The sequence below is a fragment of the Martelella sp. AMO21009 genome, from assembly GCF_053484295.1.
In genome coordinates this window covers 230,687-288,357 of the sequence record NZ_JBAKFR010000004.1, presented here as the reverse complement: position 1 = coordinate 288,357, position 57,671 = coordinate 230,687, and the positions used below count along the sequence as shown (strand labels likewise).

Sequence of the window (57,671 nt, the reverse complement as noted above, 5' to 3'; positions counted from 1 at the left end):
GACATCCGCGATAATGATGTTTTCCGGCGCGGCACTCGCCGCGCAGCAGGCGCCGATGCTCGATCCGCTGGTCGAAGACGGTACGCTGCCGCCGGTGGACGTGCGCTTGCCGGACAATCCGCTGGTGGTGGAGCCGGTCGACAGCATCGGAAAATACGGCGGCACCTGGCGTTCCGGCCTGCGCGGACGCGGCGACAATGCCTGGATTTCGCGCACGCTGAACTATGACGGGCTGGTGCGCTATAACCGCGAATGGGATGAAATCATTCCCAATCTTGCCGAAAGCTGGGACGTAAGCGAAGACGCCCGGCAATATACGTTCCATCTCCGCGAGGGCCTGAAATGGTCCGACGGCACGCCGTTCACCAGCGCCGATATCGCCTTTGCGAGCGAACTCATCCAGGACCCTGACTACCCCGTCGGCGGCCTGTTCCTGACCGATCCCGGCAACCCGGTCACGATTGAAGTCGTGGATGACACGACCTTCACCTACACCTTCGAAGAGCCGAACGGGCTGTTGCTCGACGAGCTTGCCGGGGTCAATGGAATCACCCTTGTCTCGCTGCAGAAGGCCTATTGCGGGCAGTTCTATCCTGCGGAGAACGAAAACGCCGATCAACTGGCCAAGGACGAAGGCTATGAGAATTGGGCCTTCATGATGGAAGACAAATGCGCTTTCGGTCAGGAGACCCAGCGGTGGAGCAATCCCGACCTGCCGTTCATGAACGCCTGGGTGATCGAGGAACCCTGGACGGCGAATGCCAGTCGCGTGGTGTTCGAGCGCAATCCCTATTACTGGAAGACCGATCCGGAGGGCAACCAACTACCCTATATCGACCGGCTCGAAATGCGGGTCAGCGAAAGCGCCGAGGAACTGACGCTGATGGCGCTCAACGGCGAGATGGATTTCACCGACCGCCATATCACCACCGTGGCGAACCGGCCGCTCTTCTATGACGGCCAGCAACAGGGCGATTACCGGCTCGGGGCGAATGTACCGTCGCAGTCCTCGACCCTGGTGCTCCAACTCAACCTGAACCATTCCGATCCGGTCAGGGCCGAACTCTACAACAACAAGGATTTCCGGATCGGGCTTTCGGAAGCGATCAACCGGCAGGAAATCATCGATACCGTGTTCACCGGCCAGGGCGAACCCTATCAGGTCGCGCCGCGTCCCGAGTCCGAGTTCTATGACGAGGAAATGGCCAAGCAGTATACCGAATACGATCCCGAGGACGCGATCGCGCACCTTGAGAAGGCCGGCCTGACGGAGACGAATGGCCAGGGCATCCGGGTGATGAGTGACGGCAAACCGGCGGTCGTCACCGTCGACGTGATCTCCGCCTTCCGTCCGGAATGGATCGACATGCTGGAACTGATGTCGCTGCAGTTGCGCGAGGTCGGCATCGATCTCGAGATCAACAATATCGACCGCACGCTGTTCTACGACAAACGGCCAAGCGGCGATTTCGACGCCCAGGTCTGGCAGGGCGATGGCGGCCTCGATGTGATCCAGGAGCCGCGCTACTATTTCCCGGCCAATGCCGAATCCGCCTGGGCCTTCCAGTGGCAGGCCTGGTTCAACGGAACCGATCCGGAAATCGCCTCCGAACCGGTCGACTGGGCAAGGGAGCAGATGGAGCTCTACGACCAGCTCAAGGCCTCTCCCGATCCTGAAGAGCGCAAGGCCCTGATGCGGCAGATCCTGGCCATTACCAAGGAGAACTTCCCGGTCATCGGCGTCAGCCTGTTCCCGGACGGCTACTACATTGCCAAGAACAACCTGCGCAATGTCTACGAGCCGATGAAGCACGCCTGGCTGTTTCCGACGCCGGCGCCCTACGATCCGCAGCAGTGGTATTTCGACTAGCACCCGAACGCCTCCTCCCGGGTGCCTCCTTCGCGGCCTTCGGGCCGCGGAGGAACCGCCCGGAACCTGCAGAAAAGGGTCAGTTTCATGCTCGGTTTCATTGTTCGGCGGCTGATTGCGATGGTGTTGACGATCTGGGCGGTTTCGTTCGTTTCGTTCGCAATCATCCAGCTTCCGCCAGGCGACTATCTGACAAGCTACATGGCGGAATTGAGTGCCGCCGGCGACCGGATCGATCCGGCGACCATCGAGGCGCTGCGCCGGCAATACGGTCTCGGCGATCCCTTCATCATCCAGTATTTCAAATGGATCGGCGGCGTCCTTCACGGCGATTTCGGCAACAGCTTCGAATGGAGCGCGCCGGTCACCGACCTGATCTGGGGACGGCTCGGCAATTCCGTACTCGTCGAGGGCCTGGCCGTGCTGGTCATGTGGCTCGTGGCGCTGCCGATCGGCATCTATGCGGCCGTGCGCAAATATTCGCTCGGCGATTATCTTGCCACCATCGGCGGTTTTGTCGGGCTTGCCATTCCCAATTTCCTGTTCGCGCTGGTGCTGATGTATCTCTGGTACATCTATTTCGGCCAGACGCTCGGCGGCCTCTACTCGCCCGAGCTTCAGGGCACGCCGTGGGACCTTGAACGGATTCTCGATTTCCTGGCGCATGCCTGGGCGCCGGTCCTGGTTCTCTCGACCGCGGGAACCGCGCAGCTGATCCGCGTGATGCGGGCCAACCTGCTGGACGAACTGACCAAGCCCTATGTCACGACCGCCCGGTCCAAGGGGCTGCCCGAATGGCGGGCGATCCTGAAATATCCGGTGCGCGTGGCGCTCAACCCGCTGGTCTCGACCATCGGCTGGCTGTTGCCAACGCTGGTCTCGAGCTCCGTCGTGGTCTCGGTGGTGATGAACCTGCCGACGGCCGGTCCGCTGCTTTTGCGCTCGCTCACCACCCAGGACATGTATCTCGCCGGCGCCATCATCATGCTTCTCGGCGTCTTGACCGTCATCGGCACGCTGATCTCCGATCTGATCCTGGCCTGGATCGATCCCCGCATCCGCTATGGAGGACGCTGAGATGACCATCACCACGGACATGTCCGGGACGGCGGCGGTCGAGACATCCGCGAAAGCCACTCTGACGGGGCGAGAAACGCAGTTGAAGATGACCTGGCGCCGCTTCAAGCAGCACCAGCTCGCCTTCGTCTCGCTGTGGATCGTGATCGCGTTCTACCTGGTTGCGATCTTCGCCGAGTTCGTCGCGCCGACCTCGCCAGGCGCCTACAATCCTCGCTACACCTATGCGCCGCCGCAGGGTCTTCATTTCATTGCCCGCGATGCGGATGGTGGGCTGCAGTTCGGTCCCTATGTGAACGGCTACAAGACCGAGATCGATCCCGAGGCCTTGCGCCGGGTGTTCACGATCGACCCGGAGGTCCGCCACCCGGTGGGCTTCTTCGTACCGTCTGAGCCCTACAAGTTGATGGGCTTCATCCCGATGAACCGCAAGCTCTTCGGCACGCTGGAACCGCGCGCGCCCTTCTACGTGCTCGGCGCCGACAGGCTCGGGCGCGATCAGTTCAGTCGCCTGGTTTACGGCACCAGGGTGTCGCTTTCGATCGGCCTTGTCGGCGTGGTCCTCAGCCTGTTCTTCGGGGTGATCATCGGCGGGTTTTCGGGCTATTACGGCGGCTTTTTCGACGGCATCGTGCAGCGCACGATTGAGTTCATCCGCTCGCTGCCGACGATCCCGCTATGGCTCGGCCTTGCCGCTGCCTTCCCGCGCGACTGGGGGCCGCTGCAGACCTATTTCGCTATCACCGTCATCCTGTCGATGCTGGGCTGGACGGAACTCGCCCGCGTGGTCCGCGGCCGGTTCCTGGCCTTGCGCACCGAGGATTTCGTCACCGCGGCGCAGCTTGACGGGGCATCGGACTACCGGGTGATCGTCAAGCACATGGTGCCGTCCTTCACCAGTCACATCATTGCGGCAACGACGCTGGCCATACCGGGGATGATCCTTGCGGAGACGGCGCTCTCCTTCCTCGGTCTCGGCCTGCAGGCGCCGATCGTCAGCTGGGGCACGCTGCTGCAGGACGCCCAGAACATTCGCACGCTCGCAGGCGCGCCGTGGCTTCTGTCGCCGGGTGTCGTCGTTGTCGTCGCGATCCTTGCCATGAACTTTCTAGGAGACGGCCTTCGTGATGCCGCAGACCCCTATGGACGATAAAGCAGAACTGCTCATGATGGAGAATGTCAGCATCGTGTTCTCCTCACCCGACGAGGCGGATATCGAAGCCGTCCGCCAAGTCGATTTCACCCTCACGCGCGGCAAGACGCTGGCGCTCGTCGGCGAAAGCGGCTGCGGCAAATCCGTCACCGCCCGCACCATCCTGCGCCTCCTCGACAGGAACGCCCGGATCGGCCATGGCCGCATCCTGTTCCGGGCAGAGGGCGAGGCGCCGGTCGATATCGTGTCGCTGAAGCCCGACAGCCCGGCAATGCGCGCGATCCGCGGCAACCGGATCTCGATGATCTTTCAGGAGCCGATGAGCTCGCTGTCGCCGGTGCACACGATTGGCGATCAGATCGACGAGATGATCATGATCCACGAACGGGTCGACCAGAAGGCGGCACGCGCCCGGACCGTCGACCTGCTCGAACAGGTCGGCATTCCGGGCGCGCGCCAGCGGGCGGACGCCTATCCGTTCCAGCTTTCCGGCGGCCTGCGCCAGCGCGCCATGATCGCCATGGCGCTGGCCTGCAAGCCGGACCTGCTGATCGCCGACGAGCCGACGACGGCGCTCGATGTCACCACCCAGGCGCAGATCCTCGATCTCTTGAGGGCGTTGCAGGAAGAATACGGCATGGCGATGCTGTTCATCACCCATGATCTCGGCGTCGTCGCCGAGATCGCCGATGAGGTCGCGGTGATGTATCTCGGCGATGTCGTCGAGCAGGGCAATGTCTTCGACGTGTTCCGGGCGCCGCAGCATCCCTATACGCGGGCGCTGATGCGCTCCATTCCGCGCATGGTCCGCCGTGCCGAGCGCGAGCGGTTGGCGCCGATCGAAGGCAATGTGCCGTCGCCGCGCAACCGGCCGAAAGGCTGCGCCTTCACCTCGCGTTGTCCTCATGCCTTCGCCCCTTGCGCCGGGGACTATCCCGAGCGCACGACGACCGGCGAGGCGCACTGGGCGCGATGCCATCTGCTGACCCATGATGACGCTCCTACCGTGACGGGCCTGAGGCAGAAGCGCAGCGGAGCCGCCATGCAAGGAGAACAGGCATGACTGCACTTCTCGAAGTCGAAAACCTTTCAAAGGTGTTCACCTTCAAGTCGGGACTTTTCGGAGACACGATCTCGCTCGCTGCGCTTTCCGATGTTTCGCTGAGGGTGGAAAAGGGCGAGACACTTGCGATCGTCGGCGAGAGCGGATGCGGCAAGACCACGCTCGGCCGCTGCATCGTGCGTGCCGTCGACCCTTCGGCCGGTCGTGTGACCTATCATCCGCAGGACGGCGGCGCGGTCGAACTGTCCGGCCTGTCGAAGCGACAACTGAAGCCGTGGCGACGCGATATCCGGATGATCTTCCAGGATCCGATGTCTTCGCTCAATCCGTATATGCGGGTCTTCGACCTCGTGGCCGAACCGCTGCGCATCCACAGGGCTGCCCGCGGGGCGGAGCTGGAACACCGGGTGGTCTCGACGCTCGAAAAGGTCGGCCTTCCGAGAGATGCGCTGCAGCGCTTCCCGCACGCCTTTTCCGGCGGCCAGCGTCAGAGGATCGGCATTGCCCGCGCGCTCGTGCTCGAGCCGAAACTGGTGATCGCCGACGAGGCCGTCTCCGCCTTGGACGTCTCGATCCAGGCGCAGATTCTCAATCTGCTGGAGGACCTGAAAGCCGATTTCGGCCTGACCTACATTTTCATCAGTCATGATCTCGGCGTGGTGAACTACCTCGCGGATCGGGTGGTGGTGATGTATCTCGGCCATGTGGTCGAGAGCGCGCCGACGGAGGCATTGTTCGAGCGACCCCGCCATCCCTATACGGAAGTGCTGCTCGACGCACTGCCGATCGCCGACCCGACCCGCCGCGCCAAGCGGCACGACACCGTCAAGGGCGAGATCCCCTTCCTCGGCGACCGGCTGGAGGGCTGTCCGTTCCACACGCGCTGCAAATTCGCCGAGGACCGCTGCCGGACGGAGAAGCCGGTGCTCAGGCCGATCAATGGCGGGCCGAGCGAGGCCGCCTGTCACTTTGCCGAAACGATCGAACTCAACGGCGCCTTTTCCGATAGCCCTGCCACAGGAACCTATGCCTAGATGACCTACGATCCCAACACCGCAAATCCCCTTTCCGCGAATCAGCTCAAGACAAGAGGCGATGTCGAGCAGGCGCTCCACGCGCTTTTCAATCCGCTCCTGCCGTTTTTCTCCGAAGGCCGCGCTCGTGTCCGGCTGAGTGGAAACGCCGCCCATTTCGACCGCATCGCCGCCGATGTCGAAGGCTTCGCCCGTCCACTCTGGGGGCTGACGCCCTATGCCGCTGGCGGCGGTTCCTTCGACCACTGGGACTATTTTCGCGAAGGCATCGCCAATGGCATGGATCCGGACCACCCGGAATTCTGGGGCACGGTCGAGCGCACCGACCAGCGCATGGTGGAGATGGCCGCGATCGGTTTCACGCTGCGGATGGTTCCGGAAAAGGTCTGGGACCCGCTGCCCGGAAAGGCAAAGGACAATATCGCGACCTATCTGAAGAGCCTGCGCCGCTATGCCTATGCCAACAACAACTGGAAATTCTTCCGCATCCTGGTGGATATGGGGCTCGAGCGGGTCGACGTCGATTTCGACCGGACACTGACGGAGCAATATTTGGAGGAGCTTGACGGTTTCTATCTGGGCGAGGGCTGGTATCGCGACGGCAATGTCCGCCGCATCGACCACTACATTCCCTTCGCCATGCATTTCTACGGCCTGATCTACGCGAAGCTCGCCGAACCAGGCGATGCGCGAGCAGACGCCTATCGGGAGCGCGCGGCGCTGTTTGCCAGGGACATCCGCCACTGGTTCGATGACGACGGCGGCACGCTCGCCTTTGGTCGCAGCCTCACCTACCGCTTCGCCTGCGGCGGCTTCTGGGGCGCGCTGGCCTTTGCCGATGTCGAGGCGCTGCCCTGGGGCGAGATCAAGGGCCATTTCATGCGGCATCTCCGCTGGTGGTCGCGCCATCCGATTGCCGACCGCGACGGCGTGCTTTCGATCGGCTACGGCTATCCCAACCTGTCTATGAGCGAGAGCTACAATTCGGCGGGCTCACCCTACTGGGCGCTGAAGGCCTTCCTGCCACTGGCGCTCGGAGCCGAACACCCGTTCTGGCAGGCCGAAGAGGTCGAGGCCGGGTTCGAGGGCGAGCCGGTTCCGCTCCGGCATCCGGGCATGGTGATGCAGCATCAGAAAGGCAATGTCGTCGCGCTTTCCAGCGGCCAGCAGAACCACCAGATGCGGCATGGCGCCGAAAAATATGCCAAGTTCGTCTATTCCTCGCGTTACGGGTTCTCGGTCGAGGTTGACGAGTGCGGCTATGAGCGCGGCGCCTTCGACGGCATGCTGGCGCTTTCCGACGATATGCGTCACTACCGCGTCCGCGAGGACAATGAAGTCGCGCAGATCGCAGGCAACACGCTCTTTGCCCGGTGGAAACCCTGGGACGATGTGACGGTGGAGACCTGGCTCATTCCGGCCGGGGACTGGCATGTGCGGGTCCACCGGATCGAAACGCCGCGCCCGCTGCATGCAACCGAGGGCGGGTTTGCGATCGCGCGCGCCGATCTCGACGCCGACCGCTGCGAGGAGGCGGGCGGATTTGCGCGTGCTCTCTCGGAAACCGATTTCAGCCAGATCCTCGATATCTCGCCGGACGGAAAGCGCCAGGGTCGTGCGCAAAAGGCCCTGCCGAACACCAATCTGGTCGTCGCCAAGACCATCGTGCCGCAACTGATCGGCGACATTCCGGCCGGAACGACCGTGCTGGCGACTGCCGTTTCGGCCACGCTCGCCGGTGTCGATCCTGGCGAGGCGCCTGCGATGCCGGATCTCGGCGAACTGGAGGCGCTGTTCAGGCGGGCAGGCATCACGGTCAGCGCCATAGATATCGCGGAGAGGTACTGATGCGCCCACGCATAAGTTTCGCCATGGCTGCGGAGAAGACCCAGCATGTCTTCGATGAGCGGCTGTTCGACCGGCTCGCCCGGCACTGCGACATCCTCTCCGAAACCCCGATGGAGGATTTTACGACGCCGCAGGCGCGCGATCTTCTTGCCGAGACCGACATCCTGGTCACAGGCTGGGGGTCTCCCTTTGTCGGGGAGGAGGTCCTGCGGCTTGCTCCGCGATTGCGCTTGATCGCCCATGCGGCAGGAACGGTGAAATACACGATTGATGAGGCGGTCTATGCGGCCGGCATCGCCGTTACCCACGCCGCGGCGGCCAACGCCGTGCCGGTGGCCGAATACACGCTCGCCGCGATCATCTTCGCCAACAAGCGGGTGTTCGAGCTCAGCGACATCTACCGCCGCGACCGTGGCAGGGCGGCGACCTGGGCGCTGATGAGCGAGCCGATCGGCAATTATCGCCGCACCGTCGGCCTGATCGGCGCCTCGCACATTGGGCGCAAGGTGGCCAAGCTGCTTGAAATGCTTGATGTGGATGTCCTGCTGCATGATCCCTATGTGACGGCTGAGGATCCTGTGGCCGCGACGGCAAGGCTTGTCGATCTCGATACCCTGCTCCGGAAATCGGACACAATCTCGCTCCACGCGCCGGCCTTGCCCGCAACCCGGCACATGATCGGCGCCGCGGAGTTTTCCAAGATGCGGGATGGCACCACATTCATCAATACGGCGCGCGGCATGCTGGTCGATCACGAGGCGATGATCTGCGAACTGGAGAGCGGCCGGATCAGCGCCATCCTCGATGTCACGGCGCCCGAAGTGCTTGAGGCCGGATCTCCGCTCTATACTCTGCCGAATGTGTTCCTGACCCCGCACGTTGCCGGTGCCGCCGGGCTGGAGCGGCTGCGGCTGGGCGAGATGGCGGTGAGCGAGATCGAGCGGTTCATAGCCGGCCGCCCCCTGGAACATGCAATCCAACCCGAACTGCTGGAACGGTCGGCATGAATTCGAAACTCAGGGATGGCGTCGACATGGCCGCCCGAGAAGCGCGGCTGCAGTTCCTCACTTGGGAACGCACGCCGGACGATATCGATTCCCCCGCCCACCGCGCGCGCTGTGCTCGCCTGGTAGAGACATCGGGCGCCGAAATTGACGATACGGCCTATATCGCGGAAAAGGCTGCCGTGTTCACCGACAGGCTTGTCCTGGGCGCTCATTCCTATATCGCCGGCTATGCCGTCGTCCGGGGCGACGCCACGCTCGGTGCCGATTGCACGGTCAATGCCTATGCCTGCATTGCCGGCAAGGTGACCTGCGGCGATTATGTCCGCATCGCCTCGCATGCCCAGATCATGGGCTTCAACCATGGCTATGAGGACCCCGATGTCCCGATCGCGCGACAGCCGCATGAAAGCCGGGGGATTGTCATCGAGGACGACGTGTGGATCGGCGCAAAAGCGGTGGTGCTCGATGGCGTCCGGATCGGCCACGGCGCTGTCATTGCCGCTGGCGCCACGGTCACCCGCGACGTCCCGCCCTTCACGATTGCCGGGGGCGTGCCGGCAAAGCCGATCCGCCGGCGCGGTGAGAAATCGAATACCGACATCGAAGCGGCCCTCCGGACCGTGGGCGACAGCATCGGGGCAGAATGGCAAGCGATCCTCAACAGGAACCTGCGCGACGGGTTTTATGTCTCACGCGAGGCCGACGGCCAGGAGCGGGCGAGCATCCGACACCTCTGCGATGCGATCGAAATCGCGGCGGGCCTCGATGAACGTCCGGAAGGGCTCGACATTCCAGCCGCGATAACGACGCTGAAGGCGATACAGGATCCCGAAACGGGTCTTTTCCCCGACCCCAGCCGTCCGCCGCGGCCGGGCCTTCCCTTGCGCGAGGACGGATTGGCGCTCTACAACATCCTCGCTGCCGGCTACGCGTTGGAGGTGCTCGGCGGCCAACCGGAGCACAGGGTTGCCGCCGTCGAGCTCGATGCTCCCGATCTCTGCGCCTGGCTGGAAAGCCTTCCCTGGCGGAACAATGCCTGGGCGGCCGGAGCCTGCGTCGATGCGATCGGAACCGCCCTTTATTTCAACGCGCGCTACTTTTCGACCGGCAGGATGCGGGAAACGCTGTTTGGCTGGCTTTCACTTCATGTCGACAGGAGCACCGGCCTCTGGGGGTCGCCGACGGCCTCGGAGGGCCTGCTGCAGCCGGTCAATGGCTTCTATCGCCTGACAAGAGGCACCTATGCGCAGTTCGGCCTGCCGGTGCCCCGTCCCGAGGCCGCGATCAATTCCGTGCTCGCCAACTACCGCAACCATGATGGTTTTCGCGGCCCGACCTATACCGCCTGCAATTTGCTCGATACCATCCACCCGCTGCTGATCTGTCTCGACCTGACGGATCATCGTCGGGCCGAGGCCGAGGCTGTCGCCCGCGCCATCATCACTCGCGCGCCATCGCGCTGGCGGGAAGGCGAGGGCTTTGCCTTTGCCGACGGCCAGGAAGCCGGTCTGCAAGGCACGGAAATGTGGCTCTCGGTCATCCATCTGGCGGCAAAGCTGCTGAAGCGGGACGATGTCTTCCGCTATGTCCCGAAGGGCGTCCATCGCACGCAGGCCGTGGGTCTCGGACTATGAAACAGGAATTGAGGAGGCGACGGTCATGACGAAGCGGAAGGCGCTTGTTGTTTACGGTGGAATGAAACTGCACACGCCTAGGGAAGGCGCGGAAGTCGTCCGTCAGATCCTGGAGAAACATGGCTTCGCGGTTCAGGTAACCGATGATTACGACGCGCTCGGCGCCAATGACGTCGGCTCCAATGCACTCGTGGTGCCGGTCATCACGGATGGCATCCTCGAACCTGAAAAGATGGAGAGGCTGATTGCCGCGGTGCAGGCGGGCACGGGGCTTGCGGGATACCACATGGGGCTTGCGACCAGTTTTCGGGCAAGCGTGCCTTTCCGCTATGCCGCGAGCTGCTACTGGGTTTCCCATCCCGGCAACATCATCTCTTACGAGGTCGACATCACCCGTCCCGATCATCCGATCATGGTGGGGATCGAGCCCTTCAAACATACATCGGAGCAATACTACCTGAACTATGATCCGGCCGTGGAGGTGCTGGCAACCACAACTTTTTCCGGCGAATTCCACCCCTGGCGCAAGAACGTCGTCATGCCGGTGGTATTCACCACCATGCACGGCCAAGGCCGGGTGTTCTATTCCTCCCTCGGGCACACAGCCGACGAACTCGAAATCCCCAATGTGCGCCTGATTCTGACCCGCGGCCTGCTTTGGGCGGCCGGGGCGCTTTGATTGTCCTGCCTCGTCACACCGACGGACCCGGGTTCATGTTCAATCGGGTTCATGGACTTGTCGATCGCACGATATCGATAGCGCCTTCTGCTGCGGGTGTCGATTTAGGGTCAAGCGGTTCTTCCTCAAATCTGTGGCCAAAAGAGCGTTGGCGTTACAGTTGCCATCCTCGTGGATGCGAACGAAGTCGCAACGGTCACCGGGTCCAAATCTTGTTCTGACCTCTTCTCGCGGTGCCATTCCGGTGATCCCGGCGGAAAACTCAAACACTTCAAACGGGTTGCCCTGCGCTAGCGGCGCATATCCGCCTGCCGAGCTGCGATCCTGGGCGCCGTCACCATGGACGAGCCTGACCGCCGCCTTCGGCGCCCGTCGGGAAGCCAGAGCGTTCCCGACATCGGTTCGCCCGCGGACATGAGTTCGAAGCGCTCGCTGTCACGCCGGCCGAGGTCATGATCGGCCAGACGCCGGCCGGGGCCGTCAAGGCAGCCAGGAGTGGTACAGCGGATGGTCTGCCATGATCGGCATCGGCGTCGGCATGCCGGTGCGCTGGGAATGATAGGCGGCGGTCACGAGCTCAAGCGAGCGGCGCGCATCTTCGAGCGTTACCGGTGGTTCGGTGCCCTCGACGAGCGCCTTGTGGAGGAGCTGGAACTGGCGGGTATAACCGTCCTCTTCCACCTTGTAGCCGGCCAGCGCCTCGTCGATGCGGGTCTGATGCTCCTCGGTGCCGGCCGTGAAGGCCCAGGGATCGCGGCCCATCGTATAGGGCTCCAGCACGCTTTCTGCGACGAGATCTGCGAAGCAGAAGCGCAGGCGCGAGATCTCCTTGCGGGAGCCGAGCGTCATCGACAGTGCGGCAAGCGAGCCGTTTTCCATCTTCACCGAGAGCGTCGCGGTATCTTCGACCTCGATCGGATTGACCAAGGTCGTGCCATGGCTGAACACCTCGGCGCAGGCGCCCTGGACATAGTTCAGCATATCGTGGGCGTGGATCGCGTGGCCGAGTAGCCCGCCGCCGAGTTCGCTCTTCCACTTGCCGCGCCACGGGACGGCGTAGTAATCCGGTCCGCGCCACCAGTGGGTTTCGATGGTGGTGAGATAGGCCCGGCCCGTCAGCCCGCGTTCGATGAGATATTTGAGCTTCTGCAGGCCGGTGCCGTAGCGGTACTGGAAGATCGGCATCAGAACCCGGTCGGTGGCGCCGACGATCTTCGTCATCGCATCGACATCGGCGATCGAGCCGAACAGCGGCTTCTCACAGATCACGTGCTTGCCGGCCTCGATTGCGCGTTTGCAGAACTCGTAATGTGAATCCGGCGGGGTGCAGATGTCGATGATGTCGAGGTCGTCGCGCGCAAACAGCGTCTCTGCATCCCGGGTGTAGTCGGGAATCTTGTATTCGGCGCAGAGCGCGCGGCCGCGGTCCTCGTCGAGCGAGCAGAGCACGACGACCTCGAACAGGTCCGGATTCCACCCGAAGCCCGACAGATGCCGCGCGGCGATGCCGGCGCCGATCACGCCGACGCGATATTTCCTGGTCATTTCAGTTTTCCTCTCTAGCCGCCGAACCGGGCGGCGTTGGTCTGCGCTTCGAGCGAGAGCCGGCAGACCTCATAGCAATGCGCCTGCGACATCGCCGTTTCGGTGCGGTCGCGGACATCATCGACAAAAGCGCGGAAATAGATGAGCTCCTCTTCGCTGCAGTCGATGTGGGTCTTTTCCTCACCGTTGACGAGGAACAGGTGGTCCTTGCCGGGCCGGCCGCAGATGTCGATGTACTTGCGCAGTTCGATATAGCCTTCGGTGCCGAGGATGGTCAGCCGTCCATCACCCCAGGTGCCGAGTGCCTCCGGCGTGAACCAGTCGACGCGGACATAGCCGGTGGCGTTGTCGGAGCGCAGCAGCAGGTCGCCGAAATCCTGGAATGCCGGTTTTTCGGGCATCGCGAAATTGCCGATGCTGCTGGCCACGACCTCGCCGCTGGTCGAGCCGGTATAGAACAGGAACTGGTCGATCTGGTGCGAGGCGATGTCGACGATGATGCCGCCGAAACGCCCGGGGTCGAAGAACCAGTCCGGCCGTGAGGCAAGCTGCAGCTTGTGCGGCCCGGTGCCGATGGTCTGGATCACCCGGCCGATCGCACCCTCCTCAACCAACTTGCCGGCCTTGACGGCGGAGCGGACACAGTGGCGTTCGGTAAAGCAGATCGAAAAGATCCTGCCGGTTTCTTCCTGCGTCCTGCGAACCTCGGCCAGCTGGTCGAAGGTGGTCAGGCCGGGCTTGTCCACCATCACGTCCTTGCCGGCCTTCATGGCACGCACCGCAAGGCCCGCACGATCGGCCGGCACGGCGGCGATGCAGATGACGTCGATCGAGGGATCGTCGAAGATCCGGTCGCGGTCGAGCTTCGGCGCGTCGGGGTAGGCCTCCTCCATGGCCTTCACCACACCGGGGGCGGTGGTCTCGGGGCAATAGCCGGCAAACGCGACGCCGGCGGCCCGAAGCCCTTTCACGTGGTCGAAAATATGGCCGTGGTCCAGACCAACGGCTGCGAATTTCAGCATGTCTTGTTCCTCATCCTGGCCGGCTTCTGCCCCGGCCGTATTCAAGAATTCCTCTGATGCCCGAAAGCGTCAGGCGTCCTCCGCCAGCTTCACCGAGACGTTCCGGCCGTCGGCGTCGAAAAAATGTGCCTTGTCGAAATCGAAGAACACTTCGATGCGGTCGGCCACTTGCGGCTGGCCTTCAAGCAGGATCGTCAACGCCTGGCCGTCGGCGAGGCTCGCATAGACGACGGTCTGGCCGCCAAGGCTCTCCACAAGGTCGACGGTCGCGGTGCCGAGGCTGATGCCTCCGTTTTCGGGAACGATCCGAATATGCTCGGGACGGATGCCGAAGGTCTCGGGCGGTGTCGAAAATGCGGGCGCCGGTAGCGAAATGCCGCCGACCTGAATACCCTGCGGTGTAGCGTCCACCGTCAGGAAGTTCATCTTCGGTGATCCGATGAAGCCGGCGACGAAGCGGTTGACGGGCGCATTGTAGAGGTCGAGCGGCGAGCCGACCTGCTCGATCCGGCCATTGTTCAACACCACGATCTTGTCCGCCATGGTCATCGCCTCGACCTGGTCGTGGGTCACGTAGATCATGGTGTTGCCGAGCCGGCGGTGCAGCTTGGCGATCTCGACGCGCATCTGCACGCGCAGCTCCGCATCGAGATTGGAAAGCGGCTCGTCGAACAGAAAGAGCCTCGGCTCACGCACGATTGCACGGCCGATCGCCACGCGCTGGCGCTGGCCGCCGGAGAGCTGGCGGGGTTTTCGCCCGAGCAGCGCTTCGATCTGCAGGATTTCGGCGGCTTCCTGCACGCGTTTTTCGATCTCCTGCTTTGGCATCCGCGCGGTCTCCAGCCCGAAGGCGAGGTTCTTGTAGACCGACATGTGCGGATAGAGCGCGTAGGACTGGAACACCATGGCGATGCCGCGCTCATAGGGCGCGATCTGGTTGACCTTCTCGCCGTCGATCAGGAGGTCGCCGCCGGAGATTTTCTCGAGCCCTGCGATCATCCGCAACAGGGTCGATTTGCCGGAGCCGGAGGGGCCGACGAAGACGACGAACTCGCCGGGATCAATCATCAGGTCGACGCCGTGGATGACTTCGAGTTCGCCATAGGCCTTGACGATTTTGCGCAACTCAACGGTGGATGACATGGTTTGCCTCCAAGAGATTCTGGGTTTCTGCGGGCCGTCCGGGAATTGCAGGGGGCGTGACTTGCCTCATCATCGCTTCATCCCCGTGGTGGCAATGCCTTCGATCAGAAGGCGCTGGAACAGCAGGAAGAAGCCGAATACCGGCACCAGCGACAGCACGGACATGGCGAACAGGCCGCCGTAATTCGACACGCCGGAGGAATCCACGAAGGTCCTGAGGCCGAGCATGACGGTGTATTGCTCCATGTCGTTCAGATAGATCAGCGGCCCCAGGAAATCGTCCCAGGTCCAGATGAAGGTGAAGATCGAAGCGGTGGCGAGCACCGGCATCGACAGCGGCAGGATCACCTTCCAGTAGATCCGCCAGGGTGAGCAGCCGTCCATCATCGCGGCCTCGTCCAGTTCCTTCGGGATGCCGCGGAAGAACTGCACCATCAGGAAGATGAAGAAGGCATCGGCGGCAAGGAATTTCGGCACCACCAGCGGCAGGAAGGTGCCGATCCAGCCGAGGCCCCTGAACAGCACATATTGCGGGATCAGGGTCACGTGATAGGGCAGCATCAGCGTCATCAGCATCAGAGCGAAGAACATCCTCCGCCCCCTGAATTCGAGCCGGGCGAAGGCGAAGGCCGCAAGCGAGCAGCTCAGCACATTGCCGATTACGCACAGGATCGCGATCAGGAAGGAATTGCTGAAGAACCGGCCGAAACTGACGGGAAGGCCGTTCCAGCCCTCGATATAGGAGCTGAAGCTGATGCTGGAGGGAATCAGGCTGGCGGAGGTGAATATCTCCGATTCCGGCCGGAACGACGCCGACAGCATCCAAAAGAGCGGATAGAGCATCGCGATCGATGCGGCGATGAGCAGCGCATGGACGATGATGCCGGTCAGGCGGCCCCGTGCGCTTCCTTCGGAAAATGCGGTTGTGGCCTTATTCGTCATAATGCACCCAGTAGCGGCTGGTAAGGAAGGCGAAGGCCGTGAACAGGGCGATGATGATCAAGAGCACCCATGCGAGCGCCGATGCATAGCCCATGCGGAAATAGCCGAAGGCTTCCTGATAGAGGTAGAGGGTGTAGAACAGCAGCGAGTTGACCGGTCCGCCCTGACCGTTCGAGATGATGAAGGCGGGCGTGAAGGTCTTGAACGCTTCGATCGTCTGGATGATGGCGTTGAAGAAGATCACCGGGGTCAGAAGCGGCACGGTGATGCGCACGAACTGGCGCCAGCGGCCGGCGCCATCGACCGTAGCCGCCTCGTAGACGTCCGCCGGGATCTGGCGCAGTCCCGCCAGGAACACGATCATCGGCGACCCGAATTGCCAGACCGCGAGTACGATCAGCGTCCAGAGCGAATAATGCGGGTTCGAAATCCAGCTCGGCCCGTCGATGCCGAAATTGGCGAGAAACTGGTTGACGAGGCCGTTGCCGGAAAAGAGCTGGCGCCAGAGGATGGCGATGGCAACGCTCGCGCCGAGCAGCGAGGGCAGATAGAACAGCGCCCGGTAGAGCGACAGGCCCCTGATGCCTCGGTTGAGCAGGATCGCGATCGCGAGCGCAAATGCGAGCTTCAGCGGCACGGAAAAGATGACATAGACGAATGTTACCCGGACCGAGGCCATGAATTTGGGATCGGCGGAAAACATCCGCACGTAGTTGGCTGTGCCGATCCAGTTCGGCGAGGTCAAGAGGTCGAAATCCGTGAACGACAGATAGAGCGACCAGAGGATCGGGCCGAGCGACAGGCACAGGAAGCCGATCGCCCATGGCAGCAGGAAAAAATAGCCCGCACCCTCTGGCGAAGAGTACCACGGGCGTGCCTTTCCCCGAACCATCCCCCCGCGCGGGGGGATGGCTTCAGTGGGCGTGGTGATCGTCATTGCTCAGCCCCGGCTCAGAAGGTCGGAGGCCTGGGCGACGAAGTCCTTGCCGGCGGCCTCGGGGCTTTGCATGCCGAAGGCAACCTGCTGGGAGATGTTGGTGAGCATGGTGCCGGCGATCTCGCCCGCCGTCTGCGGCGGGGCAGGGGGGATCGGGCCGATCAGGTCGCCGAGCCCGGCGACATATTCGAGCGTCAGGCGTTCCTGTTCCGAAAGCTCGGGGGCGAGCGCGTCGCGCACATGGGCAGCGCACGGGATCCCGCGCTCGGTGCCGAGGACCTTGGCGGCCTTGAGATCATTGACGAAGTAGCTCACATACCGGGCGGCGTCGGCCTTCGCTTTCGACGTGCCGGCGACCGAGAAGAACATCGACGGTTTGCGGTACTGGCCGCCGGTGGCGTCTGGCGCGACCAGCGGATAGGGAGCCAGCCCGAGCTTGTCCTGCATCAGCGCCTGGTGGGCGATCAGCACGTTGGAATTGTCGAGCTGGAGCGCGGCCTTTCCGGTCACGATCATCGACGTATCGATCGATCCGGTGTAAAGGGCTCTGTCCTCGGCTGACACGCAGATCCCGGCGTCGCGGAGTTTCGCCCACATCGTGAACCACTCGATCGCGTCGTTCTCGTCGAATCCCAGCTTGCCGTCTGCGGTGTAAAGCGCCTTCTTGCGCTGGCGCAGCCAGTTTTCGAGTGCTTGTTCGAAGGATGAGGCGTCGTCGATGACGCTCATGCCGACATCCGCCTTCTTGAACGCCTCGTTGAAGTCGGCGAGCTGATCATAGGTGAAGGGGCCATTCGGCGCGGGAATGCCCGCCTTTTCAAAGGGGCTGGTGTTGACGAAGCAGGCGACCGAGTTGGCCCCGAGGCTGATGCCGTAAAGCTTGCCGTCGACGGTGCCGCCGGCGACCTGGTCGTCGTCGAAATCATCGAGGTTCAGCTGGTCGCCGACGAACTCATCAAGCGGGGCGATGGCGTTGCGGTTGGCGTATTCGACGATGTAGCGGTAGTCCATCTGGAAGATATCCGGGGCATTGCCGCCGGCGATCTGGGTGGCGAGCTTGGTCCAGTAATCGTTCCAGGACAGGAATTCGTTCTGGACGTTGATGCCGGTTTCCTCGCCGAAGAGCGCGCTGACCTGGCCGGTCTTGTCAGCGCGGACCTGTCCGCCCCAGAAGATCAGGCGGAGCCGCTCGGCGGCGGCGCGGGCGATCGGCCCGTCAAGGCTGGCGGCAAGGGCCGTGAATCCGGCAATCTGCATGAAGCGGCGTCGACCGATGGAATTCATCATATGCTCCTCCTTTGTTCACCGACATCTCCTCGATCGGTGATGCAGAAGGTTACCCATCGGCAGGGCATATGAAAAATACGATCTTTCGAAAGAAATATTGATATTATCTATGGCTGCCTTGCGCTTTTTCCGTTTTCCTGGCAAGGGCGCCGGCTCCGAGCGTCAGGATTTCATCGATCAATGCGGAAAGCCGAGGGTTCTGGCCGGCGTCCTGGGTTGCGTAAATTCCGACGCGATCCCACGTCTCGACCTGCTTCGAATCCAACTCGATGAGGTGAAGCCCCCTCGCTGCCAACTCATCGGACATGACGGTGGTGAAGCGGTAGACGCCGTTGCTGTTCAGAACATAGTCGATGCAGGCATCCAACGAGTTCGAGGCAAAGCTCAGGGGCTCTGCCCTGAAGCGCAGATCGCTTTCGCCTCCGCCGTGGCGCAGGAAAAGCCGCTCGTAGCGCCGGTCCGGCGAGCCGGCGGCCACCTGCGGATAGGACTTGATCTCCTCCAACGACCGCGGGCCTTTCAGCAGCTCATGGTCCTTGCGGACAAAGTAACCCTGCTTGGCCTTTCCAAACGGCACGAAGCGCGTGTTGAACTCGGCTGCGATCGACGGTGTCTCGTGACCGAGAAACAGCGAGATCTCGCCCGCGAGAAGCTGGTCCAGGCAACGAAGCTGGTTGCCGATGCTGACATGGACCGGCGCATCCGGGTAGGTTTGCCGGTGGTCGAAGGCCCAGTCGCGCAAGAACAGCATCCACCAGGTGTAGCCGGTTCCGATGCTGATTGTGCGCTCGGTCTGCGTGCGCTGGCGTTCCAGCAGGTCGAGCGTGTTGTCGTAGAGCCTTCGCATCACGCGGGTGTTCTCGAACAGCGTCATGCCGTAGGGCGTCAGCGTCACGCCACGGGCGGTGCGCTTGAACAGTATAACGCCAAGGCTTTCCTCCAGCTTCCGGATATTGAAGGTAAGCGTCGGCTGGGTGACGTTGAGCAATTGCGCCGCACGGCTGAAGGAACCCGATTCCGCGATCACCAGAAACTGCTGCAGAATTTTGTCCATATCGCCTCCCGCGGGCCTCACGCCTGTGTCTAGAGTGGCCAACTTCTACGTCGCCGCGTGACCGGTTTTCAAGTTCTCCGCTGACACTGATCTTCGCACGCAAGTCCTTGATATCGACGGAAGGTACGGCTTTTTTCTTGCGCCTGTCATCCAAGACATTAACGCTGCCTGCGCGCAATTGATCTTTCCATCGCCTTATCTGTTGTCCGGCCTGGGCTGTCAGCGCACGCCGTCACCGTCGCGGTCCCAGTACCAGGCAACATACATTTTCTTGCGGTCGTGCTGCCGGTTCTTCAGGAGGCCGCGGATATCGCGGACATCACTCTTTTCGCACGCGATCCAGACGAAGGTTTCGCCGTCGAGGTCGGCGAGCGCATGGCGGATGGTTTGCGCCAGTCCCCCGGTTCCGGCGGACGAGCGATGCAGCCATGTGAGGTCGAGTTCGGACGCCCCGCCGATCGCCTGTTCCTCCGCCGCGTTCTCCACTTCGATGATCGCCGTCAGCCTCGTTCCGGCCGGCGCTTCCTCGGCGATACGGGCGATCGCGGGCAGGGCGGCCTCGTCGCCGGCAAGGAAGATGCGTTCGGCCGCGGGAACGCCGCCGCCGCCGGGGCCGAGAAACGCCGCCCGGTCGCCGGGCTTTGCATCGCGAGCGAAATCGGCACCCGGCGTGGCGATGCCCGGGGCAGGGTGCTGAAGGAAATCGACCCAGACTTCGCCGCGTTCGATATCGACGAAGCGGATCGTATAGACCCGGATCAGCAACGCATCCTCGCCCTCCGGCCATTTGATCCGTCCATCTTCTCCGATCACCGGCCAGACCGGCTCGCGGCCGTTTGGCGGCACCAGCAGGCGCACGTGCATGTTGCCGCCGATGAACGGCGTCACATCGGCGCAGGCGAATTTCACCCGCAGCATATGCGGCGTGACGGTTTCGGTGGCGACAACGCGGACCTCATGCAGGTTGGCGGGCGCGGCTGTTGATGGCGCATCGGACCATGTAAGCTCCATCGCATCGTCGCCGGCGAAATAGAACAGATATTCGGCAAGCATGGTGCGCGCCAGTTGCAGCTGCTCGGCGCTCGGCGCGGCGAGGGCGATCTTCAAGCTTTTCCGGTCAACCGCGAGAACCGCCTCGCCTGTTTCGGTCCTCAGCGTCAAGCGCTCGCCGGAGCGCGTGATATCGAAATGCTCGCCAAGATGCTCTTCCAGGGTATCGAGCATCACTGCCGGGTCTGTTGGCCGGGCGATGCCGGCAAGGCGGAACGTCATGTTTCTTCCCTTCATTCGCTCTTGGAAGGCTTCGCATCGCTGTAGTGGCGGCCCATCGGCAGCATCATTGGCCGCGCGGAAACCGGGTCGATGATGATCCTGCTTTCGAGGCTGAAGACCGCGCGGATATGGTCCTCGGTCAGCACCGCTTCCGGCGCGCCCGCCACATGCAGCCGTCCGGCCTTCATTGCCACCAGATGATCGGCATAGCGGGCCGCAAGGTTCAGGTCGTGCAGCACCATGACGATGGTGGTGCCGTTCTTGCGGTTGAGGTCGGTCAGAAGATCCAGCACCTCGACCTGATGGCTGATGTCGAGGAAGGTGGTCGGTTCGTCGAGCAGCAGGATATCGGTCTGTTGGGCCAGCACCATGGCGATCCAGACCCGCTGGCGCTGGCCGCCGGAAAGCTCGTCGACGGCGCGGTCGGCAAGGTCCGCCGTGCCGGTCGTATCGAGCGCAAGGGCAACCGCCTGGTCATCTCGCGCGCTCCACCGCGAAAACATGGTCTGGTGTGGGTGACGTCCCCGGCTGACGAGATCCGAAACCGTGATCCCCTCCGGCGCCAGCGGCGACTGGGGGAGCAGGCCCAGCGAGCGCGCCAGCAATTTCGTCGGTGTGCGGTGGATGGCCTTGCCGTCGAGCAGTACCTCTCCGCGCTTCGGCGTCAGAAGCCGCGACAGCGTCTTGAGCAGGGTCGACTTGCCGCAGGCATTGGCTCCGACAATCGCCGTGATCCGGTTTTGCGGCACGGTGAAGCTGAGGTCTTCGAGAACGGTCTTCTCGCCATAGCCCGTTGTGATCCCGTTTGCGCTGAGAACATGCCGGGTCATGGTGCCGTTTCCGATCTGTTGGCGCGAATGATGAGATAGATGAGATAGGGTGCCCCAAGTGCCCCGGTGACGATGCCGACAGGGTAGCGCGCGGGCAGAAGGAACTGCCCGGTATAATCGGCAAACAGAACAAGGCAGGCGCCGATCAGTGCGGCCGGAACCAGCAGCGAACCGCCGGTGCGGATGATCCGCGCAGCAATCGGCCCGGAGAGAAACGCCACGAAGGCGATGGGCCCGGTCACCGCGGTTGCGATCGCGATCAGTCCGACGGCCGCGATCGTCACCACGAGACGGGTGCGGGCAACGCCGACGCCAAGCGCCGCGGCCGTCTCGTCGCCCAGCCGGAGCGCTTCGAGGTCCCGCGTCCTGCTGACAAGCAGCCCGCCGCAGACAACCAGACTGAGGACAAGCGGAACCGCCTGATCCAGCCGGGAGCCGTTGAGACTGCCCGTCAGCCAGCGCAGCGCCTCCTGAAGGTTCCACATCGGCGCCAGCGACAGCACATAGGCGATCATGCTTTCCAGCATCGAGGAAACGCCGATGCCGACGAGGATCAGCCGGGTGCCGGCAACCCCGTTCTTTGCGGCAAGGCCATAGACCAGAAACGCAACGCCAAGACCGGCGGAAACGGCAAAGACCGAGACCGCGGGCCCGTTCAGCTTCAACACCACGATGGCGAACACCGCTGCTGCGCTGGCCCCGGAACTGATGCCGATAATGTCCGGGCTTGCCAGCGGATTGCGCAGCATGGTCTGGAAGGCGACGCCGCCAAGGCCGAAGCTTGCGCCGGCCAGCACCGCCAGCAAGGCGCGCGGCAGGCGCAATTGCCCGACCGTGAAGGAAAGCCCCGGCACATCCTCGCCCGCCAGCACCCGAAGCACCGCGCCGGGCGGCGCAAAGGACTTGCCGAGCATCAGCGTCAGCGCGAACAGCACTGCGATCAGGGCTACAAACAGCGCCATGCCGAGCCGCCGCCGGTTGCTGCGCCGGGTTCTGGTGGCCGTAACGCGCTGGAGGGTCGAAGAAAGGCGCGTCATAGTTCTCGCACCTGTTGGCGCCTGACGATCCAGATGAAGACTGGCCCGCCGACCAGCGCGGTTATGATGCCGACATCAACCTCGCCGGGGCGGGCGGCGATGCGGCCGACGATATCGCTCGCCAGAAGCAGTATGCCGCCGCCAAGGGCCGAAAACGGCAGCAGCCAGCGGTGATCGACGCCGACGACCAAGCGGCAGGCATGCGGAACCACGAGGCCGACAAATCCGATCGGCCCGCACACCGCCGTCGTCGCCCCGCACAGGAGAACCGCCGAAACCGCGGCAACGGCGCGGCCGAGGGCAATGTTTTCCCCGAGGCCCGCGGCCAGTTCGTCGCCCAGCGCCATGGCGTTGAGCTTGCGCGCGGAGATGAAGGCGAGTGCGAGACCGACGACGAGGAACGGCAGAACCGGGAGGATGCGCGAAAAAGTGGCCCCGCCGACGCCGCCGATCTGCCAGGAGCGGATGCCGCCGGCGATGTCGCCTCTCGGCAGCACGATCGCCATGACCAGCGAAGCGAACGCGATCGAGGTTGCCGCTCCCGCAAGCGTCAGCTTCAGCGGCGTCGCCCCGCCGCGACCAAGCGAGCCGACCAGGTAGACGAAGACGGCGGTGATGCCCGCGCCAAGGATCGCGGTCCAGATATAGGCGTTGGAGGAACTGATATTGAACCAGGCCACGCCGATGACCACCGCCAGTGCCGCGCCCGTATTGACGCCGAAAATGCCGGGATCGGCCAGCGGGTTGCGGGTGATGCCCTGCATCAGCGCGCCGGAAAGCCCGAGCGCGGCCCCTGCCAGCACGGCAAGCGCCGTGCGCGGAATGCGCATCGCCACCACGGCTTCGCCGATGGTTTCCTCGTGCCCGACAATGGCGGCGGCGATGTCGGAAAAAGACACGCCGCGCGTGCCGATCGCCAGCGAGGCCGCCGCCAGAACGACGACAGCGAGAACGGCCACGGCCAGCCAGAACATCCTCCCTCCGCCGCCCGCGCCGGAGGCTATCGTAACCTGCCGCCTCATTCTGGCTTGGCGGTTGACTTTCTGGCCGCTGCGGCAAGCTTTGCCACATAGTCATCAAGCACATAGGAGATCGAAAGCGGGGTCGGGTTGGCCGCCGTGCCGAGGGGATTGCGGCCGAGCATGATGACGGCGCCGTTTTCGACAGCCGGCATGTGCCGGAAAACCGGGTTCTGCCGCATGGCCTCGAGAAGCGTATCGTCGCCATAGGTAACGACGATATCGACGTCGTCGAAGGCATCGATGCGCTCGACGCTGATCGACCCGGCAAAGCTGCCGTCCTTCGAGGCCGCTATCACGCTTTCGGGGGCTTCCAGCCCGAGATCGCCAAAGAACTGCACCCGGGTATCGTGGGTCGTGTAGAAATTCACGACGCTGAGGTCGGTGGCGTCGAGATGGGTGATGAACATCGCCTTCTTGCCCTGAAGCTCCGGGTATTCGGAGATCTCGGCGGCAATCTCGGCCTCGATCCGCGCGATCAGCGCCTCGCCTTCCTCCGGCATGCCGAGGCCTGCGCTGTCGAGGCGGATCATGTCGCGCCAGTTCGTCGCCCAGGGCGCATCCGGATAGGCGACGACCGGCGCGATCTGGCTCAGCGTGTCGTATTCGCTGCGGGTGAGGCCGGAATAGGCGGCGAGGATGACGTCGGGCCTGACGGCGGCCACGGCCTCGAAATCGATGCCATCGCCCTCGTCGAACAGCACAGGCGTATCGGCGTCGAGTTCATCGAGCCGTGCCGCGACCCAGGGCAACACGCCATCGCCGTCATCATCGCCGAAATTGGCCGCAGCGAAGCCCACCGGCACGACGCCCAGCGCCAGCGGCACCTCGTGATTGGCCCAGGCGACGGTCGCGACCCGCTCCGGCTTCTCGGTGATCACGGTCTCGCCGAAGGCATGGTGGATGATGATCGGTTCGGCAAGGGGCTCGCCCGCGCGGGTTGCGGGCGCAGCAAACAGAGCGATGGCGACGATGAGAAGGGAAAAACCAGGCAAGCGCGACATGGCGATTTCTCCGGTTGGCTAAAGTTGACCCTCATTGTCATGTTCAATAAAGGGGGTCAAGGTGGCCATGCGCGACTTCTGCCGCCGCCGGTGAAGTTTCAGGGGAATCCTACAAAAACGGGAAATCATACAATACTGGACTAAATTAATCAGGTTAATCGCCATCTGAACCTGCAGATTGCGTCGGAACAAGCCTTCTCGCGGCCGCGAACGGGCGCTCTGCCGCAGTAGATCAAAATCCGCTGAACGCGATTTCTGGAAGCTGAAGATGAACGACGCAACAAGCAAAAATGATGGACGGCACGCAACGATCCGGCGGAGGGCGGTCGTCCTTCTCGGCTGCACGGCGCTGGCAGCAAGCCCGATGCCGTTGAGAGCGCAGGATCAGGGCGAGGCGACCACCGTTCTCGAGCCCGTGACCGTCAACACCAGCGGCATGGGCAGCAGCGACGCCACCTCAATCGTCGCGTTCGAAAGCTCCGGCGGCGGCAAGCTGGCGACGGACTTCCTCGACACCGCAGCTTCGGTATCCGTGATCACGTCCAAGGAAATCCAGCAGCGCGACGCCCAGACGGTGGAACAGGTGCTTGATTACACCGCCGGCGTGACCACCGACTTCTACGGCTCCGACGACCGCTTCGATTATTACAAGATCCGCGGATTCGATGCCTATACCTACCGCGATGGCCTTCCGCTCGGCTCGCCTTTCGGTGGTGTGCGCGAGGAGCCGTTTGCTTTCGAGCGGGTGGAGGTGCTCAAGGGCGCCGATTCGACGATCTTCGGCGTCTCCGATCCGGGCGGCACGGTGAATTTCGTGTCCAAGACGCCGCGGAGCGAGCGGTTCGGCGAAGCCTATATCACCGGCGGCTCCTACGACCACGCCGAGGTCGGCTTCGATTTCGGCGACAACATCACCGAGGATGACACGCTTTCCTATCGCCTCACCGGCAAGTTCCAGAACGCCGACGCGGAATACGACTATTCCAATGACGACGAGAGCTTCATCATGGGCGGGCTGACGTGGCGCATCGACGATGCCACCGAGATGACCCTGATCTACGACTATCTCGATACCGATGGCACGCCCGGCGGCGGCGGGCATCCGATCGGGTCGGATTTCGACCGCAGCTTCTTTCTCGGCGAGCCGGATTACAACTACAACGACGTGACCCGCAACACCGTTACCTGGATGTTCGACCACGACTTCGGCTCGGGACTGACTTTCAGTTCGCGGGCCCGCTATTCGAGCTCCGAGACCGGTTTCGGCTATGCCTATGTCTACGAGCCGGTCGACAATGGCGACACGATTGCCGATCGCTATTACTTCGGCAGCGCCCGCGACTATGACGACTTCGTTATCGACGCGCATTTCCAGTACGATACGTCCTTCGCCAACGTCGAAAGCCGCACGCTTGCGGGCCTGCAGTACGAAACCTATTCCGGCACCAATGACAGCTATTACGATGTCGCGCCAGGCATTGACTGGACCAACCCGGTCTATTCCGGCGGCCCGAACTACAGCGGACCCTATGCGAGCACGAAGAACGACCAGAACACGACCTCGGTCTACCTGCAGCAGGAGCTGACCTTCTCCGAAAAGCTGATCGCCTCGGTCGGCCTGCGCAATGACTGGCTGGATCTGGAACAGCTTAACCAGCTCACCGGCATCACGACCGAGGGCGACTACAGCGAGTTTACCGGCCGCGCGGGGCTGACCTACCGGATCACCGACGAAGTCTCGACCTATGCGAGCTATGCCCAGTCGGTGGCGCCGCCGACGCTCGGGATCGAGCCGGAGCGCGGCGAGCAGTATGAGGTCGGCGTCAAATACGCGCCGCTGGCCTTCCCGGCGCTGTTCAGCGCCTCGGTCTATGATCTGACGAAGACCAACATCACGGTCACCAATCCCGCGACCAGCATGCAGGAATCGATCGGCGAGGCGCGGGTGCGCGGCATCGATCTGGAAGCCAAGGCCGAACTGCCGCACAATTTCAGCCTCACGGCGGCCTATTCCTACATGATGTCGGACATCGTCGAAAACGGCACGAGCGGCAATGTCGGCAACGAGCTCGGTTTCGTCCCGAACAATGTCGCTTCCCTGTGGGTGGATTATACGCTGGAAGGCGAAGGCCGGCGCGGCGACATGACCTTCGGCCTCGGCGCGCGCTACCAGAGCTCCTATTATTTCGGCGAGGACAACAAGGTCAAATCCGACCCCAACATCACCTTCGACGCCGCCTTCAGCTATGATGTCGCGGAACACACGACCCTGCAGGTGAACGCCACCAACCTCTTCAACGAGAAATATGTCGCCTATGGCGGCTACGGCGCCGACTGGTACAATCAGGGCCGCGCGGTTTATGTGACGCTGCGCCAGTCCTGGTGAGATAAGGAACGCGCCATTGCGCGCGGGTCAGCGCGCACTTGTGAGCGCCTTCTTGCGCCAGGCTGCCGGCGTTTCTCCGGTGACCTGGCGAAACACGCGGGTGAGGTGCGCCTGATCGGAAAAGCCGAGCTCGGCGGCGGCATCGGCAACGCTGAGGTCGCTTCCGACGAGCAGATCCTTCGCGCGTTCGACGCGTCTGGCAAGCTGCCACTGCAGCGGCGTTTTGCCCGTGGTCTGCCGGAAGACTTCCGAAAACCAGCTTTCCGAAAGCCCGACGGTCTCGGCCATCTCGGCCACCGTCATGCGCGCTTGGGGTGATGCTTCGAAGCGTGACAGCAGCCGGTTCATCTGCGCCTTGGTGATCCGGCCGCCGGAAGCGGGTTTTCCGGCATCGGCGGGAATGTCCAGCAGGGCGGTCGCGAGGCTGCCGACAAGGCTTTCGGCATAGAGCGAATGGCGGGCGGGATTTGCCACCTCGTCGACGATCATGCCCGCCAGCGTGCCGATCGGACCGATATCATGGGTTTCGGCCGGACGGCGCAAAACGGCGCGGGCCGCGGAGGCGCCGATCGATGGCGCGATGAAGCGCAGCAGCCTGTCCTCATGCAGATGAAGATCGAGATGGGAGAAGCGATGCCGGGCGGTGAACTGCGTCCACATCGGAACACCCGCGGGTACGTAGATCGCCCGCGTCAGCGGCCGTTCATGGCCGGAAAACGCGCCGTTACGGTTCGAGACGCGAATGCAATCCGAGACATCGTTGAAGAAGATGACAATCCTCGGATCCGGCGAAAGATAATAGGCGTTCGCGTCCCGATCGCCCTCGGCCTCCCAATAGACGCCGACAAGGCCGTCAAGTCCGCGCCACAGGACCGGCTGGACCGGCCGAATGCCTTTGGTATGACACAACATCGAATGCCGATAGGTCAAGACAGGTTACCGTTTTAAACGTGGTGGCCCATGCGCTGTCGCCGATCGAAAATGACGATACCGTAAACCGCTTCAGCGCTTCGGTCAGTTTCAAACATGACTATAAATATCATATTTTCCGCAAGCGCAAGCATCGCTTTCCCCTGCTTCCGGTTGTCGACCCTCGCTCGGGCTTGCCCGCCGTGACGCGCTTTGGATCCTCGGCGGTTTGTCTGAACCGCCCGATGATCCAGCGCTTCGCTTTGACGCATCGGGTTATCAAAAAACCGGGTTCCACTTTTTCGCCGGCCCAAAGCTGAGCAATCGCACGGATGCATTCCTAGAATGACTATCAATACGCTGAAATATTCATTTTTTGTGCCTCGTCTATCTCGTCTTCGGGGTGTTGTCGGTGGGTGAAAGCGGACGACATCGCCTCAGGCCCTCCCGGACGCCCGCGCGACATTGCCGCTGGTGGAAATGCGGGGCACAAACGCCCCGAGGCAAATGGTTGGAAACCGGGTCAGACGCCCGAATAGGCGGCGAAGCCGCCGTCGATCGGCAGCACAACGCCGTTGACGAAGCCGGAGGCGGCATTGCTCGCCAGGAACAGGAGCGCCCCGGTCAGTTCGTCCGCCGCGCCGAAGCGGCGCATCGGCGTATGGTCGATGATCTTGCGGGCCCGGTCCGTAAAGGCTCCGGCCTCGTCAACCAGCATCGCCCGGTTCTGGTTGGTGATGAAGAAGCCCGGCGCCAGCGCATTGACGCGGATGCCGGCCTCGGCGAAGTGAACTGCGAGCCACTGGGTGAAGTTGCTGATCGCCGCCTTGGCGCCGCTATAGGCCGGGATCTTGGTCAGCGGGCGGAAGGCGTTCATCGACGACACGTTGATCACCGAGCACCCGTCGCGCCCGATCATCTGGCGGGCAAACACCTGGGTCGGCACCAGCGTGCCGAGGAAGTTCAGGTTGAAGACGAAGCCGACGCTCTTCGGATCGAGGTCGAAGAAGGTGCGCAGGGACGTATCGTCGAGATCGGCGGCGCTGAACACCTCCTTCGTCGTCGTGCCGCGCGGATGGTTGCCGCCGGCCCCGTTCAGAAGAATATCGCAGGGGCCGAACCGGGCCTCCACCTTTGCCGCAGCCTCGGCAAGGGAAGCCGTCTCCAGCACGTTGGCGGCACAGGCCATCGCCTCGTAACCCTCATTCTCGAGCGCCCTGGCCGCAGCCTCGGCCGCATCGAGATTGAGGTCGATGAGGGCGATGCGCGCCCCGCAGGCCGCAAGCGCTAAGGCAAACGACTGGCCGAGCACGCCGGCCCCGCCGGTGACGACCGCGACCTTGCCGGAGAGATTGACCTTGAAGGGCAATACTGCCGTCATGATGCGGCTCCCGTGGCGCCCTTAGTCTTGGCGATGCCTTCCCAGATGCCGTTCAGATAGACCGCGCCAAGCGCACGGTCGTAAAGGCCGTAACCGGGTTTGCCGGTCTCGCCCCAGATCATCCGGCCGTGGTCGGGCCGGAAATAACCGGCAAAGCCGGTCTCGTAATAGGCCCTGAGCACCGCGCCCATATCGACGGAGCCTTCCGACGACAGATGGGCGACCTCGTTGAAATCGCCGGCGGCGCTGGTCTTGACGTTGCGCAGGTGGGCGAAGGCGATCCGGTCGCGCCCGGAAAATTCACGGACCATCGCCGGCAGGTCGTTTGCAAGGTCCGCGCCGAGGGAACCGGTGCAGAAGGTCAGCGCATTCGCCGGGCTGTCGACGACGGCGAGGATGCGTTCCAGATCCGCCCGGTTCTTGACGATCCTCGGCAGGCCGAAGATCGGGCGCGGCGGATCATCCGGATGGATCGCCATGCGGATGCCGGCTTCTTCCGCGACCGGAATGATGGCCTTCAGGAAAAAGGCAAGGTTTTCGAAGAGCCGCGCCTCGTCGATCGCGCCGTACTCCTCGATCAGCGCGGCAAGCTCTTCCGGCTTGTAGCTCGCATCCCAGCCGGGCAGGCTGAGCCCCTTGGAAAGGTCGATGGCGTCTGCCTCGGCGGCATTGAACGACAGCGCGTTCGAGCCGTCTTCGAGCTCCATGGCGAGGTCGGTGCGGGTCCAGTCGAACACCGGCATGAAGTTGTAGCACACGACCTTGACGCCGGCCGCGCCGAGATTGCGCAACGTCTCGCCGTAATTGGCGATCAGGTGGTCGCGGCTTGGCTTGCCGAGCTTGATGTCCTCGTGCACCGGCACGCTTTCGACGACCTCGAAGGCAAGTCCCGCCGTGTTGATCTTCGCCTTCAGCGCGGCGATCGCCTCCGGCGTCCAGACCTCGCCGACCGGCGTGTCGTAGATAGCGGACACGATGCCGGTCATGCCGGGGATCTGGCGGATGGCGGAAAGCGTGACCGGATCGTCATCGCCGTACCAGCGAAACGTCATCTTCATCTTCTTGTCCTTTGTCGAAATGATCTTGGGCGGAATGTGCGGCGCCTGCCGAGCCGCGCGTCGTTGCGAATGCAGGGAGGGGCCTACCCCTCCCGCGTTTGAAAAGCGGCATGCCCAGCCTGCAGTTTTGCGCGTGTCAGTCCGAAATGCTCATAGAACTCCTCCGGAGCGTCGTGGCGCTTTAGTTGCCGTATGATCCCGGCGACCATGCGGCTTTCGACCACGGCGTCCTCGAGCGCCTGCGTCTGTCCCGGATCATTGACGAGATCATAGAGCTCACTGCGCCCGCATCCCTCGAATTCCGCCGTCAGCGCCTCGGGCCGGACGGCCTTGCGGTCAGCCGGTATCTTCAGCGTCGAGAGCATCTTGGTGAAATCGAACGGTTCGGCGAGCGTGGCGCCTCGCAATTCGTCGAGCGTGAACGGGCCGTTCATGTGGTTCGGCATCAGGGTATACTCAAAGAGCCCGTCGCCATAAATGTTGTTCGGATAGCGCAGATAGAGATAGCGCCCGTCCGTCGCCCCGATCGGGCCGCCATACATGCCGAAGATCCGGATGTCGTCGGCCGGCGCCTCGCCATCGAGAAGCGGCAGGATCGAATGCGCGGTGACTTCCTCCGGAACCGCAATCCCGTAGATGTCGAGGATCGTCGGCATCAGGTCGGTCGTCTGTGTCAGGGCGGCGCGGTGTTCGCCAGCCTTGGCCGCGTGATCGGGATGCCAGACCATCAGCGGAATGTTGGAAAGCTCGGTGTAATAGGGCATGCGGTTCTTGCCCCACCAATCGTGTTCACCAAGGAGCAGGCCGTGGTCGGTCGACACGATCAGGCAGGTGTCCTTCCACAGATCCTGCTCGTCGAACATGTCGAGGAGACGGCCGAACTGATCGTCGCACATCGACACCAGTGCCGCATAATTCGAACGGATCTCGGCGATTTCCTCGGGCGTGTCATTGACCCGCTGATAGACCGGCCAGTCGAGCGTCCGGCCGTTCCAGCCGGTGGGATAGATGTCCTTGAAGCGCTGCGGCACGGTGAAGGGCTCGTGCGGATCGAAAGCCTCGATCTGCAGGAACCAGTTGTCGGACGCACCGTTCCTGTCGAGGAACTCCAGCGCATGATCGAAGCATTTGACGGTCGGGTAGTCGGACTCCTCCGACTGGAAATCGCGGTTCACCGCATGGCGCAGTTTTTTCCACGACCAGCGCGGCATGTTTTCCCGCGTCGCCTTCCCGGGCTCGACATCGAACTTGTAGTGCTTGGGATCGAACGCCTCGCGGTAGCGGTCGACCTCGGGATTGACGATGGCGCGCCACGGATCGTTTTCCTGGCCGCGAACGAACTCCCAGGTGTCAAAGGCATTGGTATAGCCCGCGCCGCCATCCTCGAAATAATGCATGTGGTCGCTGACGATATGGCTGTAGATGCCGTTTTCGCTGAGAATCTTCGGAAACGAATTGTCGAAGGGCTCCAGCGGGCCCCAGGAGCGATGCATGAAGTTCAGCCGGCCGGTATGCATGTCACGGCGGGCGGGCATGCAGGGGAGGCTGCCGACATAATGGTCGTCGAAGGTGACGGCCTTTCTGGCGAAACGATCGAAATTGGGGGTCTTGATCGCACCGGAGCCATAGGCGCCCAGCGCGTTTCTGTTCAACGAATCGAACAGCACAAACACGGTCTTCAATTCTGCCTCCCTGTATCAGCGAGGCCAGACTGCTATTGCCGATATATGTTGTCAAATGAATAAGAATGCCTATAAATATTCCATAAATGACTGTCTTGTTCGGCTATGGGAGGTTCGGAATTGGGCATTGATCCGAAATTCAAGGCATTCTTCGCCGTTGCGGAAGCGGGGTCGATCTCGCGCGCGGCCAACAAGATCGGCCTGACGCAATCGGCGCTGTCGAAACTCATCCGGCGGCTGGAGGAGGAGTTCGACTGCGACCTGATCGAGCGCCAGCCCCGTGGGGTGAACCTGACCAAGGCCGGCGAGGTGCTCTTGCGCCGGGCGGAGCGGGCGGCGATGGAGTTTTCCCACGCGCGCGAGGAAATGGCGGCGCTGGCGGCGGAGAAGATGATCTCGTTTCGGATCGGCTGCGGCCCGATCTACTCGTTCGGATGGATGCACTATCCCGTGCAGATCCTTTCCGAGCGCTATCCGAACATCGAGTTCGAGGTCAGTGGATCGCCGTTTCAGTCCGGCATCGGTAGGCTTCTGCGGGGCGAGTTCGACGCCTATTTCGGCTTCATCGACCAGAATGCGGCGGACGACAACCTGCAATACATTCCGATCCGGAATGTCGAGACTCTTGTGTTCTGCCGCAAGGATCATCCGCTGCTTCAGCGCGAAAGCGTCTCGGCGAAGGATCTTGCAACGCAGAACTGGTCGGTGTTTTCCGATGTCGGCCTCACCAATGCCGCGCTCGAACGAACGATCCGGACGGCCGCGGGAACCGTGCCGCATATCCGGTTCAAGTCGGATTCGATGACCACCGCGCTGTCGCTGGCGGCGACCAGCGACAGCCTCGTCTGCGCGCCGTCCCCGCTGGAACGCTACGTCGAGAATCTCGGCCTGAAGCGTCTGAAGGTCGACACGGTGATCTGGAGCTACCAGTCCGGCTGCCTGCTGCGCCGCTCCTCGCTGCGCTACGACATCATCCTCGAACTGGTGAAGCTGATTTCGGAGGAGGCGAGTTCCTGGGAATTTGTCTGAGCAAGGTATCCCAAGAGCCCTCGCTGCAGCCGACATGCGACATAGAAGTGCTATTCCGCAATCGCAAAGACGGTGTGGACGACCCTACATCGGTCGCACGGGCCCAAGATGATCAACAGCGCTAGATGGCAGCGGCGATGAAGCGAGTCGGCCTGCGCCTTGCCGCGCCCCTCCGCGACCGCCTCGACGTCGCGTCTGAGAGCGAGGTGCTGAAGGAGGCGGCGGACCTCTGGTCCCATTGTTCAGTTCCCGCCCGGCAAAGTGCCGGTCTCCAAAATTTTCGGACCGGCGATGCACTGTATGCCTTCTGTCGAAGCATGGCCCGGGCGTTCTAACTCGCGCTGCGGTTCTTGTTCCCTGATGAAACGGAGCGGGCGTTTGCCGCTCGTTTATTGATAATGATCAAAGCCCTTGCCAGCGGAGTATGGTCGACTGGATTTATTCGACGCGCACAATGGAGACTGACATGATCACGGATTTGTTTGTTCACCTCGATGGAAGCGATGGCGACAGGGACCGCCTTGAAGCCGGGCGTCAGATCGCGGTGATGTTCGACGCCCATCTTTCCGGCGTCTTCGTCAATCGCCTGCCCGATATGCCGGCGGCGGAGGTCTACAGCTATTCGGCTTCCGCTCTCGATGACATGCAAAGACAGGCACGGGAGAAGGGCGACAGGATTGCCGCAAAGCTGGAAGGGCTGCTGTCCGACCTTGACGTCCGGAACGAACTGCGACGTTTCGATGTGCTTGCGTCCCGATGGCAGCAGACACTGCTGGCGGAGGCAAGGCTATACGACCTGTTCGTCACGACGATGCCGCAGGAGGACGATCATGAAGACGCGGCGCTGGTGGAAACCGTGCTGTTCGGGGCGGGGCACTCGGTCTTGCTCGTGCCGCCGAAATGCTTATCCGCCCTTGATTTCTCAACCATCGTGCTCGGCTGGCGCAACACGCGGGAGGCCGCGCGGGCGGTCGACGAGGCCCTGCCATTCCTCAAACGCGCCGAACGCGTGTCGGTCTGCATGATTGGCGACGACGAACTGGGCCGGATCGAGCGGGTCACCCAGGGCAATGACATCGCCCGCCATCTCGCCCGCCACGGAGTCCCGGTCGAGCTCAATCCCCTGCCGGAGGGCAAGGGCGTGGGCGCCACCCTGCTCGACGAGGCCGATCTGCTCAACGCCGGCCTGATCGTCATGGGCGGCTATGGCCATACGCGACTGCGCGAATGGGTGCTTGGCGGCGCCACGCGGGAGGTCCTGAAGAAATCGGAAATCCCCGTTTTGATGGGGCACTGATCGGCGAGGCGGCCCTATTGCCAGGAATCGCTGTCGGACATCATCGACCAGACCGTAACGAAAAGCGCCGCGATCAGCGGGCCGACGACGAAACCGTTCACGCCCATGAGCGCGATGCCGCCGAGTGTCGATACCAGGATGAGATAGTCGGGCATGCGAGCGCCTTTGCCGACGAGAGGCGGTCTCAGCAGATTGTCGACGAGGCTGATGATCAGTATCCCCGTCGCGAGCAGGACGAGTCCTCTGACAATTTCTCCTGAAAGCAGGAGGTAGAGGGCAGCGGGCACCCAGACGGCGGCGGCGCCGATCACCGGAAGAAGCGACAGAAACGCCATTACGACACCCCAAAGAAGCGCGCCGTCCATCCCCAGCAGCCAGAAGAGGGTTCCGCCGATCGCGCCCTGGACCAGCGCGATCACGACACTGCCCCTGACCGTCGCCGTGATCACCCGGGAGAATTTGTCGAGAAACTGTTCCGTCTGGCGCGGGGTGAGCGGGCTGGACTTTCGCACTGTCGCCGACAAGGCTGTGCCGTCGCGCAGAAGAAAGAACAGGATATAGAGCAGCACCCCGACATTGGCGATTATCCGGACCGCGCCCTGGCCGAGCCCGAGGGCCTGCGGCGCCGCCCATTGCGTGACCTCCACCAGCGCAGCGTCGAGGCGCCCCTGCAGCTCCTCCAGGGAACCGATGCGGATAAAATCAAACGCCTGCAGCACGAAGGGCGGCGCCCTTGCGCGGACGCTCTCGAAGGCCGAGGGCAGATCGATCTCATGCATGGACATAAAGCGATAAAACCGCGCGGCTTCCCGGGCAACGGCAATGAAGATCAGAGCCGAAGGGATGAGGATGACGCAGATGCAGACAAACAGACCGATGCTCGCGGCGATATTCCTGCGCGGCTGCAGGCGTGCCGCGATCATCTTCTGGAAAGGGTGAAACAGGATTGCAAGCACCACTGCCCACAGGATCGCGCCGTAGAAGGGGCGTATCAGCCAGAGGAAGGCGACCGAAGCGATCACGGTTAGAATTACAAAACTCGCCTGCTGGACTTGCCGTTGCTGCATTGTACCGCCCAATCACCTGCAATGGGTTTGTCACGGAGCCTTGTCAATAAGTCGTAACCTTAGCTGAACTCAGCAGGAAGCCAAGCAGCGGATGAAGTCGGCGATCCCGGTCTTGTATTCGCCGCAACAATATAGGGCCGGCCGGCGCGGGCAAAGCCGATAATTCAATTGAATCGACAGCGCTTGCCCGAATGCCCGAACGCAGGCCCCCATTGGCTGCCGCATCTTTCCGGACGCCGCCGATTGCGCGTCTGCGGGATGCCGGCCGCCCCGGCAATATCCCTCATTCAGCGCAGTGGAGCGCCACGGTCGAAAGGGGTTGCAAAGCAAATAGGCTTTGTAATATGACCTATACGTCATGTTGATTACCTATATGTAATTTCGACGTGGGAAGCGATTGGCGCCGATAGAGATAGATTTCTATCCGTGCTGGGAAACGGAGGATGTGCGGCCATGAAAGTGCTTGTGCCCGTCAAGCGGGTGATCGATTACAATGTTAAGGTGCGGGTGAAGCCGGACGGGTCCGGTCCCGATCTCGCCAACGTCAAGATGTCGATGAACCCCTTCGACGAGATCGCCCTGGAAGAGGCGATCCGGTTGAAGGAGAAGGGCGTGGCGCAAGAGGTCGTCGCCGTGTCCATCGGCGTTCGCCAGGCGCAGGAAACGCTGCGCACCGCGCTCGCCATGGGTGCCGACCGGGCGATCCTGATCGTGGCCGCCGAGAGCGTTGCAACCGATATCGAGCCGCTCGCCGTCGCCAAGCTGCTGAAGGGCGTCATCGAGGCCGAGAAGGCCGATCTGGTGATCGCCGGCAAGCAGGCGATCGACAACGACATGAACGCCACCGGGCAGATGCTGGCGGCGCTGCTCAACTGGCCGCAGGCGACCTTCGCCTCCAAGGTGGATATTGCCGATGGTCTTGCGGAGGTCACGCGCGAGGTCGATGGCGGGCTGCAGACGATTTCTGTCGCGCTGCCGGCGATCATCACCACCGATCTGCGCCTCAACGAGCCGCGCTATGCTTCACTGCCGAACATCATGAAGGCGAAGAAGAAGCCGCTGGAGGAGAAAACCGCGGCGGATTATGGCGTCGATATCGCCCCGCGCCTCGAAATCGTGCGCACGCGCGAGCCGGAAGGGCGCAAGGGCGGCATCAAGGTCGATACCGTCGACGCGCTGATCGAAAAGCTGAAAAACGAAGCGGGGGTGCTGTAATGTCTGTTCTGCTGCTTGCCGAAACCAGCGGCGACGCTCTGGTTCGCGATGCGACCGCGCGGGCGGTCAGGGCCGTCTCCGGCCTCGGGGATGTGACCCTGCTTGTTGCCGGCGCGGGTCTTTCCGCCGCCGCTGATGAGGCCGCGCGCATTGATGGCGTTTCGAAGGTGCTTGTCGCCGACGCCGATGCGCTCTCCCACCGGCTGGCGGAAGCGACCGCCGAACTGATCGTCGGGCTTGCGGGCGATTACGGCGTCATCGCCGCGCCCGCGACCAGCGACGGCAAGAACATCCTGCCGCGCGTTGCCGCCCGTCTCGATGTCATGATCATTTCCGATGTCGTCGCCGTTCTCGACGCCGAAACCTTCGACCGGCCGATCTATGCCGGCAATGCGATCCAGACGGTGAAATCGCGCGATCCGGTGCGGGTCGTGACCATCCGCACCTCCGGTTTCGAGGCGGCGGGTGAGGGCGGTGCGGCACCCGTCGAGACGGTGAGCGCGCCGGATGCGGCGGTTGCGTCCGAGTGGGTTGCCGACAAGGTTGCCGAAAGTGACCGGCCGGAGCTGACCTCGGCCCGCATCGTGGTTTCCGGCGGACGCGGCGTCGGTTCGTCCGAACAGTTCGCGGTCATCGAAAAGCTGGCCGACAAGCTCGGTGCGGCCGTCGGCGCCTCGCGCGCGGCCGTCGATTCCGGCTATGCGCCGAACGACTGGCAGGTCGGCCAGACCGGCAAGGTGGTCGCGCCGGAGCTCTATATCGCCTGCGGCATCTCCGGCGCGATCCAGCATCTGGCCGGGATGAAGGACAGCAAGGTGATCGTCGCGATCAACAAGGACGAGGAAGCGCCGATCTTCCAGGTCGCGGATTACGGCCTTGTCGCCGATCTCTTCAGCGCGGTTCCGGAACTGACCGAAAAGCTCTGAGGCCGGTCATCCGGCCCGTGCGCCTTGCGTTTTTGCGTCCTCGCCGCCGCTCGCCCTTGCCCGTTCCTCCGGCGACATCAGCAGCGCGTAAGCCTCGGTCAGCGGCGGGCTTGGCGGCAGCGGGCCGAGCGAGGCGAGCATTTCCGCCGCGGGCAGCTTTCGGCCATCCTTCAGCATTGCCGCGCGCACTGTCGCCGTCACCGCGACCTCGCCCGTGTACGGGCCGCTCAGAGGGATGATCCGGTGCTCCATGAAAAGCGAATTCTCCGTCCAGCCGGCGAGCTTCGTTTCGAGCCGGAAACGCTGAAAGGCGCCAAGCGAGCGCCGGTAGCGCGCGTTCACGCCCGTCAGAACGGGCTGCCATCTCTCGCGCGTTATGCGCGCGCCGAGCCCGGAGCGAATCAGCAGATCAAACCGGCCGATATCCATGAAGGTCAGATATCTGCCGTTGTTTACATGCAGATTGACGTCGAGGTCTTGGGGCCAGACCCTCAGGACAATCGCGGAGATATCTTCAGGAGGATGGATCGCAGGCGCGAATTTCGCCTTGATCAAGGTGCTGGCCAGTCGTCCCCAAACATACATGCTGTTGCCCCAAAAACCTTTTGTAACCGCGGAAATACACCGTCTTCAAGGTCCGTGCCAGACCCGTCAAGATCGGTCTTGAATTGTGTGACGTATACGTTTATAGGATATCGTAATGGTCATGTCGAAGGAAAATTGTGCAGACGGAAGCCTTGAGGAGGGTGTCGGCGCAAGAAGGAGGAGGCGTGCAAGAGGATTTCGATACCGAAAGGCCGGGCGGCGGGGCAGATACGCTCAACCCCGCTGAGGCCGGGGCGGCCAATGGCGCCGCGAGCCGGAAGGCCGATACGCTGCCGGCTTTTCTGGATGAATCGGTGGCGCGCTTCGCCGATAAAACGGCCATCGAGTTCTTTGACCGAACCTGGACATATGGCGAGATTGATGCCCTGTCCGACCGGTTCGCCGCGGGGCTTGCGTCCATCGGGGTTCGCAAGGGCACGCGCGTCGGTCTATGCCTTCCCAATTGTCCGTATTCGGTCATCGGTTTCTTTGCCGTGCTGAAGGCGGGCGGCACCGTCGTCAACTTCAATCCTCTCTATACCAGCCGCGAGATTCGCGATCAGATTCGTGATTCGGGAACCGAGTTCATGATCACGCTCGACCTGGAGGCGGTTTACAAGAATCTGGGGCCCGTCGTCGGCGAGACGGATCTGAAACGGGTGATCGTCTGCCCGATGGCAAAGGTCTTGCCATCGCTGAAGGGGGTGCTGTTTCGCCTGTTCAAGCGCTCCGACCTGGCGCGCATTCCCGGGGATGAGAAGCACTTGCGTTTTGACGCGCTGATGCGGGATGCCGCGAATGCGCCCGTTCCGGCCATCGAAACCGCCCCGTCCGATATCGCCGTCCTGCAATATACCGGCGGCACGACCGGGGTGCCGAAGGGCGCCATGCTGTCGCATGGCGCGTTGGTCGCCAATGCGCGCCAACTGGTCCATCAGGGCAACCAGTGCGGTCTGCTGGTCGAGGGCGAGGAGATGGTGATGTGCGTGCTGCCCTTCTTCCACGTCTTCGCGATGACCGTTTGCATGCTCTATGCGGTGGAGATCGGCGCCTCGATGCTTCTGGTGCCCCGTTTCAACCGTGATGAACTGATCCCGCTGATGGAGCGGCGCAAACCGACGCTGTTTCCGGCCGTTCCCACAATCTATGGCGCGATCAACAGCGTGGCGCTGACGCGCAAGGTGCATCTCGAATCGCTTAAACTATGCATCTCGGGCGGTGCGCCGCTGCCTAATGAAGTGCGCGTCGACTTCGAGAAGCTGACCGGATGCCGGCTTGCGGAAGGCTACGGCCTGACGGAGTGTTCGCCGGTCGTCTCCGTCAATCCGCTGGACGGCAGCGCGGGGCGGCCGGGGTCCGCCGGCCTTCCGATGGCGGGGACAACGCTGGAAATCCGGGATTCTGAAAATCCGGCCGTGCTGCTGCCGAAAGGCGTCAAGGGCGAGCTGTGGGTGCGCGGTCCGCAGGTCATGTCGGGCTACTGGAACCGTCCGGACGAGACCGCCCATGTGCTACGCGACGGCGCGCTTCGAACCGGCGATGTCGGTTATCTGGACGACGACGGCTATCTCTATCTCGTTGACCGGCTGAAGGACCTGATCATCTGCTCGGGCTACAACGTCTATCCCCGCGTCATCGAGGAGGCGCTTTACGAGCATGATGCGGTGGCCGAAGCGATCGTGATCGGCGTGTATGACGCCTATCGCGGCGAGCGGCCGAAGGCATTCGTTTCGTTGCGCAAGGATGCGCAGGTCACGGTCGAGGAGCTGCATGAATTCCTGGTTCCGCGGCTCTCCAAGATTGAATTGCCGCGCGACATCGAAATTCGCGATACGCTGCCGCGGACAATGATCGGCAAGCTTTCGAAAAAGGAATTGATCGAGGAAGAGCGTCGTGCCTCACATGATGACGAAAAGGCGAAGGCCGGGGAGGCAGACAGTCATGTTGACGCGTAGGTCAGGGGACCGCTATGGTGAAACGTTCAAGAAAGAGAAGGTTTCACGTGGCGGATCAGTTTTATACCGTGACCCAGTTGGCCGAGGAGCTCGGGCTCACGCCGCGGGCCTTGCGGTTTTACGAGACCAAGGGACTGATAAACCCTGGGCGGGCCGGAAAGACGCGCATCTACACGCAGTGCGACCGTGCGCGCCTGATCCTGATTATGCGCGGCAAGCGGCTTGGCTTCTCGCTGGAGGATATCAAGCGGTTCCTGGACCTTTACAAGGTCGATCATACGCAGCAGGAGCAGCTGACGGCGCTTCTGCGGGCGGTGCACGAGCGTATCCAGCTTCTGGAAGAGCAGAAGGCCGCGATCAACCTTACCATTTCGGAACTGAAGGATGTGGTGAGCGAAACCGAAGAGCGGCTGTCACAAAAGGCGGGCAAGCTCGCGAGCTGATCCGCGCAGGCTGCGCCGGGGCATCGGGCGCCCCTGTCGTCGCTGATTTTTCCGCAACTTCTGATGGGATGCCGGCATCCCTGTTGCCCGCAATCACTGCCACACGTTCAAGGCCGGTTCCCCGCTCGGGCGGAACCGGCGGCCAACGCATTGCGCCTGAAGGCCGGGAGCCTCGCGCCAATGCGCACTGTTTTCTATTCTCAATCCAAAACATCTCGTTTCCTGGGAGTATGCCATGACCAACGTCGTCATCGCGGGCTATCAGCGCTCGCCGTTTTCACTCGCCTCCAAGGGCGAACTGGCCCGTGTCCGTCCGGATGATCTGGCTGCCCAGGTGGTGCGCGGGCTGGTCGAAAAGACCGGAGTGAAGGTTGAGGATATCGAGGACCTGATCCTCGGCTGCGCCTTTCCGGAAGCCGAGCAGGGCTTCAACCTCGGCCGTCTCGTGGTGCTGATGGCGGATCTGCCGCAGACTGTCGGCGGCGTCACGGTCAATCGCTTCTGCGGTTCCTCGATGCAGTCGATCCACATGGCCGCCGGCCAGATCCAGCTCGGTGCCGGCGAAATGTTCATTTGCGCGGGCGTGGAAAGCATGAGCCGGGTGCCGATGACCGGCTTCAACCCGCTACCGAACCCGGCGCTCTATGCCAAGACGCCCGGCGCCTATATCGGCATGGGCGACACGGCGGAAAACGTCGCGACCAAATGGCAGATTTCGCGTGAGCAACAGGAAGCCTTCGCCGTGAAGAGCCATGAAAAGGCCACCGCTGCCCGCAGCGAAGGCCGGCTGAAGGACGAAATCGTGCCGATCAGCGTCAAGGGCGGAACGGTTTCGGAAGACGGCTGCATCCGTCCGGAAACCACGGCCGAGGCGCTGGCGGGCCTGAAACCGGCCTTCTCGGCCGACGGCACGGTCACCGCCGGCACCTCCTCGCCGCTGACGGATGGCGCTTCGGCCGTTCTGGTATGCTCGGAGGACTATGCGATGAAGAACGGCCTGACGCCGCTCGCCCGCCTGACTTCCGTCGGCATCAGTGGCTGTGCGCCGGAAATCATGGGCATCGGCCCGGTCGGCGCCAGCCGCAAGGCGCTGGAGCGCGCCGGCCTCGATGCCGGCGCCATGGATGTGATCGAACTCAATGAGGCCTTTGCCAGCCAGTCGCTGGCCTGCATCCGCGATCTCGGCCTTGCCGAAGACCGGATCAATATCGATGGCGGCGCGATCGCGCTTGGTCACCCGCTCGGCGCCACCGGCGCGCGCATCGTCGGCAAGGCCGCATCGCTGTTGCAGCGTGAGGGCGGCAAGTATGCGCTTGCCACACAGTGCATCGGCGGCGGCCAGGGCATCGCAACCATTCTGGAGCGCATCTGATGTCTGATAGCGAATTCAAGATCAACACGGTCGCCGTGATCGGCTCCGGCGTGATGGGATCGGGCATTGCCGCCCAGGTCGCCAATGCCGGACACAAGGTGCTGCTGCTGGACATCGTGCCGGAGGGCGCGGCCAACCGCAACGTGATCGCGGAAACCGCGCTCGCCAGGATGAAGAAGGCCGATCCCGCGCCGTTCATGTCGAAACGGGCCGCGAAACTGGTGGAAACCGGCAATATCGAGGACGATCTCGAAAAGCTCGCCGGGGTCGACTGGATCATCGAGGTCGTGGTCGAGAAGCTCGACGTCAAGCAGGCGCTCTACCGCCGCATCGACGCCGTGCGTAAGCCCGGCACGGCGATCTCGTCAAACACCTCGACCATTCCGCTCGCTCGCCTTGTGGAAGGCATGCCGGAGGCGTTCGTCCGTGATTTCATGATCACCCACTTCTTCAATCCGCCGCGCTACATGCGGCTGATGGAACTGGTGACGGGGCCTGATACGAGCGCAGCGCTCGCCGCGGCCGTGACCGATTTCGCCGACCGCAAGCTCGGCAAGAGCGTTGTCGTCTGCAACGACCGTCCCGGCTTCGTCGCCAACCGCCTCGGCGTCACCTGGATTCAGCTCGGCGTGCTGAAGGCGATGGAAGAGGGGCTGACGGTGGAAGAGGCCGATGCCGTGATGGGCAAGCCTTTCGGCATTCCCAAGACCGGTATTTTCGGCCTGATCGATCTGGTCGGCCTCGACCTGATGCCGCATATCGGCGCAAGCCTGAAGAGCGCGTTGCCGGACGGCGACATGTTCCACGCGACCAATCGCGACCTGCCGCTGGTCAACCAGATGATCGCCGACGGCTATACCGGCCGCAAGGGCAAGGGCGGCTTCTACCGGCTGAACCGCGAGGGCGGCCGGAAGGTCAAGGAAGCGATCGACCTTGGCAGCGGTCGCTACAACACGTCCGCAAAGGTCGAGAGCCCCGAACTGAAGGCGGCGCGCAAGCCGCGCCAGGTGATGGAGATCGACGGCCCGCTTGGCCGCTACGCCTTCGGCGTCATGGCCAATACGCTGTCCTATGCCGCAAGCCTCGTCGGCGACGCCGCCGACGATATCGCCGCGATCGACGAGGTCATGCGGCTTGGCTACAACTGGCGCTGGGGACCGTTCGAACTGATCGACATGATCGGCGCGCCGTGGCTGGTTGCGCGGATGCGTGAGGAAAATATTCCTGTCCCGGACCTCCTCGAAAAGGTCGGCGAGCGCACATTCTACCGCATCGAGGACGGAAAGCGTCAGGCCCTCCAGCCGGATGGCAGCTACCGCGATATCGAACGGCCCGAGGGCGTGCTGATGCTCGAAGACATCAAGCGCGTCAACAAGCCGCTTCTGAAGAACGGTTCGGCCTCGGCCTGGGATATCGGCGACGGCGTCGTCTGCTTCGAGTTCGCCTCGAAGGCCAATGCCATGGACGACCAGATCATGACGCTGCTCGACAAGACCATCGGGCTTGTGAAGAAGAACTACAAGGCGCTGGTGATCTATAATGAGGGCACCAACTTTTCGGTCGGCGCGAATCTGGGGCTGGCGCTGTTTGCCGCCAATATCGCCGCCTGGGGCGAAATCGAAAAGCTGGTCAGCAACGGTCAGGCGACCTATCGCAAGATGAAATATGCGCCGTTCCCCGTGGTTGCCGCGCCCTCCGGCATGGCGCTTGGCGGCGGCTGCGAGATCGTGCTGCATTCCGATGCGGTGCAGGCGCATGCCGAAACCTATATCGGCCTCGTGGAATGCGGCGTCGGCCTCGTGCCGGCCTGGGGCGGCTGCCGGGAAATGCTGACCCGTTGGCAGAACAATCCGGCAGCCCCGAAAGGCCCGATGCCGGCAACGGCCAAGGTCTTCGAAATGCTGTCGACCGCGACCGTCGCCAAGTCGGCCGAGGAGGCGCGGGAACTCATGTTCCTCGGCAAAGATGACGGCGTGACCATGAACCGCTACCGGCTTCTGGCCGATGCCAAGGCACGGGCGCTTGCCATGGTCGACGGCTATCAGCCGCCGGAGCCACAGGAAATTGTCCTGCCCGGCCCATCGGGCAAGATCGCTCTGGAAATGGCCGCCGAGGGCTTTGCCCGGCGCGGGATCGCAACGCCGCACGACCTGACGGTGGCGCGCGAGCTCGCGACCGTCTTGACCGGCGGCGATACCGACATCATCGACACGGTGGATGAAGACACAATTCTCGAGCTGGAACACGAAAGCTTCATGCGTCTCGTGAAGACCAAGAAGACGCTCGACCGGTTCGAGAGCGTCATCGAAACCGGCAAACCCCTGAGAAACTAGAAAAAGAGGACGAAAGCCATGCAAGTCTATAATGCACCCATCCGGGACATGCGTTTCGTTCTGCAGGAACTGATCGGCATCAGCGACTATCCGGATATCCCCGGCCTTGAAGAGGTCACGCCGGATCTGGCCGACGCCATTCTCGAGGAATCCGGCAAGTTCTGCACCGAAGTCCTGCTGCCGCTGAACGCAACCGGCGACGAGGAAGGCTGCGTGCTGGAAAACGGCGTCGTGCGCACGCCCAAGGGCTTCAAGGAAGCCTACAAGGCGTTTGCCGAAAGCGGCTGGACGGCGATGGCCTCTGCGCCGGAATGGGGCGGACAGGGCCTGCCGGAATCCATCAACAAGCTGGTGGAGGAGATGAGCTGCGCGGCCAATCTCTCCTTCGGCCTCTATCCGGGCCTGACCCACGGCGCCTATCAGGCGATCGTCGACCATGCCAGCGAGGAGTTGAAGCAGACCTATCTGCCGAAAATGGTCGAAGGCACATGGTCGGGCACGATGTGCCTGACGGAGGCCCATTGCGGGACCGATCTCGGCCTGCTGAGGACCCGCGCGGAACCGCAGGATGACGGTTCCTACAAGATCACCGGCTCGAAGATCTTCATTTCCGCCGGCGAGCATGATCTTACCGAAAACATCATCCATCTGGTGCTGGCGCGCCTTCCCGATGCGCCGAAGGGCGTCAAGGGCATCAGCCTGTTTCTGGTGCCGAAATTCCTGCCCAATGCCGATGGCACGCCGGGCCAGCGCAATGGCGTGACCTGCTCGGGTATCGAGCACAAGATGGGCATCAAGGCGTCCGCCACCTGCCAGATGTCGTTCGACGAGGCCACAGGCTGGCTCGTCGGCGAGCCGCACAAGGGCATGCGCGCCATGTTCACGATGATGAACAGCGAGCGGCTGTCTGTCGGCATCCAGGGGCTGGGCGCGGCGGAAGCGGCCTATCAGGGCGCCGTCGCCTATGCCAAGGAACGCCTGCAGGGCCGCTCGCTTGCCGGCGCGAAGCACCCGGACAAGCCCGCCGATCCGATCATCGTCCACCCCGACGTTCGCCGCATGCTGATGACCATGCGCGCCAATGTCGAGGGTTGCCGCGCGCTCGGCGGCTGGGTGGCGCGCAATCTCGACATGATGAAGCACCACCCCGATCCGGAAACGCGCAAGGAAGCGGAAGACTTCACCGCGCTGATGACCCCGATCGTCAAGGCGCTGTTCACCGATCTCGGCTTCGAGACCGCGTCTATCGGCATGCAGGTCTATGGCGGCCACGGCTTCATCCGCGATCACGGCATGGAGCAATATGTCCGCGACAGCCGCATCTCGATGATCTACGAGGGCACCAACGGCGTGCAGGCGCTCGATCTCGTCGGCCGGAAGATGCCGGCGCATATGGGCCGCTATCTGCGTTCGTTCTTCCATCCGGCGCTCGCGGAGATCGATGCCGCGATCGATGACGACCGGCTCTCCGATCTGGTTCAGCCGCTCTCGAAGGCCTTTGGCGGGCTGCAACTCTGCACGGCCGAGATCGCCCAGAAGAGCCTGAGGGACCCGGAGGAGGCCGGTGCGGCCGCGACCGAGTATCTGCGTCTCTTCGGCCTGGTCGCGCTCGGCGTGATGTGGCTGCGGACGGCCAAGGTCGCCCATGCCGCGCTCGACGGCGAATGCGACGATCCCGCGTTCTACAAGGCCAAGCTCGTCACAGCAGACTTCTACATGACCCGCATCCTGCCGCAGGCGGCCGGCCTCGTCGCCGCGATCCGCTCCGGCAAGTCCGCGATGATGGCGCTCGACGAGATGGCGTTTTGATGCGGCGGGGCGTCGAACAGGAAAGGAACGACAATGGCTGAGATCGGCGCGCTTATCGCGGCAATGGAAGCAAAGTCCGATGCGCTCGAGGAGCTGGGCTACCGGGTCCGCTTCGACATGAAGGATGCCGGGTCGATTTTGCTCGATGCCACGGACGGCGATGTCGAGATCGAAGAGGATGAGACGGGAGAGGCCGAGGCCGACACCGTGCTCATCCTGACATCCGACAATCTCGAGAAGCTGATCAAGGGGAAGCTGAACCCGATGCTGGCCTTTTCCACGGGCCGTCTCAAGGTTCGCGGCTCCCAGGGCGTGGCGCTGAAACTCGCGGGGCTTCTCGAGGAGGCCTCCTAAGCCCGCCTGAAACACGAAAGGCGGCGCCTGTTCAGGGCCCTGCCTCCAGCTGCTGACAAAGCCACAGCTTCGGAGATTGTCACGCACACCAACCCACCCACTGGAGTCATGCTCGGACTTGATCCGAGCATCCAGGCGGATCAACCGATTGATTTCATGAGTCTTGTTGCAGGCACTGGCCGGGCGGCCTGGATCCTCGGGTCAAGCCCGAGGATGACCCGGAATGTGGGGGACGTTTGTCAACAAACTAAAGGCAGCGCCTGTTCGGGGCGCTGCCTCGTTCTTGCTTGCCCGGCACCCCATGGGCGGCCGGCCGTCTGTTTTTGTCCTGCTACTTCGTCCGGCGCCAGGTCTGGCTCTTGCAGATCACGCCGCCCATGATGCAGCCGGAGAGCTTCAGCGTGTTGGGGTCTGTCAGCTCCATCTTGCCGGTATAGGTCTTGCCGTTCTCGAAATTGTAGAGCTTGCCTTTCCACGCATTGTCGCCATCGGCCGAGAGGCCTGAGAGCATCTCAGTCCCGACGAGCGGGCGGCTGCGCTTTGCGGCGTCGGGGTTCTTGACGTCGTTCGACGGCGTTTTCTGCCAGACGATGGTGCCGCAGTAATTGCTGCCGCAAGGCGCGATCTGAACCTGTGTCTTGCCGCTTTCCGTCAGCCATTTGCCGTCCGGCGAGGCGGCGGCGGCCATTGAGGCCGTCATCAGGCTTGCTGCGAGTGCAGCGCCGAGAACTTTTCTGATCATGAAACTCCTCCCGTTTCGTGTGTCCGGACCGTTGGCCGGTGCGGCGCATTCCTCCTCAGAATTCGCCGCAGGCCGTGCCGCCCCCGGTTTTGGCCGGGAGCGGCGCTATCTCTTTGTTTTTACGCAATTCCGGACGGTGAACCGGTGTCCACTTCACCTGGAATTGCTGTAAGCCTCAGAAGCGATAGCGCAGGCTGGCCGATACGATATTGACGTTCGCATCGACGTCGCCGAAGAAGGCGAGACCCGCATAATGCGGATTGTTGGCGTCGAGCTGGATGTCGGTGTCGCCGGTTGTGAAGATGTGCTCATAGGCGAAGTCGAGCGACAGCTTGTCATTCCAGCTGTAGGTGCCGCCGATCGAGGCATGAACGCGATCGCTGTCGGGCAGGCGCAGGTCGCGGTTGGTGGTCGAAATCGGCGACCATTCATAGCCGACGCCGCCGCGCACCGTGAACCGCTCGTTCATGGCATATTCGAGACCGACGGAAAGGTAGTAGCCGTCATCATATTCGAAGGGCAGGTCGGTAAGCTGCATGCCATTGGTGAAACCGGACGTGCCGTAGACCGGGAAATTGTCGAAGACGCTCCAGTGGGTCCACTCGAAGCCGGCATTCAGGGTCAGCTGATCGGTAAGCGCCTGGCTGAGGCCGACCGTGATCTGATCGGGCAGGGTGAGGTCGGACTTCACCGGATAGGAGCCGGGCGGAAGCGGCCCCATCATGGCGCCGAGATCGAGGTGGCCTTCGAGGTTCTGCTTGATCTGCGAGCGATAGCCGACGCCGATCACCGTGCCGTCCATCGGCGTCAGCGTGAAGCCGAGCGTGAAGCCGACGCCCCAGGAATCGCCTTCAAGTTCGGCCGAGGGCGCACCCGGGAACGGGCTCATCGCCTGCGTCAGCCGGGTCTTGAAATACATCGCCTCGATGCCGCCGCCGATCGCCAGCCAGTCATTGACCTGCCAGGCAATGGTCGGATTGATGTCATAGCTGAGAACTTCCGAGGTGCGGGCGTAAATCTGGCCGGAATAGTTGAACGGATTCTTCGTCTCAAGACCGAAGGGCGTGTTGAGGCCCAGGCCTATCCAGACATCGTCACTGACCTGATAGCTCACATAGCCGGCCGGAAGCGCCGCATCGAGCGCCATGTCGCCGGTCGAACCGGTGCCGCCCAGCATCAGAAGCGTCGGCGCGGTGCCGCTTGTCGGGGTGATGTCGGAATAGGGGAAAATGCCCGAAAGGTCGACTTCGACCTGAAACCCTTCGAAGGCGGCCATCGTCGCCGGGTTCCAGTACATCGAGCCGAGGCCGGCCTGTCCGGCGGCTGCGCCCGCAAAGGCCTGTCCCTGGCCGACAGCGCTCTGCTCGCGCAACGCGAACGAGCCGGCTGACGCCGTTCCCGCGCACAATACCGTTGCCGCGCCAAGCATCAGAAAATGTATTCGGCTGGGTTTGTTCATCGCTTGCTCCTCCTCACGCAAAACGGAGCGCCTCCCGCTCCTCATCCCAATTGGAAAGTTACATGACGTTAAGGTGAACTTATATCCTAATAAGGAAGAGCGCATGCGAATTTCCCAGACTGTGGCCGAATTGGCACACTCCCTATGTCGCTTCTCATCGCAAACCGGTGCTCGGGCAGTGTTTGAGCAGCACTTCACACCAAAGGAGATATTTCCTGCCGCGAGCCTTGGCTAAAGCACAATTTTCCACACCGGCCGTTGAGCACACAGTCGAACGGCCCGACGGGGCGAGGTCGTTCAGCGCAACAGGTCCGGCGGCGCCATGCTCTCGCGCGTGATCAGCCGGCTTGGAACAACAGTGCAGCCCGCTGGCGTCGGTGGGCCGTTTTCGATAGCCTCAAGCAGCATGGCCGCCGCCGCCTGACCCATCTCCTCCACCGGCTGCTCAATCGTCGAAAGCGGCGGCGTGCAGAAGGCGCAGACAGGGGAGCCGTCGAAGGACACGACCGAGACGTCCTCCGGAATGCGCAAGCCGAGCTTGCGGATGCCGCTCATGAAGGAAATCGCCATATCGTCGCTGGTCGCGATCACCGCCGTTGGCCGGTTTTCGAGCGCTTCGAAATCGGCGACGCCCTCAAGGCCGATTCTGAAGCCCTGCTGATAGTCGAGGCTGCCTCCCGAGCGCACCACCGCGTCCTCGCCAAGACCCGCCTCGGCCAATGCCTCGATAACGCCGGCATAGCGCTCCACGTCGTGATAATTGCCCTCGGGCCCGGCCAGGTAGAAGAACCGCCTGTGACCCAGTCCGATCAGATCGCGGCACACCGCGCGAACGGCCGCGCGATCATTGGTGACGACGCTCGGCGTGCCCGTGTCGCTCATATCCAGAAGCATCGAGACGACCGGCAGCCCCGCCTGCGCAAGCGAGCGGCCGTCGACTTCCGGCAATTTCGAGGACAGGATGATGACGCCGCGCGCCGTGCCGCCGAAGGCGAGGTCGAGAATGTGGCGTTCCGAGGTCTCGTCGCGATCGAGGTTGGCGATCATCAGATTGTAGCCGGCCTTGATCAGCGACTTGTTGATGCTCTGCAGGACTTGCGGAATGATCTGCGACGCGCCGTAGTAGAGCGATCCGGGAAGGATAATCATGATGGTATTGGGCTTGCCGACCCTCAGCGACCGCGCCATCGCATTCGGCGTGTAGCCCAGTTGCTTGGCCGCGGCATCGATCTTCGCGCGCGTCTTTTCGTTAACGCGCCCGGGATTGGCAAGCGCGCGGCTGACCGTCGAAATTGCCACGCCCGCAAGCCGGGCGACATCCGCCATCAGCGGACCTGACGGCTCGTCCTGAGTCCCATTGTCTTTTCTGTTCAATTCTGTTGCCTCCCAGACATTTGCGTCATGGTACCCAATCCGCCGGGAAGTTTATAGCAAACGTTTGCCAAAAAGCACTTGCAATAAATATGGGCTCGATTATTATCTAATAATGGCAATCGTTTGCCATTTCGCAACATTTTGAAATTGCTGAATTTTATTATGCGGGATGCGTTTTCCGCAAACCATGCAGCATGCCTAGAAACTGGAGCAGCCATGACTTCCCGCGACGGACTCCGCTTTGGCGTCGACCTGGTGACCTTCTTCCATCCTGGCTTTTGGAACGTCCCCGATCACGAGGCTGTCATCAGCTATGCCCGCGAGGCGCCGCGCGCCTTCTGGGACCGGATACTCGACAGCGTTCAGTCCTCCGGCGTGACAGGCGTCGAACTTACCTTCTCGCCTTTCAACTGGCAGGACGCGATCGAGACCTACGGCTCGGTCGATGGGTTCGCGGATGCGCTGTCGCGGCGAGGATTGACGCTTTGCAGCGGATTTTTCGCCGAGCTCGAAGCGGCAGGAGACTTCGCCGAACCGGAGGCGCAGCAGGCGATCATCGACAAGGCCGAGCGCTATGCCGACCTCCTGAAGGCCTGCGGCAGCGACATCATGGTGATCGGCGCGCCCTTGCGACAGACGCCGGGCGTGCAGCCGGCTGTCTTCCACGATTTCGATCGCGCGAAGACGATTGCCGATTTCCTCAACCGGCTCGGCGCGATCCTCCTTGCCCGCGGCGTGCGGCTGGCGCTTCACACCGAGGCCCATTCCATCTTCGCGGTCGCGCGCGATGTCGACCTGATGATGCTGCTGACCGACCCGGCCTACGTGCATATGTGCCCGGACACCGCCCACATCATCCTCGCCGGTTCCGATCCGATCCAGCTTGTCGATCGCCATCATGAGCGGATGATCATCGCCCACTGGAAGGATGCAATCGGGCCGATGCCCCCCGACACGCCGATCGACGAGCATATTCACGATCGCCATCGTCCCTATTTCTGCGGTTTCGGCCTGGGTCGGGTCGACTGGCCCGCCTGGATCCGCCTTCTCCGCGATCGCAATTTCGAAGGATGGGCGATCCTCGAACTCGATGCCGCGCCGGATCCCGTGCGCGACATCGCCGGCGGGTTGACGCTCGTCAGGCAGGCGCTCCTGCCAATCTATCGCTGACATCAAAACGACCGGAGAAGCCACGACAAACGGCCCCGAACCAAAACAGAAGAGGTGGAACAATGATCAAGACAACCAGACTGTTACTTGCCGGCGTGGCGCTCGGCATGACATTTGCCGCCGCACAGGCACAGGACGCGCCGAAGGCGGAAGTCTTCAGTTCGTGGACTTCGGGCGGCGAGGGCCGCGCATTGCAGGCAATCAAGAGCGAATTCGAAAAGCGCGGCGGCACGTGGGAAAATTCCTCGATCGCCGGCTTTGAAAACGCCAATGCCGCGTTCCAGAACCGCCTGGTCGCCGGCGACCCGCCGACCGTGAAACAGCTCATCGTCGGCAAGGACCCGGCGGAGTTTATCGCGCTCGGGCTGATGGAGCCGATCGACGACGTTGCGACCGCCGGACACTGGGGTGCGGTGCTGCCGAAGGCGCTGACCGACTACATCACCTATGACGGCAAGGTCTATCTCGCCCCGACGGGCATTCACGGCGAAAGCTGGATGTTCTATTCCAAGGCCGCTTTCGAGGCGGCCGGCATTACCGAAGAACCGGCGACCTGGGACGCGTTCTTCGCCGACATGGACAAGCTCGCGGCCGCTGGCCTCGTGCCGATCGCGTGGGGCGGCCAGGCCTGGCAGGAGACCAAGGTTTTCAACATGGTCCTGCTGTCTCAGGTCGACCTCGACGGCTTCCTCAGCATCTATCTGGACGGAGATCAGGACGTTCTGGCCTCGGATGGCGTGCGCAACACGCTCGAGATTTTCGGCAGGTTGCGCGACTATGTCGATGAAGGCTCGCCGGGGCGCAACTGGAATGATGCGACCGCCATGGTGATCACCGGCACAGCCGGCGTCCAGTTCATGGGCGACTGGGCCAAGGGCGAGTTCACCGCGGCCGGACAGGTGCCCGGCGAGGATTTCGGCTGCGCCTTTTCGCCGGCAACGCCCGGCATGATCTATATCGGCGACGCCTTCGGCTTTCCCAAGGTGGACGACCCGAACGGCACGGCCGCCCAGAAGCTGATGGCCGAAGTGGTGATGGACCCGTCGGTGCAGGTGGCGTTCAGCCTCAACAAGGGTTCCATTCCGGCCCGCGCCGATGTCGATGCGTCCGAGTTCGACATGTGCACCCGGAAGGGCATGGCTATGATGGCCGAAGGCAAGATCGTGCCGGAACACGCGATCACCCTCACGCCGGAAGCCGTCGGCGCGCTGACCGATTTCGTCGGCGAGTTCTGGAGCGACCCGTCGGCCGATCTCGATGACGCCACCGCGCAGTTCGCGGCGATCTTCCGGTAACATTGGGACATGGACATCTGAACCCGCCCCCGGCCGGTCTGTTTCCGATCGGACGGGGAGGGGGCGTCCCGTCAGCGCGCAAGCTTGCCACCGTGCAGCGGGCGTCAACCGGCTCGACAGAGAACACCTGATGAAACGCAAGCACAAAAAGCATCCCGTTGCCGCGTTCCTCGCGCTCGCGCCCACATGGCTGGCGGTGATCCTGGTCTATATCGGCACCATGGTCTGGTCCGTGCGTCTGTCGTTTACGGATTCGCGGCTGTTTCCCTCTTCGAACTATGTCGGCTTCGCGCAATACGAGAAGCTGTTCACGACGCCGAAATGGCTGACGGCGCTGCAAAATCTGGCGATCTTCGGCGTGCTTTACGTCGTCGGCTGCCTGGTTCTCGGTTTTCTGCTGGCCGCCGCGCTTGATCGCAAGGTCCGCTTCGAGGATGCCTTCCGCACCATCTTTCTCTATCCCTATGCAATGTCCTTCATCGTGACCGGGCTGGTCTGGCAATGGCTGGCAAACCCGATGTTCGGCCTGCAGGCGAGCGTCAATGCGCTCGGCTGGGAGAGCTTCCGGTTCGACTGGCTGACCTCGCGGGAGATGGCGATCTACGCGGTGGTCGTCGCCGGCGTCTGGCAGGGCGCGGGGCTGGTCATGGTGCTGGCGCTCGCCGGCATGCGCGGGGTTGATGGCGAGCAGTGGCGCGCGGCCAGGATCGACGGCATCCCGGTGTGGCGCGTCTATGCGTCGATCGTTCTGCCGCAGCTCGGTCCGGCACTCGCGGCCGCCGGCACGCTGCTGTCGATGGGCGTTATCAAGACCTACGATCTTGTCGTGGCGCTCACCAATGGCGGGCCCGGTTCGGCGACGGAGGTGCCGGCGAAGTTCATCATGGACAATCTGTTCCAGCGGCAGAACCTCGGGCTTGCCACGGCCGCCGCGACCTCGCTTCTCCTGATCGTCGTCGTCATCGTCGCGCCGTTCCGCTATGCCCAGACAATGCGCGCCCGGCGCAAGGCAGGTACGCTATGACCCATCCCCGCGGTCCGAAACCCGCCCGCCTGACGGCCGGCCGCATCGGTCTTTATCTTTTCCTCCTGAGCGCCGTCCTGTTCTTCGCCGTGCCGCTTTACGTGATGATCGTCACGTCCTTGAAAACCATGGAGGAGATTCGTCTCGGCCAGATCTTTGCCCTGCCGGCCCATTTTGATCTTTCCGCGTGGGTTGCCGCCTGGGAGACGGCCTGCACCGGAACCGAATGCGGCGGCATCCGCGTCGGTTTCTGGAACTCCGTCAAGATCACCGTGCCCGCGGTTGCGCTCTCGGTCTTCATCGGCGCCGTCAACGGCTATGCCCTGTCATTCTGGCGGGTGAGAGGATCGAAGCTCCTGTTCACGCTGCTGATGGCCGGCGCCCTGATCCCCTATCAGGTGTTTCTCTATCCGCTGGTCCGCGCCATGGCCGCGCTCGGGCTCTACAACACGCTTGGCGGCATCATCCTCGTGCATGTGCTGTTCGGGTTGCCGCTGGTCACGCTTCTGTTCCGCAATTATTTCGTGACGGTTCCCGAGGAACTGTTCAGGGCGGCGCGCGTCGATGGCGCCGGGTTCTGGCGCATCCTGCTGGAGATCATGCTGCCGATGGCCACGCCGATGATCGTGGTCGCGTCGATGTTCCAGTTCACCGGTATCTGGAATGATTTCCTGCTCGGCCTCGTCTTTGCCGGCCGCGACAACCTGCCGATGACGATCCAGCTCAACAATATCGTCAACACCACGACCGGCGAGCGGCTCTATAACGTCAACATGGCTGCCACCATGCTCACCGCCGCCGTGCCGCTTGCCATCTATTTCCTCTCCGGCCGCTGGTTCGTGCGTGGCATCGCCGCCGGCGCAGTCAAAGGATAATCCGCCATGCAAACCGCCGTCTCGGTCAGGGATCTGAAGATCGCCTATGGCGACCATACGGTCATCGAGAACCTGTCGATCGATGTCGCCTCTCGCGAATTCCTCGTTCTGCTCGGCCCGTCCGGCTGCGGAAAATCGACGCTTTTGAACGCGATCGCCGGCCTTCAGGATATCACCGACGGGGAAATCTGGATCGACGGCAGCAACGTCACCTGGGAGGAGCCGAGGGATCGCGGCATCGGCATGGTTTTCCAGTCCTATGCGCTCTACCCGCGCATGTCGGTCAGAAAGAACCTCTCCTTCGGCCTGCGCGTTGCCGGTCTGCCGAAGGCCGAGATCGAGATGCGCGTGGACCGCGCCGCAAGGCTGCTCCACCTTGAAAAACTGCTGGATCGTAAACCCGCCGAACTTTCCGGCGGGCAGCGCCAGCGCGTCGCCATCGGCCGCGCGCTGGTGCGCGAGGTCGACGTGTTCCTGTTCGACGAGCCGCTGTCGAACCTCGATGCCAAGCTGCGCAACGAACTGCGCGTCGAGATCAAGAAGCTTCATCAGCAGCTCGGCAACACGATGATCTACGTCACCCACGACCAGGTGGAGGCGCTCACCCTTGCCGATCGCATCGCGATCATGCGCGACGGCGTGATCCAGCAGGTGGCGGCGCCATCAGAGATCTATCACCGTCCCGCCAATCTGTTCGTTGCCGGTTTCATTGGCGCTCCGGCGATGAATTTTATCTCCGGACGCATCGAAATGGCCGTTGGCGCGCCGGTCTTCACAAGCCAGGGCCTTTCGCTCGATCTGTCGGGCTATCGGTTCCGGGAGGAAGCCCGGACCGGCCCCGCGACCTTGGGCTTTCGTCCCGAGCATCTCGTGATCGACGGCGCGGCGGAGGGGCTTCCCGTCATTGCCGGCCGCGTCGCTGTCGTCGAACCGATGGGCGCCGATGCGATCGTTTGGTTCGACCGGGGCGAGAACAGCCTTTCGTTCAGAACCATGGATGAGGTGACTCTGCGGTCCGGTGACGAAATCGCGCCCGGGATCGATATCGCCAGGGCGTCGCTCTTCGACGAAGCCGGACGCCGTCTTTAATACCCAAACACGAACGGAAATACATGTCCACCAAGATATACGATGCGCTCGTGATCGGTTCCGGCGCTGCCGGTTCCTTCGCGGCGAAGGAACTGACGGAGCAGGGGCTTTCCGTCCTTCTTCTGGAAGCCGGCCGCGAAGTCGGGCCGGCGGATTTCGATCCGAACCGGAACAAGCCGCCGGCAGGCGCCATCAATATCTGGGAGCGCATGCGCGCGACGCTGAAGGGCCAGCCTGTTCAGGCCCGGGCCGCGTTCTTCACCGAGCGTCTGAGCCATTTCTTCGTCAACGACGTGAAAAATCCCTACACCACCCCGAAGGGCGAACCCTTTCTCTGGATTCGCGGCCAGCAGGGCGGCGGTCGCCTTCACAGTTTCGGCCGCGTGCTGTTGCGCTGGACCGATGCGGATTTCAAGATCAGGTCGCGAACGGGCAAGGGAGCGGACTGGCCGGTTTCCTACAGCGAGCTGGCCCCATTCTACGACGAGGTCGAGCGCTGCCTCGGGCTTTACGGCAACCGGGACAATGTCGAAACGCTACCCGACGGCATCTATTGCCGGCCCGCGATGCTGACGCCCGGCGAGCAGGCCTTCAAATCCGCGGTCGAGAGCCGGTGGCCGGGCCGTCACGTGGTTTCGTGGCGCTATATCGCCCCCGATCCGGAACGGGTGCCCCGTCCCCTGCGAGAAGCCAGGGCGAGCGGCCGGCTGAGCATCCGCTACAATGCCGTCGTCCGCCGCATAGTAACGGATGACGCGACCGGCCTGGCCACGGGCGTGGACTTTATCGACCGGGTCACGGGAAAGCCGGAAATCGCCCATGGGGCCAGGGTCGTCGTCTGCGCCTCGCCCGTGGAAAGCATCAGGCTGCTGCTGAATTCCGCTTCTTCCCGGCATCCCGATGGCCTGGGCAACGGTTCCGGCCTGCTCGGCCGCTATTTCATGGACCAGCTTCCATGCCTGGCGTTTGGCTCGTTTCCGGGCGCCAAGGGCTGGGCGCGGGACGGATCGGCTCCGGAGGATCCGTTCTACAATGCTTCCGGCGGAATATTCATACCCCGGTTCGATGAAAGCGAGCCGGAGCGGGGCGATTTCGACTATCAGGGCAGCGTTGGACGAAGCCCGGTCGGCGCGGATGAAGACGCGCAGCTCTCCTTCTTCGGTTTCGGCCGCATGCTGCCTTACGCGGACAATCGCATCACGCTGGATGCGCGACGCAAGGACGCCTGGGGCATTCCCGCGCCGCATATCCGCTGCGTCATGCACGAGGAGGAAAAGGCGCTTCTCAAGCAGCAGGAGGAGACGATGGTCGACATGATCCGCGGCGTCGGCGGAGAACTGGAATTCATCGGCTCGCCCTCGGGTCTGAAGGAATTCGGGAAGGGCGCCTTTCCGCAAGCCGATCCCTTTAGCCGGACGATGTTCCGTCTGTGGTTCGGCAAGACGATGCGCATGGGAGCGGCCATCCACGAGACCGGCGGGGCACGCATGGGCGAAAGCCCCGAAACATCCGTGCTCGATCCGTTCAACCGGCTCTGGGACGCGCCGAACGTTCTGGTCACGGATGCTAGCGCCTTTCCCGGCAGCGGCGTTGCCGGGACCACGCTGACGGTGATGGCATTGACGATCCGAGCCTGCCGCAACCTCGGCAGTTGACAGCCGGCTTGGCCGCGAAAATCCGCGGACAGCCTGATCTGGCGCGTTTTCAGGGAAGTGTAGTCTCGGTGTTCCGTCGGGAAATGCGTAAAAACACCCAGCCACTTCCGCGCGATCCTTGTCATTTTTCCGTACTAGATATATCAGATTAATGAACTGATCTTTAAGGGGGCTGCGTTGGCGGAAGAGGGACATAAGGCGCGGATCGCTTTCGGCTGTGCGGCCATTGCCGGACTGTATGAACCGGTTTCGAAGGGCGATTCCCGCGATGTGCTGGAGGCGGCGTGGGATGCCGGAATCCGTCGTTTCGACACGGCGCCATTCTATGGCCTTGGCCTGTCGGAGCAGCGCGTCGGCGATTTTCTGCGGGAGAAGCCGCGCGCCTTGTTCACCCTTTCCAGCAAGGTCGGCAGGCTGCTCGAACCGCTCGATGACGATGCGCCCGATCCGCCGCTCGGCCATCTCAGGCACAGTGTGCGCTTCGACTACAGTCACGACGGCATCATGCGCTCCTATGAGCGGAGCCTCGCTCGTCTCGGGCTGGACCGGATCGATATTCTTTATGTGCATGACATCGGCGAGTTTGCCCATGCACCTGCGGAAAACGCGCGTCACATGCGCGATCTCACCGGTTCCGGCCTCAGAGCGCTTGAGCGGCTGAAGGCGGAAGGCGCGATCGCCGGCTTCGGCCTTGGCGTCAACGAGACGGCGGTCTGTCTCGATCTGATGG

The 57,671-nt window shown here is 62.8% G+C and carries 48 protein-coding genes and 1 pseudogene (2 of these 49 running past the window's edge); 28 read left to right on the top strand and 21 right to left on the bottom strand.

The window, feature by feature from the left end; genetic code table 11:
* The 9 genes and pseudogenes from V6766_RS07540 to V6766_RS07500 all read left to right on the top strand — a co-directional run.
* Positions 1 to 1,870: the 3' portion of an ABC transporter substrate-binding protein gene (locus V6766_RS07540; protein ID WP_448465074.1), read on the top strand. The gene continues 50 nt to the left of window position 1, outside the view; only the last 1,870 of its 1,920 coding nucleotides appear in the window; its start codon lies off the left edge, out of view; the stop codon is at positions 1,868 to 1,870.
* Between the two features lie 87 nt (positions 1,871 to 1,957).
* The gene (locus V6766_RS07535) at positions 1,958 to 2,947 is read left to right on the top strand and encodes an ABC transporter permease (protein WP_448465072.1); all 990 of its coding nucleotides are present in this window, start codon (positions 1,958 to 1,960) and stop codon (positions 2,945 to 2,947) included.
* Positions 2,948 to 2,966: 19 nt separating this feature from the next.
* Positions 2,967 to 4,100 (top strand): ABC transporter permease, encoded by a 1,134-nt coding sequence (locus V6766_RS07530; protein WP_448465165.1) that lies wholly within the window; start codon positions 2,967 to 2,969, stop codon positions 4,098 to 4,100.
* A complete protein-coding gene (locus V6766_RS07525; RefSeq protein ID WP_448465070.1) occupies positions 4,090 to 5,163 on the top strand; it encodes an ABC transporter ATP-binding protein in 1,074 nt (357 codons plus the stop codon). The genes V6766_RS07530 and V6766_RS07525 overlap by 11 nt, the downstream gene beginning before the upstream one ends.
* On the top strand, positions 5,160 to 6,197 hold the full coding sequence (locus V6766_RS07520) for an ABC transporter ATP-binding protein (protein WP_448465068.1): 1,038 nt from the start codon (positions 5,160 to 5,162) through the stop codon (positions 6,195 to 6,197). Before V6766_RS07525 ends, V6766_RS07520 begins: the two co-directional genes overlap by 4 nt.
* Positions 6,198 to 8,045 (top strand): DUF2264 domain-containing protein, encoded by a 1,848-nt coding sequence (locus V6766_RS07515; RefSeq protein WP_448465066.1) that lies wholly within the window; start codon positions 6,198 to 6,200, stop codon positions 8,043 to 8,045.
* On the top strand, positions 8,042 to 9,052 hold the full coding sequence (locus V6766_RS07510) for a hydroxyacid dehydrogenase (protein ID WP_448465163.1): 1,011 nt from the start codon (positions 8,042 to 8,044) through the stop codon (positions 9,050 to 9,052). Before V6766_RS07515 ends, V6766_RS07510 begins: the two co-directional genes overlap by 4 nt.
* Before the next feature lie 419 nt (positions 9,053 to 9,471).
* A pseudogene (locus V6766_RS07505) lies at positions 9,472 to 9,630 on the top strand (DapH/DapD/GlmU-related protein); the annotation flags it as partial.
* Between the two features lie 1,081 nt (positions 9,631 to 10,711).
* On the top strand, positions 10,712 to 11,365 hold the full coding sequence (locus V6766_RS07500) for a ThuA domain-containing protein (protein WP_448465064.1): 654 nt from the start codon (positions 10,712 to 10,714) through the stop codon (positions 11,363 to 11,365).
* Between the two features lie 480 nt (positions 11,366 to 11,845).
* Here V6766_RS07500 and V6766_RS07495 read toward each other — a convergent pair whose 3' ends face one another.
* The 12 genes from V6766_RS07495 to V6766_RS07440 all read right to left on the bottom strand — a co-directional run bounded on the left by V6766_RS07495 (position 11,846) and on the right by V6766_RS07440 (position 24,457).
* Positions 11,846 to 12,910, bottom strand: a complete 1,065-nt coding sequence (locus tag V6766_RS07495; RefSeq protein WP_448465062.1) for a Gfo/Idh/MocA family protein — start codon at positions 12,908 to 12,910, stop codon at positions 11,846 to 11,848.
* A gap of 14 nt (positions 12,911 to 12,924) precedes the next feature.
* A complete protein-coding gene (locus tag V6766_RS07490) occupies positions 12,925 to 13,932 on the bottom strand; it encodes a Gfo/Idh/MocA family protein (RefSeq protein WP_448465060.1) in 1,008 nt (335 codons plus the stop codon).
* Positions 13,933 to 14,001: 69 nt separating this feature from the next.
* On the bottom strand, positions 14,002 to 15,075 hold the full coding sequence (locus V6766_RS07485) for an ABC transporter ATP-binding protein (protein ID WP_448465058.1): 1,074 nt from the start codon (positions 15,073 to 15,075) through the stop codon (positions 14,002 to 14,004).
* Positions 15,076 to 15,144: 69 nt separating this feature from the next.
* Complete coding sequence (locus V6766_RS07480) at positions 15,145 to 15,918, bottom strand: carbohydrate ABC transporter permease (RefSeq protein WP_448465161.1); 774 nt, start codon at positions 15,916 to 15,918, stop codon at positions 15,145 to 15,147.
* Positions 15,919 to 16,006: 88 nt separating this feature from the next.
* The gene (locus tag V6766_RS07475; protein WP_448465159.1) at positions 16,007 to 16,909 is read right to left on the bottom strand and encodes a carbohydrate ABC transporter permease; all 903 of its coding nucleotides are present in this window, start codon (positions 16,907 to 16,909) and stop codon (positions 16,007 to 16,009) included.
* A gap of 48 nt (positions 16,910 to 16,957) precedes the next feature.
* The gene (locus V6766_RS07470; RefSeq protein WP_448465056.1) at positions 16,958 to 18,241 is read right to left on the bottom strand and encodes an ABC transporter substrate-binding protein; all 1,284 of its coding nucleotides are present in this window, start codon (positions 18,239 to 18,241) and stop codon (positions 16,958 to 16,960) included.
* Between the two features lie 103 nt (positions 18,242 to 18,344).
* Entirely contained in the window at positions 18,345 to 19,295 is a 951-nt protein-coding gene (locus V6766_RS07465) for a LysR family transcriptional regulator (RefSeq protein ID WP_448465054.1), read from the bottom strand.
* Positions 19,296 to 19,514: 219 nt separating this feature from the next.
* Positions 19,515 to 20,567 (bottom strand): DUF2218 domain-containing protein, encoded by a 1,053-nt coding sequence (locus V6766_RS07460; RefSeq protein WP_448465052.1) that lies wholly within the window; start codon positions 20,565 to 20,567, stop codon positions 19,515 to 19,517.
* Positions 20,568 to 20,578: 11 nt separating this feature from the next.
* A complete protein-coding gene (locus V6766_RS07455; RefSeq protein WP_448465050.1) occupies positions 20,579 to 21,397 on the bottom strand; it encodes an ABC transporter ATP-binding protein in 819 nt (272 codons plus the stop codon).
* Entirely contained in the window at positions 21,394 to 22,434 is a 1,041-nt protein-coding gene (locus tag V6766_RS07450) for a FecCD family ABC transporter permease (RefSeq protein ID WP_448465048.1), read from the bottom strand. The genes V6766_RS07455 and V6766_RS07450 overlap by 4 nt, the downstream gene beginning before the upstream one ends.
* Entirely contained in the window at positions 22,431 to 23,408 is a 978-nt protein-coding gene (locus V6766_RS07445; RefSeq protein WP_448465046.1) for a FecCD family ABC transporter permease, read from the bottom strand. The genes V6766_RS07450 and V6766_RS07445 overlap by 4 nt, the downstream gene beginning before the upstream one ends.
* Positions 23,409 to 23,452: 44 nt before the next feature.
* Positions 23,453 to 24,457 (bottom strand): iron-siderophore ABC transporter substrate-binding protein, encoded by a 1,005-nt coding sequence (locus V6766_RS07440; protein WP_448465044.1) that lies wholly within the window; start codon positions 24,455 to 24,457, stop codon positions 23,453 to 23,455.
* Between the two features lie 268 nt (positions 24,458 to 24,725).
* On the opposite strand from V6766_RS07440, the gene V6766_RS07435 reads away from it, so the two are divergent.
* Positions 24,726 to 26,843, top strand: coding sequence for a TonB-dependent siderophore receptor (locus V6766_RS07435; RefSeq protein WP_448465042.1), 2,118 nt, complete (start codon positions 24,726 to 24,728; stop codon positions 26,841 to 26,843).
* Between the two features lie 27 nt (positions 26,844 to 26,870).
* Here V6766_RS07435 and V6766_RS07430 read toward each other — a convergent pair whose 3' ends face one another.
* Positions 26,871 to 27,773: a helix-turn-helix domain-containing protein gene (locus V6766_RS07430; RefSeq protein ID WP_448465040.1), complete on the bottom strand. Its 903-nt coding sequence runs from the start codon at positions 27,771 to 27,773 to the stop codon at positions 26,871 to 26,873.
* A gap of 23 nt (positions 27,774 to 27,796) precedes the next feature.
* Here V6766_RS07430 and V6766_RS07425 point away from each other — a divergent pair, with 23 nt between their 5' ends.
* Positions 27,797 to 28,072: a hypothetical protein gene (locus tag V6766_RS07425; protein ID WP_448465038.1), complete on the top strand. Its 276-nt coding sequence runs from the start codon at positions 27,797 to 27,799 to the stop codon at positions 28,070 to 28,072.
* 203 nt (positions 28,073 to 28,275) lie between these two features.
* Here V6766_RS07425 and V6766_RS07420 read toward each other — a convergent pair whose 3' ends face one another.
* From V6766_RS07420 to V6766_RS07410, 3 genes are all read right to left on the bottom strand, one after another.
* Positions 28,276 to 29,133: an SDR family oxidoreductase gene (locus V6766_RS07420; RefSeq protein ID WP_448465036.1), complete on the bottom strand. Its 858-nt coding sequence runs from the start codon at positions 29,131 to 29,133 to the stop codon at positions 28,276 to 28,278.
* Positions 29,130 to 30,191: a mannonate dehydratase gene (gene uxuA, locus V6766_RS07415; protein WP_448465034.1), complete on the bottom strand. Its 1,062-nt coding sequence runs from the start codon at positions 30,189 to 30,191 to the stop codon at positions 29,130 to 29,132. Before uxuA ends, V6766_RS07420 begins: the two co-directional genes overlap by 4 nt.
* A gap of 83 nt (positions 30,192 to 30,274) precedes the next feature.
* The gene (locus tag V6766_RS07410) at positions 30,275 to 31,873 is read right to left on the bottom strand and encodes a sulfatase (protein ID WP_448465032.1); all 1,599 of its coding nucleotides are present in this window, start codon (positions 31,871 to 31,873) and stop codon (positions 30,275 to 30,277) included.
* 120 nt (positions 31,874 to 31,993) lie between these two features.
* On the opposite strand from V6766_RS07410, the gene V6766_RS07405 reads away from it, so the two are divergent.
* Together V6766_RS07405 and V6766_RS07400 are read left to right on the top strand one after the other, a co-directional pair.
* Entirely contained in the window at positions 31,994 to 32,902 is a 909-nt protein-coding gene (locus tag V6766_RS07405; protein WP_448465030.1) for a LysR family transcriptional regulator, read from the top strand.
* A 466-nt stretch (positions 32,903 to 33,368) separates the two neighbouring features.
* Positions 33,369 to 34,199 carry a universal stress protein gene (locus V6766_RS07400; RefSeq protein ID WP_448465028.1) on the top strand — a complete coding sequence of 277 codons (831 nt, stop codon included), beginning with the start codon at positions 33,369 to 33,371 and terminating at the stop codon, positions 34,197 to 34,199.
* A gap of 14 nt (positions 34,200 to 34,213) precedes the next feature.
* Here V6766_RS07400 and V6766_RS07395 read toward each other — a convergent pair whose 3' ends face one another.
* Positions 34,214 to 35,266, bottom strand: coding sequence for an AI-2E family transporter (locus tag V6766_RS07395; RefSeq protein WP_448465026.1), 1,053 nt, complete (start codon positions 35,264 to 35,266; stop codon positions 34,214 to 34,216).
* Between the two features lie 453 nt (positions 35,267 to 35,719).
* Between V6766_RS07395 and V6766_RS07390 the strand changes: the two genes are divergently transcribed.
* Both V6766_RS07390 and V6766_RS07385 read left to right on the top strand, forming a co-directional pair.
* Positions 35,720 to 36,481 carry an electron transfer flavoprotein subunit beta/FixA family protein gene (locus V6766_RS07390; RefSeq protein WP_448465024.1) on the top strand — a complete coding sequence of 254 codons (762 nt, stop codon included), beginning with the start codon at positions 35,720 to 35,722 and terminating at the stop codon, positions 36,479 to 36,481.
* Positions 36,481 to 37,407, top strand: a complete 927-nt coding sequence (locus V6766_RS07385; RefSeq protein ID WP_448465022.1) for an electron transfer flavoprotein subunit alpha/FixB family protein — start codon at positions 36,481 to 36,483, stop codon at positions 37,405 to 37,407. Before V6766_RS07390 ends, V6766_RS07385 begins: the two co-directional genes overlap by 1 nt.
* 6 nt (positions 37,408 to 37,413) lie before the next feature.
* Here the strand turns inward: V6766_RS07385 and V6766_RS07380 are convergent, their stop codons facing one another.
* Positions 37,414 to 37,992: an acyl-CoA thioesterase gene (locus tag V6766_RS07380; RefSeq protein ID WP_448465020.1), complete on the bottom strand. Its 579-nt coding sequence runs from the start codon at positions 37,990 to 37,992 to the stop codon at positions 37,414 to 37,416.
* Between the two features lie 185 nt (positions 37,993 to 38,177).
* Between V6766_RS07380 and V6766_RS07375 the strand changes: the two genes are divergently transcribed.
* From V6766_RS07375 to V6766_RS07350, 6 genes are all read left to right on the top strand, one after another.
* Entirely contained in the window at positions 38,178 to 39,947 is a 1,770-nt protein-coding gene (locus tag V6766_RS07375) for a long-chain-fatty-acid--CoA ligase (RefSeq protein WP_448465018.1), read from the top strand.
* A gap of 47 nt (positions 39,948 to 39,994) precedes the next feature.
* Positions 39,995 to 40,390 carry a MerR family transcriptional regulator gene (locus V6766_RS07370; protein ID WP_448465016.1) on the top strand — a complete coding sequence of 132 codons (396 nt, stop codon included), beginning with the start codon at positions 39,995 to 39,997 and terminating at the stop codon, positions 40,388 to 40,390.
* A 235-nt stretch (positions 40,391 to 40,625) separates the two neighbouring features.
* Positions 40,626 to 41,762 (top strand): thiolase family protein, encoded by a 1,137-nt coding sequence (locus tag V6766_RS07365; protein ID WP_448465014.1) that lies wholly within the window; start codon positions 40,626 to 40,628, stop codon positions 41,760 to 41,762.
* On the top strand, positions 41,762 to 44,095 hold the full coding sequence (locus V6766_RS07360; protein WP_448465011.1) for a 3-hydroxyacyl-CoA dehydrogenase/enoyl-CoA hydratase family protein: 2,334 nt from the start codon (positions 41,762 to 41,764) through the stop codon (positions 44,093 to 44,095). Before V6766_RS07365 ends, V6766_RS07360 begins: the two co-directional genes overlap by 1 nt.
* 18 nt (positions 44,096 to 44,113) lie before the next feature.
* Positions 44,114 to 45,904, top strand: coding sequence for an acyl-CoA dehydrogenase C-terminal domain-containing protein (locus V6766_RS07355; protein ID WP_448465009.1), 1,791 nt, complete (start codon positions 44,114 to 44,116; stop codon positions 45,902 to 45,904).
* Between the two features lie 33 nt (positions 45,905 to 45,937).
* On the top strand, positions 45,938 to 46,258 hold the full coding sequence (locus V6766_RS07350; RefSeq protein WP_448465007.1) for an SCP2 sterol-binding domain-containing protein: 321 nt from the start codon (positions 45,938 to 45,940) through the stop codon (positions 46,256 to 46,258).
* Between the two features lie 331 nt (positions 46,259 to 46,589).
* Here V6766_RS07350 and V6766_RS07345 read toward each other — a convergent pair whose 3' ends face one another.
* The 3 genes from V6766_RS07345 to V6766_RS07335 all read right to left on the bottom strand — a co-directional run bounded on the left by V6766_RS07345 (position 46,590) and on the right by V6766_RS07335 (position 49,785).
* Entirely contained in the window at positions 46,590 to 47,000 is a 411-nt protein-coding gene (locus tag V6766_RS07345) for a DUF2147 domain-containing protein (RefSeq protein ID WP_448465005.1), read from the bottom strand.
* Between the two features lie 175 nt (positions 47,001 to 47,175).
* Positions 47,176 to 48,459, bottom strand: coding sequence for an OmpP1/FadL family transporter (locus V6766_RS07340; RefSeq protein WP_448465003.1), 1,284 nt, complete (start codon positions 48,457 to 48,459; stop codon positions 47,176 to 47,178).
* A 297-nt stretch (positions 48,460 to 48,756) separates the two neighbouring features.
* Entirely contained in the window at positions 48,757 to 49,785 is a 1,029-nt protein-coding gene (locus V6766_RS07335) for a LacI family DNA-binding transcriptional regulator (protein ID WP_448465157.1), read from the bottom strand.
* A gap of 264 nt (positions 49,786 to 50,049) precedes the next feature.
* On the opposite strand from V6766_RS07335, the gene V6766_RS07330 reads away from it, so the two are divergent.
* The 7 genes from V6766_RS07330 to V6766_RS07300 form a co-directional block, all read left to right on the top strand.
* Positions 50,050 to 51,003 (top strand): sugar phosphate isomerase/epimerase family protein, encoded by a 954-nt coding sequence (locus V6766_RS07330; RefSeq protein WP_448465002.1) that lies wholly within the window; start codon positions 50,050 to 50,052, stop codon positions 51,001 to 51,003.
* A gap of 62 nt (positions 51,004 to 51,065) precedes the next feature.
* Positions 51,066 to 52,298: an ABC transporter substrate-binding protein gene (locus V6766_RS07325; RefSeq protein WP_448465001.1), complete on the top strand. Its 1,233-nt coding sequence runs from the start codon at positions 51,066 to 51,068 to the stop codon at positions 52,296 to 52,298.
* 130 nt (positions 52,299 to 52,428) lie between these two features.
* Entirely contained in the window at positions 52,429 to 53,322 is an 894-nt protein-coding gene (locus V6766_RS07320) for a carbohydrate ABC transporter permease (RefSeq protein WP_448464999.1), read from the top strand.
* Positions 53,319 to 54,197 (top strand): carbohydrate ABC transporter permease, encoded by an 879-nt coding sequence (locus V6766_RS07315; RefSeq protein ID WP_448464997.1) that lies wholly within the window; start codon positions 53,319 to 53,321, stop codon positions 54,195 to 54,197. The genes V6766_RS07320 and V6766_RS07315 overlap by 4 nt, the downstream gene beginning before the upstream one ends.
* 6 nt (positions 54,198 to 54,203) lie before the next feature.
* Positions 54,204 to 55,286 carry an ABC transporter ATP-binding protein gene (locus V6766_RS07310; protein ID WP_448464995.1) on the top strand — a complete coding sequence of 361 codons (1,083 nt, stop codon included), beginning with the start codon at positions 54,204 to 54,206 and terminating at the stop codon, positions 55,284 to 55,286.
* Positions 55,287 to 55,309: 23 nt separating this feature from the next.
* Positions 55,310 to 56,941, top strand: a complete 1,632-nt coding sequence (locus V6766_RS07305) for a GMC oxidoreductase (RefSeq protein ID WP_448464993.1) — start codon at positions 55,310 to 55,312, stop codon at positions 56,939 to 56,941.
* 177 nt (positions 56,942 to 57,118) lie between these two features.
* Positions 57,119 to 57,671, top strand: the 5' portion of a protein-coding gene (locus V6766_RS07300) for an aldo/keto reductase (RefSeq protein WP_448464991.1). 410 nt of this gene lie beyond the right edge of the window; 553 of the gene's 963 nt are visible here — the first part of the coding sequence; it begins with the start codon at positions 57,119 to 57,121; its stop codon lies beyond the right edge, outside the window.

Bases quoted from the DNA above. Each gene is read 5' to 3' on its own strand.
- V6766_RS07445 (WP_448465046.1), bottom strand. From the start codon at position 23,408: ATGTTCTGGCTGGCCGTGGCCGTTCTCGCTGTCGTCGTTCTGGCGGCG.
- V6766_RS07385 (WP_448465022.1), top strand. From the start codon at position 36,481: ATGTCTGTTCTGCTGCTTGCCGAAACCAGCGGCGACGCTCTGGTTCGC.
- V6766_RS07480 (WP_448465161.1), bottom strand. From the start codon at position 15,918: ATGCTCTATCCGCTCTTTTGGATGCTGTCGGCGTCGTTCCGGCCGGAA.
- V6766_RS07475 (WP_448465159.1), bottom strand. From the start codon at position 16,909: ATGGTTCGGGGAAAGGCACGCCCGTGGTACTCTTCGCCAGAGGGTGCG.
- V6766_RS07435 (WP_448465042.1), top strand. From the start codon at position 24,726: ATGAACGACGCAACAAGCAAAAATGATGGACGGCACGCAACGATCCGG.
- V6766_RS07525 (WP_448465070.1), top strand. From the start codon at position 4,090: ATGGACGATAAAGCAGAACTGCTCATGATGGAGAATGTCAGCATCGTG.
- V6766_RS07495 (WP_448465062.1), bottom strand. From the start codon at position 12,910: ATGACCAGGAAATATCGCGTCGGCGTGATCGGCGCCGGCATCGCCGCG.
- V6766_RS07500 (WP_448465064.1), top strand. From the start codon at position 10,712: ATGACGAAGCGGAAGGCGCTTGTTGTTTACGGTGGAATGAAACTGCAC.
- V6766_RS07400 (WP_448465028.1), top strand. From the start codon at position 33,369: ATGATCACGGATTTGTTTGTTCACCTCGATGGAAGCGATGGCGACAGG.
- V6766_RS07395 (WP_448465026.1), bottom strand. From the start codon at position 35,266: ATGCAGCAACGGCAAGTCCAGCAGGCGAGTTTTGTAATTCTAACCGTG.
- V6766_RS07305 (WP_448464993.1), top strand. From the start codon at position 55,310: ATGTCCACCAAGATATACGATGCGCTCGTGATCGGTTCCGGCGCTGCC.
- V6766_RS07485 (WP_448465058.1), bottom strand. From the start codon at position 15,075: ATGTCATCCACCGTTGAGTTGCGCAAAATCGTCAAGGCCTATGGCGAA.
- V6766_RS07350 (WP_448465007.1), top strand. From the start codon at position 45,938: ATGGCTGAGATCGGCGCGCTTATCGCGGCAATGGAAGCAAAGTCCGAT.
- V6766_RS07365 (WP_448465014.1), top strand. From the start codon at position 40,626: ATGACCAACGTCGTCATCGCGGGCTATCAGCGCTCGCCGTTTTCACTC.
- V6766_RS07320 (WP_448464999.1), top strand. From the start codon at position 52,429: ATGAAACGCAAGCACAAAAAGCATCCCGTTGCCGCGTTCCTCGCGCTC.
- V6766_RS07330 (WP_448465002.1), top strand. From the start codon at position 50,050: ATGACTTCCCGCGACGGACTCCGCTTTGGCGTCGACCTGGTGACCTTC.
- V6766_RS07460 (WP_448465052.1), bottom strand. From the start codon at position 20,567: ATGACGTTCCGCCTTGCCGGCATCGCCCGGCCAACAGACCCGGCAGTG.
- V6766_RS07355 (WP_448465009.1), top strand. From the start codon at position 44,114: ATGCAAGTCTATAATGCACCCATCCGGGACATGCGTTTCGTTCTGCAG.
- V6766_RS07450 (WP_448465048.1), bottom strand. From the start codon at position 22,434: ATGACGCGCCTTTCTTCGACCCTCCAGCGCGTTACGGCCACCAGAACC.
- V6766_RS07325 (WP_448465001.1), top strand. From the start codon at position 51,066: ATGATCAAGACAACCAGACTGTTACTTGCCGGCGTGGCGCTCGGCATG.
- V6766_RS07360 (WP_448465011.1), top strand. From the start codon at position 41,762: ATGTCTGATAGCGAATTCAAGATCAACACGGTCGCCGTGATCGGCTCC.
- V6766_RS07515 (WP_448465066.1), top strand. From the start codon at position 6,198: ATGACCTACGATCCCAACACCGCAAATCCCCTTTCCGCGAATCAGCTC.
- V6766_RS07520 (WP_448465068.1), top strand. From the start codon at position 5,160: ATGACTGCACTTCTCGAAGTCGAAAACCTTTCAAAGGTGTTCACCTTC.
- V6766_RS07345 (WP_448465005.1), bottom strand. From the start codon at position 47,000: ATGATCAGAAAAGTTCTCGGCGCTGCACTCGCAGCAAGCCTGATGACG.
- V6766_RS07440 (WP_448465044.1), bottom strand. From the start codon at position 24,457: ATGTCGCGCTTGCCTGGTTTTTCCCTTCTCATCGTCGCCATCGCTCTG.
- V6766_RS07490 (WP_448465060.1), bottom strand. From the start codon at position 13,932: ATGCTGAAATTCGCAGCCGTTGGTCTGGACCACGGCCATATTTTCGAC.
- V6766_RS07530 (WP_448465165.1), top strand. From the start codon at position 2,967: ATGTCCGGGACGGCGGCGGTCGAGACATCCGCGAAAGCCACTCTGACG.
- V6766_RS07310 (WP_448464995.1), top strand. From the start codon at position 54,204: ATGCAAACCGCCGTCTCGGTCAGGGATCTGAAGATCGCCTATGGCGAC.
- V6766_RS07535 (WP_448465072.1), top strand. From the start codon at position 1,958: ATGCTCGGTTTCATTGTTCGGCGGCTGATTGCGATGGTGTTGACGATC.
- V6766_RS07420 (WP_448465036.1), bottom strand. From the start codon at position 29,133: ATGACGGCAGTATTGCCCTTCAAGGTCAATCTCTCCGGCAAGGTCGCG.
- V6766_RS07315 (WP_448464997.1), top strand. From the start codon at position 53,319: ATGACCCATCCCCGCGGTCCGAAACCCGCCCGCCTGACGGCCGGCCGC.
- V6766_RS07455 (WP_448465050.1), bottom strand. From the start codon at position 21,397: ATGACCCGGCATGTTCTCAGCGCAAACGGGATCACAACGGGCTATGGC.
- V6766_RS07390 (WP_448465024.1), top strand. From the start codon at position 35,720: ATGAAAGTGCTTGTGCCCGTCAAGCGGGTGATCGATTACAATGTTAAG.
- uxuA (WP_448465034.1), bottom strand. From the start codon at position 30,191: ATGAAGATGACGTTTCGCTGGTACGGCGATGACGATCCGGTCACGCTT.
- V6766_RS07380 (WP_448465020.1), bottom strand. From the start codon at position 37,992: ATGTATGTTTGGGGACGACTGGCCAGCACCTTGATCAAGGCGAAATTC.
- V6766_RS07335 (WP_448465157.1), bottom strand. From the start codon at position 49,785: ATGGCGGATGTCGCCCGGCTTGCGGGCGTGGCAATTTCGACGGTCAGC.
- V6766_RS07465 (WP_448465054.1), bottom strand. From the start codon at position 19,295: ATGGACAAAATTCTGCAGCAGTTTCTGGTGATCGCGGAATCGGGTTCC.
- V6766_RS07470 (WP_448465056.1), bottom strand. From the start codon at position 18,241: ATGATGAATTCCATCGGTCGACGCCGCTTCATGCAGATTGCCGGATTC.
- V6766_RS07340 (WP_448465003.1), bottom strand. From the start codon at position 48,459: ATGAACAAACCCAGCCGAATACATTTTCTGATGCTTGGCGCGGCAACG.